Origin of the sequence: Alkanindiges hydrocarboniclasticus (assembly GCF_001982605.1) — a bacterium.
Lineage (GTDB): Bacteria > Pseudomonadota > Gammaproteobacteria > Pseudomonadales > Moraxellaceae > Alkanindiges > Alkanindiges hydrocarboniclasticus.
In genome coordinates this window covers 1-57671 of record NZ_MLCN01000016.1, presented here as the reverse complement: position 1 = coordinate 57671, position 57671 = coordinate 1, and the positions used below count along the sequence as shown (strand labels likewise).

Here is a 57671-nt window from a genome sequence, read left to right as displayed (position 1 = left end):
ATGCCATCGGTGTACAGGCGCACGCCACGCACGCCAAAGGTAGAACGTGCGCCAAAGCCACGGCTGGAAATTTGCAGGTCCTGCGCGTAGTTTTGCCGGTTGAGCACACTAATGCCGGGTACCCGCACCAGTGCTTCAGACAGGTTGATCCGTGGCCCAGCGCTGGCAATGGTACTGGCATCAATACGGTCTACCGAGGTAGGCAACTCAAATGCATCACGTCCGCGCCGTGTGGCTGTCACCACAATAGTGGGTAATAGCGTTGCTGGGATTAATTGCTGATTGGCGACGTTGCCAATAGGAACACTACCAGACAATGTGTCAGCTTGCTGTTGCTGTTGCTGTTGCTGTTGCTGTTGCTGCGCTTGCTCATGTTCAGGACTGCCAGCTTCCGCCATGACCGACAATGCAGGGCATAGCAGGATTAGTGCAATCAAAGGCTTGGTCATTATGGATATGCGGCGAGGGGGTGCTGGCAGTAAATTTGGCAGGGGCAGGCATAAAACTGGCAAATCAGTCATCACAATATCCTAAAGCAGCAAACAGTCTGTAAAAAGGCCGGTGAACAAAGGCCAGTAAAGAGCGATCACGCATCAGTCTTGCAGTTAATTAAGGTAACAATCCTGACATTAACTGCATTAAAAATCGGAGGTTATCGTGTTCCTGCCAGCCTGAATACATACATTGCGTTACCTGGTCCAGCCTGTAAGGTATTGGTGCCGCCAAACTGGTCGTAGCCGGAATTAATAATCAGATTATTGCCGCCAATGTAAGCACCCACCTGATCAATGGTGCCGCCATTGCCACTGATTCCATTTACCCCATTGACCGGTTTGGCAGTGTTATATGACCAGAGTTCCCGGCCATCAGTGCTGCGAAAGGCTTTCATGACACCGTTTAGCGAACCGGCAAAGACCACGTCATTGGTGACCGCTACGGCTGCCGAATAGGCCGAAGGATAGCTGTTGCCGTCACTGGCCACATGGCTGGGATGCTGCTCCCAGAGCAGATTGCCATTTTCAATGTCCAGCGCATACACACCGGGCTTGCCATTGGGTGCCAGTGACATGCCTTTGCCGTTAGGCCCGCTATGGCTGGCTGGATTATGTAAGGGCGTATTGAGCTGGTCAATTGACAGGGCATTCATTTTATTGATCATGACGTCACTCACGGCTACATACAGGCGCTGCCGGTCGGTGGCCATGCCCCAGTGAATACCACCCAGATTAGCCCCGGCTCCCAGCCGTTTTTGCCAGTTTAACTGGCCATTCACTGCATCCAATGAATACACCACACCATTTTTGGAACCTGCCAGAATAACCTTGCGGCCACTACGGGTTGTACTGATAATGGGCGAGGCCCCAAAATCAAAATCGCTGCTTTGCAATGGACTGCACGGGCCATTTAGGGGAAAAGGGGCACCACAGGCTATTGGATAGGAGTCATTGGCGGTGGCCTGAAAAATCCATTTGACCTTCCCATTACGGGCATCCAGCGCAATGATGGAATCAGAATTGCTGGTAATGGGCATGCTGTAGTTCTGGCCCGTACCGATATAAACCGTATGGCTGGCTTCATCAATGGCAGGGGTACTCCACACCGGTACGCCATTGGGGCCATGATGCAAGTCCCACAGGCGCTGTGCTGCTGCTGTGGTGTGATAGGTCCAGTCAATCTTGCCACTGTAGGCATCTACCGATACCAGCAGGCCATGCGATTCACAGCAGGCCATCACAAATTTGGACAGGGCTGTAAAAATTTCACGGGATGCCATGCCAACCAGCAACTTGCCCTGATAAAACTGCGGCGTGGCTGTAATGCGGTGGTAGGCTTTATCTGTGCCTACAAATTTTTGCCATAGCAACTGGCCGGTCTGGGCATTGAGCACGTGCAGCTTGCCTTCACTGTCACCAGCAACCACCAGAGCAGGCTTGCTACCGAGTGCCGGCACATAATTCATGGCCCGAAAGCCATCTCCCCCGGCAATGGATGAGCCTACCTTAATGGTATAATTCCAGTACTCACAGCCAGTGGCGCGATCAAGGGCCACAATGCTGGAGCGGGTGGGTGCATAAATTACCTGATGGGTTAATGTGGGGGCGCCACGCCGTTCGGTGGCATCCGGGTCTGGTGCAACATGCACATACGCCAGTTCAAGCTGGCTGACATTGCCGCTGTTGATGGCAGAAATCCCTTGCCGCGTGTTATTCAGGTTATAACCTAGACTATTGGCCAGCACCTGCTGTAGCGGATCAATTGTTGCACTACAGCGTACCGCTTGCGCCGCCTGCATGCTGCCCAAACTGCTGAGCGTGAGTAGGGTGGTCAACAGATAGTGCTTCATCCCGAAGCCTCCTTATTTTTAGTTCTTGCATCCGCTTTTGTAAGTTTAGCTTATCGTTGCATTTTTCAGTTTGATGCCATTGTGACAAGCATAGCTTGGTAAAGCCAAGAGAACGCCGTCACATTTTCACCTGAATTACTGAAAAATTACTGGTTATTGTGCTGAGTTCGTCAAAAAATCAGGCCGGGAATCAGCGTTAAAAGCCAAGCCGGATGATGACTTTGCCGCTCCTATGCTCACACCTTGAACCGTATTGGCAGCCCATTTACCGGCACAGCACAGTGTCCTGTAAGCTTTGGCTGAATTATTGCAAAGCCTGCACAAAATTAACTGGCTAAAAATACCATTTGTGCTGATGGCAAGCGTCACCAGTACAGAACAGAAAAACCAATAGTTGCTTTCACAAAAGCAGGCTGGCTTGTATTTGGCATTTACCACCCAACTACAATGCCGGGCAAAATCTGCATTGTTGAGGCAAAGCTTACAAAATAACATTTAACTAGTGCACAAAACCGGTGTAAGCCATTGGTGTGCCTTATTAGACTTTTAAAGGTAGCAGCATGCTTAACCCTAAAGTTTTTCAAGTTTGTGCAGGTGAACCATGAAAAAATCACAGCGCCTATTAGTAACCTCTACCTTAAGCACTGTACTTGGCGTAATAGGCTTTGGGCTGGCAGGTTTTGGCACACTGGCGCAAGCCGCCAGCTATGACTGCAACAAGGCCCGCCTTGCCACCGAAAAAACCATTTGTGCCAACCGCAGCCTCAATGACCGTGATGTCAAAATGGCAACCACTTTTAATATTATGAGCCATGCCGTACCCATGGGCGGACGCGACCATTTAATTGGTGAGCAAGTGCTCTGGCTCAAGCAGCGCAATGGCTGTGGCAGTAACGTGGCGTGCATTGCCAATGCATACCAGAACCGGCAAAAACAACTGGATCAAATGCTACACGACCGGGTACTTTCACATGGGCCATTTTAAGAAATTTTGCGGCATTGCATAAAAAACAAGCCGATCTGTGGATAACTTTGCTGTTATTCACAGGGGTTGTCCACAAGCACTGAGCACTAGTGTTAATGCGGTCAAAACTGCCACATTGCATAACGCCATATTGCACAAAAATAATTCAGTCAGGCTATTGGATGCTTGAAAAAAAACCTTGTCGGCCCCACTCCGTTTGACAAGCCATTTTGGGTTAAAACAGGAGTTTACAATGAACGAATTTACAGAAAACCAGCCAGAAAACCAGAACAGTCCGCAGGCAGGCAATGCGCAGGCCAAAAGTTACAGCTTTCAGGCTGAAGTGGCCCAGCTACTGCATCTGGTCACGCATTCTTTGTATTCCAATCCGGAAATTTTCCTGCGTGAGCTGATTTCCAATGCCTCGGATGCCTGCGACAAGCTGCGTTTTGAAGGCATCAATAATGGCGCACTGTATGAAAATGACCCGGATTTGCATGTGCGCATTACGCTGGATAAAGACCATAAAACCATTACCATTAGTGATAACGGCATTGGCCTGACAGAATCTGAGGCCATTGATAACCTCGGTACGATTGCCAAATCCGGCACCAAGGACTTTATGTCCAAGCTGACTGGCGACCAGAAAAACGATGCCCAGTTGATTGGCCAGTTTGGGGTTGGTTTTTATTCCGGTTTTATTGTGGCCGATAAAATTACTGTGGAATCACGCCGGGCAGGCGAGCCAGCCAGCAATGGCGTGCGCTGGATTAGCGGCGGCACTGGCGATTTTGATGTCGAGCAAATTAGCAAGGAAACTCGCGGCACTGACATTATCCTGCACCTGCGCGACGATGCCGTAGAGTATCTGGAAGCGTGGAAGGTCAAGCAAATTGTCAACAAGTATTCCGACCACATCAGCCTGCCCATCCAGATGAGAAAGGAAGTCTGGCAGGAGGCTGAAGAAGGTTCTGACGAACAAGGCAAGATGGTCATGACGGATGAGTGGGAAACCATCAACTCAGCCAGCGCCCTGTGGACCCGCAACAAGAAAGATATTTCCGAAGAGCAATACACCGAGTTTTACAAGCAGTTTAGCCACGACTTTGAAGCACCGCTGGCGTGGAGCCATAACCGGGTAGAAGGCAGCACCGAATACACCCAACTGCTATACATTCCCGCTAAAGCGCCGCATGACCTGTTTACCCGCGAGCAAAAGTCCGGCATCAAGCTGTATGTGAAGCGCGTATTCATTATGGATGAAGCAGAAAACCTGATGCCATCCTACTTGCGCTTTGTGAAGGGCATTATTGACAGCGCTGACTTGCCGCTCAACGTCAGCCGTGAACTGTTGCAGGAAAGCAAGGATGTACGCACCATCCGCGAAGGCAATGCCCGCCGCGTACTGGGTCTGCTGGATACAATGGCCAAGAGCGAGGACAAGGAGCAACAGGACAAATTTGCCACCTTCTACAAGGAATTTGGCGCCGTGCTGAAAGAGGGGCTGGGCGAAGACTTTGGCAATAAAGACAAAATTGCCAAGCTGCTGCGCTTTGCCTCTACCAATACCGATGACGTTACCGTATCGTTTGCCGATTACAAGGCCAACATGAAAGACGGTCAGGACGCCATTTATTACCTGACGGCTGAAAGTCTGGCTGCTGCCAAAAACAGCCCACAACTGGAGTTGTTTAAGAAAAAAGGCATTGAAGTGCTGCTGATGACCGACAGGGTAGACGAATGGGCGCTCAACTTCCTCACCGACTTTGACGGTACACCACTGCAAAGTGTGGCCAAGGGCGCAGTAGACTTGGGCAAGTTGCAGGACGAAGAAGAGAAGAAAGCGGCTGAAACAGCGGCTGAAACCCTCAAGCCTACGCTGGAAAAACTCAGCAGCAGCCTAAAAGACAAAGCTAAGGAAGTGCGCGTCACCACGCGTCTGGTAGATAGTCCAGCCTGCTTGGTGGTGGGAGATCAGGACTTGTCTCCACAACTGGTACGAATGTTGAAACAGGCTGGCCAGCCAGTGCCGGAATCCAAGCCTATTCTGGAAATTAATCCAGAGCATCCGCTGGTTAAGCGTCTGGAAAGCTCAGCACAATTTGATGGCTCTCGTTTTGAGGATCTGGCCAACGTGATTTTTGACCAGGCACTACTGGCAGAAGGCGGCGTACCGGAAGATCCAGCGGCGTATTTAAAGCGTATTAACAGCTTGCTGCTGGGTTAATGGACTGTCAATCCATGTGATGTGGTAAAAAGGGAGCTCTAGGCTCCCTTTTTTTATAATGAGAAAATAATGATTTAACTTATAAATGATAATGATTATCTTTTTTATAGAATAATGATAATATTTATTAAATAGCTTTCATGAAGCTTGAATTAAAACTAATAAATGAATGTTTAGGGGCGTTATCATGCAAAATTTACGAGTACAGCCACATCGGTTGGGACTATATATCAGCTGTATTATGGCTAATGCAGGTCTGTTATCAGCAGCACAGGCAAGCGATTATGCGGCGCCATCCAGCAATGATGCCTTGCCCACCATTACTGTTACGGCCAGCAGTGACATGGAAAAAGGGGATGGCCCGGTAGACGGCTATGTTGCCAAACGCAGCACCACAGGCACCAAAACCGATACGCCGATTCTGGAAACCCCACAATCTTTGACCGTGGTCACGCAGGATCAGATTCAGTCCACCGGTGCGCGTACTGTGGTGGAAGCACTAGGCTACAGTGCAGGCCTGTTTAATAAATCCGGTTTTAACCCGGCCAATGAAACGTTTACCATTCGGGGTTTTACCCAGTATGGTGGCATGCTGCGTGATGGGCTATATGATGGCGGCGCGTGGGGCAACCGGCAGGAAAGCTATGGGCTGGAACGGGTTGAATTTTTAAAGGGAGCCGCATCGGTTCTGTATGGCAAGCTGAGTCCGGGCGGTGCCATCAATACCATTTCCAAGCGGCCAACCGATGAACCTTTACATGAAGTCAAACTTGAGCTGGGCAATGACAACCACCGGCAGCTTAATCTGGATGTATCGGATGCGCTAAATAGCGACGGAACACTGAACTATCGCCTGACTGCTGTTGCCCGGCAAAGCGATACGCCTGTCGATTATACCGCCAATGACCGCTATTACCTGGCACCCGCCATTAGCTGGACACCAAATGACCGCACCAGCCTGACGCTGCTGGGCAATTATCAGGAAAACAAACTCACCTTTGTTAATGGGCTACCGGTAGAGGGCACCTTGTTGCCCAATAAAAATGGCCAGTTGCGCCCAGGTACTTTTCTGGGTGAGCCGGACTGGAGCACGGGTGATGATGAAAAAGGCAGCATTGGATATTTGCTGGAACATCGGTTCAGTGACCAGCTAAAACTGGAACACAAGCTGCGCTACAGCTACAGCAAGGTACACTGGCGTTATTCATCCATTAATCTGGATGCCAGTGACCAGCGCACGGCCACCCGTAGCGGCTATGACCGCTTTGATAAAGTCCATCGTCTGGTGGCAGACACCTTTCTGGAATGGAAAACCAGCGGCGCGCGCTTTGAGAATACGCTGATTACCGGCGTGGACTGGCTGCGTGAAAATGGGTCAATGCCCGCAAACTGGGACTTAACACTGACACCGATTGATATTTTTAACCCGCAATACAGTGGCCTGATTGATTACAGTAACTCGCTGGCTGATTACAGTACCGACCAGACCAAAACGCTGGGTGTCTACGCGCAAAACCAGTTAAAACTGGATGACCACTGGGTTTTTCTGACAGGCCTGCGGCAGGACTGGGTAGACAGCAAAGCTACTGGCAGCGCGGATGACAAGGATGATGCCCTGACTGGCCGGGCCGGACTGGTGTATTTGCTGGATAACGGCATTGCCCCTTATCTTAGTTTTTCACAAAGCTTTCAACCGGTATCCGGCGATGATGGTAGCCCTGCGCACCGCAAGCTTGAACCTACCGAAGGTGAGCAATATGAGGCAGGCTTGCGTTATCAGCCGTTGGGCAGTAACAGCCTGTATAGCGTGGCGCTGTATCAGCTTACCCAGACTAATGTGTCAAACACTGATCCTGTAACACAAATTGTGCGGCAAATTGGTGAAGTGCGCTCACGGGGTGCTGAGCTGGAAGCAAAATTTAGTCCATTGCCGGATATCAACCTGATAGCAGCCTACAGCTATATTGATGCCAAAACCACGCAAAGCCTGATAGCTGCTGAGGTGAACCAGCGCACGGCCAATGTACCGCGCCAGCAGGCATCATTATGGGCCGATTACCACGTGGGCCAGCTTGGCAGTGGCCAGTTAAAGCTGGGCCTTGGCGTGCGTTATATTGGCGAGCAAAGCAATGCCTCCATGACCGATGCACGAGCCAAAAGCACGCCCGATGTTACCTTGCTGGATGCCCTGATTAATTATGATTTACAACCCTTTAATCTGTCGCTAAATATGGTCAACCTGACCGGCAAGACCTATTATTCACAGTGTAGTTATAACACTTGCCAATTGGGTAGCTCACGTACAGTAATTGGTGCATTGGCCTATCGCTGGTAATTTTTAAAAGCTAAGGGTCTAAAAAGCCGTAAGCCGGTACTGCTTGCCAAATCAGCGTTTACCAAACATGTAGCAGGTCAGCATGTAGCAAGTCACTGTTGAACAGGTAACCACCGGACAACTCAAGGGATTAGTATGTTTCAGATCAGTGTGAGTTCATCTATCCGGCTGGAGTTGCTGGACTTGCCGCATGCGCCAGCCTTATTTGAATTAACTTGCAGCAATCAGGCGTTTTTATCGCGCTGGTTGCCGTGGGTTGGTTTTATTCAGCGTATTGAAGACACCGAAAAATTTATTCAGGCTACTAAACAGCAGTGGGCCAGTGGTAATGGGTTTCAGTGCGCCCTTTTTTATCAGGAAAGGCTGGCCGGTATCATTGGGTTTCATGAGTTTAACCGTAGTAATGACAGTGCCAGTGTGGGCTACTGGCTGGGCGAGCAGTATCAGGCGATGGGGCTAATACAGCAAAGCTTGCCAATATTAATTGAGCAGGCTTTTTATATTTATGCCATTCAGCGAGTTGTCATTCGTTGTGCGGTTCATAATCAGGCCAGCCGCAAGATTCCAGAAAAGCTTGGTTTTCAGCTGGAAGGCATCTTAAAAGCCAATGAAAAACTGCATGGACAATATATTGATCAGGCTATTTATAGCCTGATCAAATCATAGTTGCATCAAATCATGGCTTGATCAAAACGTCAGCGCGAATGCATCCTTTCGTAACGCCTTAAAATACCGCTTCCAGTCGCAGGAAAGTGGACAGGTAGTGGTTGCGATCCAGATCCTTGTCATTGTAGTAGTTTACATCGGTCTGCACATAAAACCATTCGCGCAAAAATGGCTGGCGCCACGATACAAATGGCCCATAACCATTTAAATGAAAGTCCTTATCCTTGGCACGGCCACCCGTATAAACCCCATAACTAAAGGTGTTGTCGTGGAAGAAGTTATGCTGGCGAAACAGCCGGTTTTCCCAGCGCACACCTACTTCCTGGTCTTCATCGGCGTATGTGATACTGGCCTGATTGGCAATAAATGGTTCGCCATCTTCATGGTGGCGGATTTCCAGATTGGTGCGGGCATAGTTCTGGCTGCTGGAACCATAGCGATAAACCTGTTCGGCCCGTGTGGTGAAATTATCCGGCAAGGTCCAGTCACGCGAGATTTTTATCCGGCCATACACATCTTCAGCGCCATCACGCAAACCAACGTCAAAGTCAGTATCAAACAGGTCGGTTTTTAACCAGTCGCTCCAGCGGACAGCAAACGAGTTGTTTTGGCGCTTGGCCGCATCCTGATCCAGTGTTTTCTTGGGGTCAGCAGCGGCATTGGGGTTGGTAATTGCCACATTGCCCCGTAATTCATCGTCCAGACTGTCATCACCAAACACCAGACTAAAGCGTCTTTCCAGTGTAGGTAGCTTGATCTTGCCGCGAATCCGTGGCTTGACCTCAACATCGTCGTACTTGTTCCAGGTGGTGTCAGCCATGATCCGGATACTGGCCCGCGCCGGCTTGTCCGGGTCAGGCTCGCCAAACCAGTCATCCAGCTTGTGCGCCTGTCGTTGCAGATTTTGCCGGAAGCGTTCATGCCGCTTGTCTGCCCAGGTTTTATCACGTGTTTCAGCTTGTGGCGCAACGATCTTTTCCTGCGACTCAGCCGGTAAAATAGTAGGTATGGCATTAATGGTGTCTGGAATTACGCTAAGCATGAACTCCGGTTTTTCAGTCTCAGGCGTGCTGTCGGTTGCTGGTTGTTCGCTGTTCAGCGCAGCACTGGTACCCAAACTGTTACTGTTGACCGGACTCAAAGCCCACACTGGTGATATAGCCAGCAAACTCAGGCTAATGGCTGAGCGTATACCCCAAAAATAATAACTTTTCATTGTTAAAAAAACTTTTTAATTGAAGCGCTAAAAGTAGGGTAAACGCCAATTTTTTGTTATTATTTTTTTGTTAAATAACAATAGATAAGCCAATAAAATTGTTGTGTCTGTGTGCTGATGCGCTTGCTACTTGCATAAAGTTAGTAAAAGTTAATTCAGTCTATCAATTTTTAAGTAATAGTAATAAAATGACTCAATTAAGACTGGCTTAAGTTTTAATTTCTCAACACAAATGCGCTGGTTGTTCCGCTAGATTCTGTTTTAATTCAATGGTTGACCGCTGCGTTAATCATAGAGCCACAAAGCATGCTACTCCAGACCTTACTGGCGTTTAGGCCAAGCAACAACGATCTTGTTTTTGCCCTCAAGACCTTTCTGGCTGCCATGCTGGCCCTGTTTATTGCCATTTCCCTAAACCTGCAAAATCCCATGTGGGCCATGGGAACAGTATTTATTGTGGCAAATCCGCTGGCAGGCGTGCTGTCGTCCAAAGCTGTATACCGTATGCTGGGTACGCTGGCCGGGGCCTGCCTATCCATTCTGGTGCTGCCGCCATTTATTAACAACCCGGTGCCGTTTAGCCTGATTATTGCGGTATGGGTGGGCTTTTGTCTGTATGTTTCACTGCTGGACCGGACGCCGCGCAGTTATTTTTTTATGCTGGCCGGTTATACCATGGCGCTGATTGGCTTTAGTGCCGTGGCTGATCCCACGCATTTGTTTGATATTTCGCTGTCGCGCTTTGAGGAAATTACGCTGGGCATTTTGTGCGCCACGGTGATTTCGCGGGTGTTTTTTCCGGTAAATATTGCCGGGGTGCTATCGGGCCGTATTGATCAATGGTTCAATGATATTGAAAGCAATTTCAAGGATTGTCTGGCAGGTAAAAGTAGCCCTGACATTATTGTCAAAGAGGCGCAGCGCTTTGCGGCTGATAGCACCGAAATTCATGCACTGGCCATTCACTTGTCCTATGAAAACAGTGCGCTTAGGAAACAAACCCGTAGTGTGCAGGCCTTGCAGCATCAAATGGTGTTGCTGGTGCCAGCACTGGTGGCACTGGCTGACCGCGTGCATACCCTCAAGGAATCTTCCCGCAATTTTGACAACCTGCTGATGCAGGTGCAGCAGCAAACCGAACAGTTTATTACAGCAACACTGCCAACAGACCAGGCCGGGCTGGCTTATATTCCACCGTCCATTTTGCAAAAATTTGAGCACATGCTGGCCATTGCCGATACCCGCGAAAAGTTGATGATTATGAGCGCGCGTGAGGCATTCCTGTTTTTTATCCAGCATTTCCAGACCCTGCGGCTAATCTGGCACTGTATTAAAACCGGTGAGCGCCTGCCGGATTTTATGCATGCAACCATACCATCTGCACAGCGTTTGCATCGAGATCATGGCATTGCCCTGCGGGGGGCACTGTCGGCATTTCTGGCCATTTGCATTGTGTGTTTTTTATGGCATATGAGCGGCTGGCAATATGGTTTTATGGCGGCCCAAATTACGGCGGTATGTGCCTGTATCCTGACTTTTCTGGATAATCCGGTGCCTGCGCTGGCCTCATTCCGGCTAGCTAGTATTTATTCGGCGCTGGTGGTGTTTGTTTACCAGTTTGCCATTTTTCCGGTGGTGCATGATTTTTTTACCCTCATGCTGGTGCTGTTTCCGTTTTTCCTGATTTTTACCAGCATGTTGCCTTATCCGGCCTTAACCGGATTTGCCTTGCCGATTTTAATTAATACCGCCATGGGCCTGAATATCCGTAACCTGAACGAACCAGTTTTTGGTGCTTATATTGATAACAGTCTGGCAATAGTCATTGGTATATTAATTCCCAGTTTTACTCTGGCGCTCATTCGTAGTACCACGCCTGAACTCAGCGTACAGCGGCTGTTACAACGGCAGTGGCGCGATGTACAACAGATTATTGAAAAACCGGTAATGCATCCATGGGCCTATTATATGCGCCGCCTGCTGGACCGGATTGGCCTGATGGCACCACGGGTGTTGCGGGCACCTGCCATTCAAGCAGATATTAGCCAGTCCATTAGGGAGCTAGCCGGAGCAACCAATATCATCCGGCTTAAGCGCACCGTGGATCAGTTGCCCGAACCATTGAGCCAGCAGGTTGCGCAATTGCTGCAACAGTTATGGAACTGGTACGAAGCACGCCTGAGCAGTCAGGACTTTGACAGCGAACAACTGCTAATACAGATTGACCAGCTGATTTCACAGGTACTGTTGCAATCCAGCAGCATACTACGTGACCAGTTATTGGTGGCCTTAACCGGTGTGCGGCGCAGCCTGTTTCAGCATGCTGCGCATTATGTGGTGCCTAGTGAACCGATTCCAGCTTTAGGAGAAACGTATGGCTGGCGAGGTTAATTTTTACGGGATTTACATTCCCTTAATCCTGATTCAGGCTCTGCTGGCTTATGTGGTTTATAGCGGCTTGGTCTGGGCACTGGACAAATGGCAGTTAAGCCGCTGGATGGCCTTGCCGACGATTTTTAACGTGTGCCTGTACATTATTGTACTAGGGCTTATTGTGTGGATTTGCCATCTGCTGTTTTAGCGCAGGCTGTTGAAAGGCCCAAGCAAATACAGTCCAACTGGTTTTATGTGAAGAAACACCATGAACACTCAACTGAACCTCAAGTCTCAACAGGTTGTGCGCATTATTATTTTTGCAGTGATTGCCGTTGTTGCCGTGGCCGTGGCGCTGTCGCTATGGCGCTACTACACGCAGGCACCGTGGACACGTGATGGCCGTATCCGGGGCGATGTCATGCGCATTTCCACCGATGTTTCGGGTCTGGTTAAAGACGTACTGGTGCAGGATAATCAGCGTGTACAAAAAGATCAGGTGCTGTTTACACTTGATCCGGCCCGCTTTGAAATTGCGGTAGAGCAGGCCAAAGCCAACCTTGCCAAGGCACAGGCCAACCTTGCTAACTCCCAGCAGCAACGCTTAAGCGCACAGGCCACCATTCATCAGGCACAGGCTGGCGTTCAGGCAGCACAGGCTGAAGCCGAGCGAGCACGCCGCGATCTGGCCCGTATTGAGCAGCTGGAAACTGCCAACGCAGTATCACGGCAGGAGCAGGATCGTTACCGGGCTGCGCGGCTGGAAGCACAGGCCAATCTGGCCAAGGCACAAGCCAGCATTGAAGTAGAGCGACAAAACTTGAGTTCAGTCGGCACCAGCAGGCAGGGATTAGTGGCTGATGTGGCCAGTGCACAGGCAGCCCTTGATCTGGCCCTGCTAAATTTATCCCGCGCCCAGGTCAAGGCGCCCAGTGACGGCAACCTGTCCAATTTTGATCTCAGGGCGGGCAATTATATTACGGCCGGCCAGCCCATTGCTGCCTTACTCGACCCAAGGCAGTTTTATGTGGTGGGTTATTTTGAAGAAACCAAGCTGTCTCGCATTCATGTGGGCGACCCGGTGAGCATTCAGCTGATTGGCGATAACCGTGAGCTAAAAGGGCATGTGCAGGGTATTGCTGCCGGTATTGAAGACCGTGAGCGCACTTCCAGTAGCACCATGCTGGCCAACATCAACCCCACCTTTAACTGGGTGCGTCTGGCCCAGCGTGTACCCGTGCGCGTGACACTGGACAGTATCCCCGATGCCAGCATGCTGGTGGCCGGGCGTACCGTCACCGTGCGCATTCAAGAGAATCATTAGCAAAGCAGTTGTTAGGCAGTTTATCAAACGGAATTTGCCGAAACTAAAAAATCCCTGAATGGTGCAGGGATTTTTTATATATTTTATGTGCGATGTTTACTTATGGTCAGGAATTTCACAGGCTTCATCATTACACACGGGTGCTGCTGAATCTTCCAGCGTGTCTGTATCGCGCTTTGTGCTTGCTGCCTGCTGGAGCGCTTGCAGGAATACCTCACGCGGCTGGGCACCGGACAGGCCAATTTGCTGGTTAAAAATAAAAAATGGCACGCCACTAATGCCCAGTTGCTGTTGGGCAATTTGTTCATCCTGTCGCACATCATCGGTAAAGTGGTCGGAATCCAGCACCGCTTTTACTTCATTGGCGGGCAAACCAATCCGGGCTGCCACCTGTTCCACCACGTCACGCTCACCAATGGGCAGGCCTTCGGTCATGTACGCATAAAAAAATGCTTCCTTGGCAGCATCAGCCAACCCATGACTGTCAGCCAGATGAATCATGCGATGTGCATTAAACGAATTACCCGACTGAGCCTTTCGCCACTGAAAGTCAATGCCTTCATCGCGTGCCATCTCGGCCATTTGTTGTTGCAACTGCTCCATCTGTTCAACAGTTTTACCGTATTTTCTGGCCAGCCGTATGGTATTGGAGCTATCGTGCGTGGCGGGAGAGTTGGGGTCTAGCTCGTAGCTGTGCCAATGTACCTCAATATCAATGCCAGCTTCACGTGCCACATTCTCAAGGCGTTTTTTGCCGATATAGCAGAAGGGACAGACCACGTCTGACCAGATGTCGATACGAATAGGACGCATGGGTTGCATAAAACTCTTCTATTCTCTACTGGGCTGAAATAGGCTAAGGATGAAGCCTAACTCAGCGGATTTAAAGTTAAGTTTAGTGAGCGTTATCAGTTATGCTAAAAAGTGGTTTGGCTAACAAGCTGGTTTTTGGTCTAAAATAAATGAAAGTGATAAAGGCTTGCTTGAGCTAACCAACCGTAAAATTAATCAAAAATCTTTTCAGCCGCCACAAAGGGCAGAGCCACCACATCAATTGCTACAGCAAATGGAAGCAGAACCAGTTTTTCCAGTGGATTTAAACTGGATTTGGTTTTATAGCTTTCCTCTGTACTGGTGTAAATGCTGACCTGATAAGGCTTGCTCAGCGGCTTTAGGGCCGCCAGATTACTGGCGGCTGGATACACCACGCCCGCTAAATTGATGTTAAAACAAAAGCGTTGCGCGCTCATGCGTTTATCGCTGGATGTTGAACATTCCTCTGCGCCATTGGCAATAAAAAACTCCAGGTCTTTTTTGCTGATATCTTCTTGCAGCTTTACGTAAGATAACGGCAGCTTGCCTGAAAAACGCCCGTCATTTTTTTCAGAATAAAAACTTAAAGATCTGGTAATTTGAATATTTTTCGGATCAAGTTGATTAATCAGGGTAACAAACTGAGTGCCGCCTTCAGTCAGGATATAGCTGTTTTTTTGTCCTGCAATAACAATGCTACTTTGTGGTATGCCTTGCACTGCCTGCGCAGGCTTGCCAAAAGCAATGACGTTATCTTCAACCAAGGTGGTTTTGATGGTGCGAGTGGAACTGTGGTGACCTTTATTAATTAAAGTAGAAGTGGCACATCCACTAAATAACAGTATACAAGCCAAACTGGATACAGCAGCTGTGAGCGCTTTTCTGCGAATTGATAACATGGGTTACTCCTTAACCGGCTAGTGCTAAAACCTTACAATACAGCGCAAGTGATAGAAAAAACTTAAATATCAAAACATATTGTTCAAGGGAGAGTAGACCGTCCGGCAGGTCAGTGCCAGCCAGTCTTCTATAACAGCAGCCCAGCCTTTGAACGTCGGGTTTCAGTATTTCAATTTACTGTTTCAGGTAGCGCTCAAAAATAGGCGAAAAATCATAATTTTCAATTTGCTTACGGCGTTCGGTAAAACCCGCTTCAACCTGCAAGGTAGTTTGGCAAATAATATCCGGTAAGCTAAGCACCACCTGTTCTGGCAGTTGGCGTAGCGCAAACATGCTGTTCACCGCTTGTTGGGTGAGGCTGAGCGTGCCCATCTGACGCTCGATTTCCTTGCAGGCTTCCCCAATACTAAACAGCGCCTTGTACAGGTCACGCACTTTTTCGATTTGTGACTTTTCAATATCAATCGAGTAGGCAGTGCCGCCCAGATAAAATTTGATTTCTACATCACGATCCACCGTGCCTGCGGTTTCTAGCGTGACCTGACTAATCTGGTGATGCTTGTAAGGATAGCGATACAGCATGCGTTTTTTGCTCATGGCGCTGGTGCCGTCCAGATGAATAAACGCGGTGTTGGTAAAGCAATATTCGTCGGTTTTGGCTTTAATTAAAAAGAAGATTTTTTCGCCATCTTCGTGAAAAATATAATCGTCCAGATCGGTTTTATCATAATCCTGTGGCTCAATAATCTTCCCGATATCACTGGTGCCCATCAGGTCTGAGGCCATATTTTTAAACATACTGATGCTCTTTATTGTTGAACTAAAGGCTTGAGTTTGCAATGGATGAGAGGGCTTTGCAAGGTGATTCTCAGAAGGAATTCAGGGTGCTTCATGTGAAGTTAAGGTTATTTATTTAATTGATGAAGGTACTGGATAACATGTTTTTATAAACTGGATTGTGATGGCATGTTGCAGGGTGCTGTTGGATTTTGCAAATAGTTTGCATAGGCTAAAATTAAAGACTTATCAGGCTCTTGTGATCTTTAATGCCAGATTTGCTACACGAACGAAAGGTTGGGATAGGGTAGTGGAAAGTTGGTTTAGGTTTATATTAACCATTCAAGATGTAAATACTTTTCATATTCATCACCCAAATATTCATATGTTCTACCGCTATATATAAAGAATTCTTGTATATCCTCCAAATCCAGAAGCTCTTTAAAATTTTCATAAAGTTTGGGCAAGTTTTTAAAAAACTCTTTAAACTGTTCAACACCATAATCATCTACTAAAATAATCCGGTCTAAGGACATAATGGGTTGTTGATATATAGAGAGTATTAACGCTCCTTGTGAAAATTTAGCAACTCGTGCTTCACCGCTAGCGTCATGGTCATAGCCTAGTAAAATCTCTGTATCCAATTCTTTGGATAATCTTCTTAAAAACTCATCAAAATAATACAGATGAGGAAAAGGGAATACTACATCAACCCAATGTAGATTGCTGTCTTGCGAAATAATAAATGCATTTCTACCTGAATTTTTTTCGATATCATAGAAATAATAATCTTGTGCAACACCATAAAATTCTTTACGTCCAATCTTAAAGCTTTTCTCAATTTTTTTAATAATAGTGTCTATATGATCAATTTTAATAGAAACTCTTGAATATGCACCCATATACATACCTAGCCAAAATTTTATAAATTAGAGGAATTAATAAATTTTAAACTAAAAAATCCCCGTATTTCTACGGGGATTTCCTTACAACCACATCAAACCTTAAACACGTTCGATAATGGTTGCAATGCCTTGACCTAAACCAATACACATGGTGGCAAGACCGATTTGCGTGTCTTGTTGTTCCATCACATTCAGCAGTGTCGTGGTAATACGCGCGCCAGAGCAACCCAGTGGGTGACCCAGTGCAATTGCACCACCGTTCAGGTTAATCATGTCCTGTTTGTCCATGATACCCAGTGCTTTCATGACCGACAGGCCTTGCGCTGCAAATGCTTCGTTCAGCTCAACGGTTTGAATGTCGTTGATGGTCAGGCCAGCACGTTTCAGGGCTTTCTGGGTGGCTGGTACTGGACCATAACCCATAATCGCCGCATCACAGCCCGCAACCGCCATAGAGCGAATCACTGCACGTGGTTTTAAGCCTAAAGACTGGGCACGTTCAGCCGACATCAGCAGCATGGCGGATGCACCGTCAGACAGCGCAGAAGACGTTGCCGCAGTCACTGTACCGGCTTTGCTAGGGTCAAACACCGGACGCAGGGCAGCAAAAGACTCAATGCTGGCATCAGGACGAATCACTTCGTCAATTTCGCACAGCACTTTAAAGCCGTCTGCATTGTGGCCTTCTACGCCAATAATTTCATTGGCAAAGCGGCCTTCGTTGGTAGCAGCCCAGGCACGACGGTGTGATTCAACACCAAAGGCATCCTGCATTTCGCGGGTAATGCCATTCATGCGGCCCAGCATTTCTGCGGTCAGGCCCATCATGTTGGACGCTTTAGCATAATGCTTGGAGGCTTCAGGGTTTAAGTCAATGCCATGCATCATGCCGACGTGGCCCATGTGCTCAACACCACCCACGATGAAAATATCACCCTGATTGGTGGCAATTTGGGCAGCCGCAGTATGAATCGCCTGCATGGATGAACCACACAGACGGTTTACGGTCTGGCCAGCGACGGTTTTTGGCAGGTCAGCCAGCAAACCAATGTTGCGGCCAATGTTCATGCCTTGCTCTAGGGTTTGGTTGACACAACCCCAGATCAGGTCTTCAACGTCATTCACATCAAATTGATTGCGACGAACCAGCGCACGAACTAACTCAGCAGATAAAGAGTCAGCGCGCACATTACGGAACATACCGTTTCTGGATTTGCCCATGGCAGAACGAACGCCATCAACAATCACGATGTCGCGTGGATTTAAATTACTCATGCACGCAGCTCCTTAGCCGTAAAATTTCTTGTTGGTGGCAGCCATGTCACGCAACAGTTGTGGCGCTTCATAAGCTTTGCCCAAATGCGCGTACTTGTCACACAAGGCCACGTATTCGGCAACGCCAGTTTGATCGATGTAGCGACATGGTCCACCGCGGAATGGTGGGAAACCGATGCCCATAATCATGGCCATATCAGCTTCATTAGGCGTTGCGACGATGTTATCTTCCAAGCAGCGCACGGTTTCATTGCACAGGGCAATCATCATGCGGTCAATAATTTCTTGGTTGTCAAACTCGCGTTTTTCACCAGTCACCATTGGCGCAATCAACTCATACGATACTGGATCAACTTTCTTGGCTTTTTTGCCTTTTTTGTCCAGAGCATACTGATAAAAACCAATGTCGTTTTTCTGACCCAGACGCTTGTTGTCATACATGATTTCAATGGCGCCCTTGTAGCTTGGCTTCATGCGGTCAGGGAAACCTTCCGCCATCACTTCAGCACCATGTACGCCAGTATCAATACCGACCACGTCGATCAGGTAGGCAGGACCCATTGGCCAGCCGAATTTTTCCATCACTTTGTCGATTTGCTGGAAGTCCGCACCGTCTTTTAACAGCAGGTCAAACGCACCAAAATAAGGGAACAATACGCGGTTAACCAGAAAGCCCGGGCAGTCATTGACTACGATGGGGGTTTTGCCCATTTTCTGTGCCAGTGCCACAGTGGTTGCCACTGCTTCGTCAGACGACTTGGCACCACGGATCACTTCAACCAGAGGCATCATGTGTACCGGGTTAAAGAAATGCATACCCACAAAGTTTTCTGGGCGTTGCAATGCATTGGCCAGACGGGTAATGGAAATGGTTGAGGTATTGGACGCAATAATGGTGTTTTCGCGTACCGATTTCTCGGCATCAGCCAGTACGGCTTCCTTGATTTTTGGATTTTCAGTTACGGCTTCAATCACGATATCCACATCTTTAAACTCGTCATAGCTTAAAGTCGGACGGATACGTGCAAACACTTCACCCATTTTGGCAGGGGTCAGCTTCTTGCGTTCAACCTGCTTGGACAGCAGGGTGTTGGCTTCTTTCATGCCCAGTGCCAGTTGCGGGTTACCAATATCTTTCATGATGATTGGCGTGCCTTTTACCGCAGACTGGTAAGCAATGCCGCCACCCATGATACCAGCGCCCAGTACAGCCGCCATGTTCACCGGATGTGCATTTTTTTCATGCTTCTTGCTGATTTTTTTAACCAGCTGGTCGCTCATGAACAAGCCAATCAGCGCGCCCGCTTGCGGGGTTACCGCTGCTTTGGCAAAGCCTTGTGCTTCAACTTTTAACGCTTCGTCACGGGTTAATCCAGCAGATGCCTGCAACGCATCCAGAACCAGTTTTGGTGCCGGGTATTGCGCAGGGTTGGCCTTGGCCAGAATCATGCCCTTAGAGCTATTAAACGCCATCATTTGTTCTAATGGGTTTAATTTCACCGGGTCCAGTTTTTCCTGACGCTTGGCTTTCCAGTCCAGCTTGCCAGCCAGCGCTTGCTTAACCAGATCAATCGCAGCATCTTGCAGTTTTTCCGGGGCAACTACGGCATCAACTGCACCGTCTTTCAGCGCCGCTTCTGGTTTTTTCTGCGCGCCAGTAGCAATCCACTCAACCGCATTATCAATACCAATCACACGGGTCAGGCGCACCGTACCACCAAAGCCTGGGAAAATGCCCAGTTTCACTTCTGGCAGGCCAACCTGTGCCGCAGTTGACATCACACGGTAATCACACACCAGACACAGCTCAAAGCCGCCACCCAGCGCAATACCATTAATGGCCGCAACTTTAGGAATGTCCAGGTCTTCAAAGCTTGAAAAAATATTGTTTACCGGGCCAAGCCATTCAGCAATGGCGGCTTCACCCTGAGCAAAATTGTCACCAAATTCAGTGATATCTGCACCAACGATAAAGCTGGATTTACCACTGGTGACGATTAAACCTTTGATATCGTTGTTGCCTTTTACCGCAGCAATCGCAGCAGCAAAGTCTTCAACGGTTGCACGGTTAAATTTATTGACGGATTCGCCTTGTAAATCAAAGCGGAATTCTGCTATCCCGTCCGAAAGCATTTGGACGGTAATGGCATTGCCAGAGTGGATCATGCCTAATCTCCTGTTTTTGGAGGACTTTTAAGGAACGTAAAACGCCTTTGCCGAATAATGCAACAAGGGCGGTAAAAAATTGCCCTAAGTTTACGCCAAGATGAGGGCAAAATGACAATAGATATTGCTTAGTTAATGACGCAATGGTCACGAATTGTTAAATCGGTCAAAATTTACATGACTTTTTAGGTAACGCTTTGTAAAATTATGAAGCAAGAATGAATAAGTAACTTAAATAAAAGGGCTATAGCTGTCGCCGAACTTCTTATTGGAAAAACAGTGCTAGTGAAATCCTTTCTAATTTATCGCATTGCATTATTTTTTTAGTTAATTTGAGATTGAAACATGAAAAAGCAACTGGTAATAACATCTGTTATGGGTTTGGCATTTGCTTTAACAGCGTGTGGCGGCGGTGGTTCTGGATCTAGTACTAGCCCATCTAAAACAAATCCCGTTGTTTCTAGTGATAATATTTTATTTGATAACAAAGATACTTTTTATAGTTATAAACTCGGTATTGATGAGACTACCACTGAAAAAAATACCTTTACCCGCAAAAATGATATTCTTTATCTAAAGACAAATCATGCTGCCACTGCAAAACAATATGGCTCCTACTTTTTAACACAAACTGAGCTTTATCAACCAGAAACGCCTGCAACAGTTAATTCTGCTCAGGGAATTCGCGACAGCTTTATCAAGTCAGCTACTGATGAGGAATTGGTCAGCACTCCTTATAATCCGCAAGGATATAAAGGACTGGAAATTACTACAAATTCTAAGATAATGAATTTAAAGGGTAAATTGATTGCGCCAATTCTTGCCCCATCAGACGCAGCATTTGTTGGCTTTTATCAAAATAATCCTGATTATAGTGATTTAAAATTATCACTGGTCTCTAAAATGTTAGCCGCTAATGATGTATTTCCTGAGGGTGCAAAATGCCGCCAGCCAGTAAGCACCGAATATAGTAAAAGTATGCTTGAGTTTCAGCCCAATGATGAAACTCAAGTGATTGCTAATGTACGCAATTTGCAGGAGTGGGCTAATCAGAACTTTGATGACGGAATATCAGCTTCAGCATTAGTGACTAGATATAACTGGGCAGGTTATAACTGGGGAGCGATTCAACTTAAAAACTATGATGCTCAAGGCCGTGTTCAATATATGTTTGCCATAGAGTATCAAGGTAAAGTTTATCATGCTCAATATGCCAGCGGTAAGTTGTTATTTAGCGACTTACTGACTGCTTACCAGCAATACCAATTGGCTCAGGGGGTAGCTCAGCCTCTAGTAAACAATATTATTACCAACCTGAAAACTAGCTGTTTAACTTACAATGACGTTGCAGCCAAAGCCATTGATGAGGCCATTGAAAAAGCTCAAAATACGTCAGTTGATTTGCCGATTAAAGGTGACCTTCCTGTATTAGATAATCCATCTGATGTGCCAAATTGCTATGGCAATCTAACGTTATGCTGATTAACCAAACAAGCAAAACGGACTTAATCGTCCGTTTTTTTATGGCTTGCGAATCAAGATATTTTTTTAAACATTGGTTAATCTTTAACTGCTAGTGTTAAAATTGCGCCAATTTTTAAGGCTGCTTTAAGCAGGTGCTGCATGATCAAGTGGATTATCCTGACTATTTTTATTGTTTCTGCTATTTATGTGCAGCGGCGTGGGCGGGTTAAACAACCCTTGAAACGCCAGATTCTGGATCACTCCACCATCATGGCACCGATTAATATCTGGATGTACCTGTTTTCCAGAGTGCCCAACCAGCCGTATATTGATGCCAAAACCAGTCATCTAGATGATCTGGCCGTGCTGGATGCCAACTGGCAAATGATCCGTGATGAAGCACAGGCGTTGTCAAGTCAGGGAGAAATCAAGGCGTCGGATACTTACAATGACGCAGGCTTTAACTCATTTTTTAAAACCGGCTGGAAGCGCTTTTATCTCAAATGGTACGACAGCCATCATCCGTCAGCGGCCGATTTGTGCCCAAAAACCACAGCTTTGCTAAAGACCCTGCCAACGATTAAGGCTGCCATGTTTACCGAGTTGCCACCGGGCAGCCGTCTGGTGCGTCACCGCGATCCGTATGCTGGATCGTTGCGTTACCATCTGGGTCTGGTTACGCCCAATGATGACCGTTGTTTTATCGAAGTAGATGGTGAACGTTATAGCTGGCGTGATGGCCAGAGCGTGGTATTTGATGAAACCTTTATGCACTATGCCGAAAATGCCACGGACCAGAACCGGATTATCCTGTTTTGTGATGTTGAGCGTCCGCTCAGTTCAAGGCTGGTGGCTGGTTTTAACCGCTGGTTTTCCAGAAATGTGATGACAGCAGCCAGCTCTCCCAATGAGGTGGGTGACCAGACGGGTGGCATTAACAAGGCCTTTCGCTATTTGTATCAGGTTCGTATTCGCGCCAAAAACCTGAAGAAAACCAACCGCCAATTGTATTACCTATTAAAGTGGCTGATTTTTGGTGGCATTTTTTATCTGATTTTCTTTGCCTGATTCTAAGGTTTATGGGCTGTAAAAAACCTGAGCGGACTTCATCCAGGTTGTAGCTCAGGTTTTTTTATGGCTAATGTTTTGTGGCAAAAATTTAAAGCCTGTTTTTGACCAAAAATTCTTTACCTACGCTTACGCGGGCATCATATTTTCAGGGCTAAAATAACGCTAGAGTAAAGTCTGATTCAAGCCATAACAATGCTGGATTTACGCTTGAATTTTAGCCATTTAACCTCATCTATAGGGGATGATAGAATCCTTGAACCTCCCCCAGTCCAGCGCCGATATTACTGCCAATATCCGTGCCATTCTTGCCAACTTACCGAACCTGCCCGGCGTATATAAAATGCTGGGGGCCAATGGTGAGCTCTTGTATGTGGGCAAGGCCAAAAACCTGAAAAACCGGGTTTCCAGTTATTTTGTCAAGACCATTGACCATCCCAAGACCCGCGCGCTGGTTGCCCGCATTGTGCATATTGAAACCATGGTGGTGCGCAGTGAGACTGAGGCGCTGCTGCTGGAACAAAACCTGATCAAGCAGCATCGTCCGCCCTATAACATCATGCTGCGTGATGACAAGTCGTATCTGTACGTGTTTGTGTCCAGTGACAAGCCTTATCCACGGCTGGCCGCTGGGCGCGGCAAAGGGCAGCATCAGGCCGGCAAGTTCTTTGGGCCGTATCCCAGTGCCACCAGTGCGCGTGAAACCATGCTGGTGTTGCAAAAACTGTTCATGGTCCGCCAGTGTGACAACAATTTTTTTGCCCAGCGCAAGCGCCCGTGTTTGCAATACCAGATCAAGCGGTGTCGTGCGCCCTGTGTAGGACTGGTGAGTCCGGAGGATTATGCACAGGATGTGGCGCATACTATCCGTTTTTTAAAAGGCGATACCCGCGAACTGAATCAGGAACTGATTGGCAACATGGAGCGTGCTGCTGAGCAACTGAAATTTGAAGAAGCGGTGTTCTATCGTGACCGGGTGGGTTTGCTGCGTGAAGTACAGGCACAGCAAGCGGTCTATAAAGTGAAAGGCGAGGCCGATATTCTGGCGATTGCCCAGCAGGCTGGCGTGGTGTGCGTGCAGGTAATGAATGTGCGCAGTGGCCGCATGCTGGGTGGCAAGGCGTTTTTTCCGGATCTGGCTTCTGCCTATCAGGAAAATGGGGATAGCCAAACCAGCACTGATGAGCAACTGGGCTGTATGCTATCTGAATTTATGGCCTCGTTTTATTTTCAGTTTGCTGATGAACTGCCAGAAGAACTCATTGTCAATATGGCGTTGCCCGATGCTGCCAGTCTGGAACAGGGTTTAAAACAGCATTTTGACCAGCGTGTGCAAATTAAAAATAAGGTGCGTGAAACCCGGGCGGAATGGCTGGAGCTGGCCGTAATGAATGCCGAAAATGCCTTGCATGCACGGCTGTCCAATCATCTGGAGTTGCGTGACCGTTTTGCCATCTTGCAGCAATTGGTCGAGCGGCCAATTGACCGGATTGAGTGTTTTGATATCAGCCATACCATGGGTGAATCCCCGGTAGCATCCTGCGTGGTGTTTGATCAGGGCGGCGCGCGCAAACGTGATTACCGTCAGTTTGACATCAAGGATATTACCCCGGGCGATGATTATGCAGCCATGCGTCAAGCCTTAACTCGGCGTTATAAAAAAGCGCCTTTACCGGACTTACTGTTGATTGATGGTGGTAAGGGCCAGCTGAAAATGGCCATGGAAGTCATGCAGGATTTACAGCTGGATGCCTTTATGATTGGCGTGTCGAAAGGGGAAGGCCGCAAGCCGGGGCTGGAAACACTGCATTTTACCGATGGCCATAGCATCCAGCTGGACAGTGACAACAAGGCCTTGCATTTAATTCAGCAGGTACGTGATGAAGCGCATCGGTTTGCCATTACCAAACACCGCGCCAAGCGTGATAAAAAACGCGGTGGCTCAGTGCTGGAAGTGATTCCGGGGCTTGGGCCAAAGCGCCGACGTGACTTGCTGACTCATTTTGGCGGTATACAAGGGGTGCTGAAAGCCTCAGAAAATGAGCTGGCTCTGGTGCCCGGTTTTGGTAAGGCGCTGGCGCGTACAGTGTATAAAATCCTGCATGAATAACCTGTTTTTAAAAAGCTTCCTGTCGTTGCACTGGCATATACAGGAAGCTTTTTAAAGCGATGAGCGAACAATTTTAAAGATCAGGTGAAGGCTTGCTCAATGAAGCCAAAAGACTAAAACAGATAAGCATTTGGCAGAATTTAAAAAAAGCCTGAACGATTAGGTCATATTTTTTACTATAGAAATGCATTATTTTCTCCTAAAACGGAACCCACGTTAGCCGCATCAGTTTGCTGGCTAGGGCGGGTTTTTATTTCTTTAAAAAACGGAGAGCGTCATGCAACTGGACCAATTACTGGCAAATGCCGCACAGCAACAGGACATCATCGTCCCGGAAACGTGGGGGCAGGGCCGTGCTTTGTTTGGCGGACTGGTAGCTGGCCTAATGGTTGCGCATGCCGAGCAACTGGTAAATGACAGCGCCAAGGTCTTGCGTTCTGCGTTTGTCAGTTTTATTGGCCCAGTGGCACCGGGCACCGCCAGCTTAAAGGCGCAAGTACTACGCACAGGCAAGTCTGTGACCAGCATTCAGGTGCAGTTGTTACAGGAAGGGCAGGTACAGTCTGTACTGGTGGCCAGCTTTGGTACTGGACGGGAATCCATGATTGATTTGCCGGGTAGCCATGCTGCGCCCGTATTTAAGGCCCCGGAACACTGCCAGCCTCTGCCATTTATTCCTGGCATGACCCCCGAATTTTTCCAGCATTTTGATGCGTTGTGGGCAGAAGGACAAATGCCATTTACCGGGTCAAAGCAGCCGGATTTTGGTGGCTGGATGCGGTTAAAACCCACCGAGCAAGTGGCCAATATTAATCTGCCGCATTTGTTTGTGCTGGGGGACATGTGGCCACCGGCGGTATTGCCGATGTATAACCGTGTGGCACCAGCCAGTTCACTGAGCTGGAACCTTGAGCTGATTCAATTGCCTGCGCAGGCAAGTGGCGATAGCTGGTGGCAGTATCAGGTAAAAACCGAATTTGCGGGCGATGGGTATGCCTATACACAAGCCAAAATCTGGGATGCGCAAGGCAGGCTGGTGGCGCTCAGTCGCCAAACGGTGACGGTGTTTATTTAAGGACAAGGATTAATTAGGGCAAAAGGTTTTGAGCTGATCCTTGCTGTTTTAAGAGGCGAGGTAAGGTTTTGTGTTCAAATAAGTGAGAAGTCCACACTCTTAGAGCGTATTTTGCTCATAAGACCAAGTTGCTTTTTTGTACAGCAATGCCGTTCACTCCTGCCTATTCGTGCGTAGCCTTCGTCTTGCTCAGGTGATGTGAGAACTTGCAGAATATATTCCTCATTCGCAAGAATCGCTACTGATCTTCGCCACTCAAGCATATGAGGCATATATGCCGCAAGGTCTTGCGCTCGGACAAATGAGAAGCATCGCTTCGCAAGACGAAGTTACTTTGTTATTTCCTCACCACTCAAGCACAGCTTTCGTCTTGCGCTCAGGTAGCGATTCTCAATCGCTACTGATCTTCGCTCATGATATGATGCGGTGAATTCCTTATTCCTTCTAGTGGATTTTTCTATGGCAGGAACGATTTTAAATATTCCTAACATTCTGACCATGGCACGGATTGCACTGATCCCTGTCTTTTTGCTGATTGCTTATTGGCCGCCAGCGATTGGGGTTTATGGGCATGAAGGAAGCTGGACACGTCATATTATTTTAACCAGCCTGTTTATTCTGGCTGCTGTGACCGACTGGCTGGACGGTTATCTGGCACGGGTGTTAAACCAGACCTCTGCCTTTGGCCGTTTTCTCGATCCGGTGGCAGACAAGCTGATGGTCGCGGCGGCACTGATTGTACTGGTGCAGTGGCAACCCACCATTAGCATGGCTTTTGCAGCCATTGTGATTATTTCACGGGAAATTACGGTATCAGCCTTACGTGAATGGATGGCCGAGCTGGGTGCGCGTACCAGTGTGGCAGTGTCTACCGTGGGCAAATATAAAACTGCCTTTCAAATGATCGCCATTAGCGTGTTTTTGCTGAACTGGAAAGCCATTGAGCCAGCAGCCTATATTTTGTTGTATACCGCGGTGATTTTAACCCTGTGGTCGATGATTATTTACTTACGTGCAGCGTGGCCGTATTTAAAAAAGCCTTAAGCTTATTGGTTAACAGCCTAAAAAACCCTGCATAGTCAGGGTTTTTTTAATAGAAAAATAAAGGCTTATCTTAAGCAGTAAGGTCTTCATCCGGATTAAGCGTACGGGCAATTTTTTCAATATTCAGGCTTTTGGCCATGGCATTAAAAATTTCTTTATATACTTGCGAGTTTTTATACAGCGCATGGTGCTCGCCATGCTCGACAATGCGGCCTTCTTTCATCACATAGGTGTAATCGGCATCAATAATTTGCGATAGGCTGTGCGAAATAATTACCACCGTGCGGCCCTGCTTAATCTGGTCAAGGCTGTGTTTAATTTGCTCGGTGGCAATAGCATCCAGGCTGGCCGTGGGTTCATCCAGAAAAATAATCGGCGGGTTTTTTAAAAACATGCGGGCAATTGCAATGCGCTGTTGCTGTCCACCAGAAAGTAATAGGGCATCGGACGCATAGCCTTTTTCCAGCGTCATGATTTGTTCATGGATTGACGCCTGTTGTGCTGCCTCAACAATTTCTGCCATGCTGGCATTCATCTTGCCGTAGCGGATATTTTCTTCAATCGTCCCCTGAAAAATATGATTTTTTTGCAGAACCAGCCCAATATGGTCACGCAGATAAGCGGTGTCCATGTCTTTTAAATCCACCCCATCCAGCAAAATGCTGCCAGAATCAGCCAGATAAAATTTATCCAGCAGGCTAATCAGCGTGGTTTTGCCAGCTCCAGACAAGCCCACCAGCGCGGTAATCTTGTTGGGCCGAATAGTCATGCTAATGTCTTTAAGCGCATGGTGACCATTGGGATAATGAAAATCCACTTGCTTAAGTTCAAACTGACCGGCAATGGCAGGCTTTTGCTGACCCGTTGGTTCAATCTCGTGATCTGCCTCCAGAATGGTAAAAAAGCTTTCCGAGTAAATCATGGCATCATTGATTTCATCATAAATCCGGTGCAACTGGCGAATCGGCGCTGAGACGTTGTTAAACAGCAGGACGTGATACATGATCATGCCAATACTCATTTGCCGTGTTAGCACAAAATAGGCAGTTAGAATAATAATCAGTACCACACCAATTTGTTCTATAAAGGTTTTTAGGCCATCAAACAAAAAACTGGTTTGCCGGGTTTGCATCTGGTTCTGGGTTAAGTCCTTTTGCAGGCCCAGTTGCTTGTCGGCTTCAATATTTTCACGGTTAAACGACTTAATTACTGTGATGGAATTGATAATACTGAGAATGCCCTGACTTTTTTGCTCACGGCCCTGACGTAGTTTGCGCCGCCAGCCGCCGAGTTTTTGTGCCTGTATATAGGTCAGCCAGAAGTACACCGGCACAATGCACAGTGCCACGGTTCCCACCCAGACATTGGCATAAAACATGAGGCCCAGTGCTACAATGGCACTGGTAAATAAGGGCAAAATATCAATAAAAAAGATTTGCACCAGCCGGGTAAGCGAGCCAATACCCCGGTCGATCCGGGTTTGTAGCTTGCCGGCCTGATTGTCATCTTCGGTAAAAAAGGTAAGGCGATAGGTGAGGAATTTTTCAATAATGTTTTGGGCCAGATCCTGCGATACCATAATACGCAGCCGTTCGCCATAAAATTTCTGGCCAAACTGCACCACAGCATTGACCACTTCCTTGACCAGCAGCACCGCACTAATGGTGATTAAAATATGCCAGCCCTGCGCCAAGCCTTGGCCAGCCTTGATTAAATGATTGATACTATCCACCGCATATTGCAGCGTGAGTGCATTAACCTGTGCGGTCAGCGAACCAATTAGGGTTAGGACAAGGGTGGCAATCACCAGCGTGCGATAGGGCCGCACAAAAGGTCTGAGCTTCTGAAAAAGCTGCCAGAGAGTCATGAATGGAGATTCAGCAGACTAAAAAGATAAATTCAGTGTAGGCGACAGGCTTGCAAACGCTCAAGGTAAAATGAGCAAAAGTTGCGAAAAACGACAAAAAAGCAAACGCTTAGCGACAACAAAATACAGGCTCAGCCAATGGTTTTGTTATTAATAATATTAAAGCCTACCAATGGAAAAAAATAAATAGGCTACAAACATCGTAAAAGCATTAAGGTGCAATACCCACAGATTCCCTAAACCAGCTTTCAATCAGCATCACGGCAGCCAGACTATCCGCACTGGTTTTTTTACCATGGCCTTGCTGTTGGTAAGACAACAACGTATTGCGTGCCTCGCGGGTGGTCAGCCGTTCATCCAGCATCCACACTGGTCTGTTTAGGCGATGTTTCAGGCGCCGGGCAAACTTGCGCGCCCGTGCTGATAATTCGGATTCGCTGTCATCCATATTCAACGGCAATCCTACTACACACAGGTCAGGCTGCCATTGGGCAATGATCTGTTCCAGCTTGTCCCAGTCGGGAATGCCGTCACGCATGGCAAACAATGGCAAGGGCTGGCCAGTTCCCGTCAGACTATTGCCGGTAGCCATGCCCATTTTCTGAGTGCCAAAGTCAAAACCCATTACTGTCTGCGGGTTGCCAGAGGAGTGAGTCATAATTTTTGTTTCTTAGGGGTATTGATGTAACTCAGGCATAGCCTTTGCCTTGCGCAGTGGTACAGCCGTGCTGCACTGATCGCTGTTCATCAGGCATGTCCAATATCAGGAGACAACCAGTTGGTATCCAGTCCAATTTTGGCGGCGGCGGCTGACCAGCGCTGTTCATACGGCAAGTTAAACAGCAGTTCCATATCTGCTTCACAGACCAGCCAGTCACCCTGTGCCAGTTCTTCTTCCAGTTGGTGCGGCTGCCAGCTGGCATAGCCCAGCATAATCTGGTAGCGCTCTACGCCTTCATTGTGAGCAATGGCTTCCAGAATATCCTTGCTGGTGGTCACACAGACATTTTCACTGACCGCAATGGAGGATTGCCACACCGGATTGCCGGTATGCAGTACAAAACCGGCTTCCGGACGCACGGGGCCACCTTCCAGCACCGCATGTGGCCGTACAATATCTGGACTAATCTGCAAATCAATCAGCAAGTCCTTGATTTCAATATGGCTTGGCCGATTAATGATTAAACCCTGCGCACCCTGATCATCATGACGGGCGATATAAACAATGGTCTGGGCAAAAAAATCATCATTCAGCTGCGGTGGCGCAATTAAACAGCGATGGGTTAAATAGGTTTTTGCCAAGATACGTGGTGCTCCTAAACAGTAGACCTTGCAGGCACAATGGCGTGCTGCCGATATAAGAGTTGTAATAAAAATAGATCGGGGTGAAATTGGCAAATACAAGGCTTACCGGCTGCTAAATCAAGCTCGCGCAGTCGCCACACAATCATAAAGGCTATGCAAAATCTGGCCTGCTGATCAGGAATGTTTCAGGTTGAGCAGGTGCCGTGCATGTTGCAAAGTGGTTTCGGTAATTTCAACACCACCAGACATGCGTGCCAATTCAATGATACGCTGTTCATCTTCTAACGCATAAATAATGCTGGAAGCCTGTTTGGTTTGCTGCTTTTCAACCAGTAAATGCTGGTCAGCCTGTGCTGCCACTTGCGGCTGATGGGTAATACACAGGATTTGCACATGCTTGCCAAGGTCACGCAGCAGACGACCCACAATTTCAGCCGTACCACCACTAATGCCGACATCCACTTCATCAAACACCAGCACATCAGCTTCAGTTTTTTCAGCATTCATCACCTGCATGACCAGGGCAATACGCGATAGTTCACCACCGGAAGCCACCCGGGCCAATGCCTGTGCGGGAATTCCTTTATTGGCAGTAAAATACAGTTGAATGTGGGATAAACCATCTGCATTGGGCTGGTCCAGCGTTTCAAAGCCAAATTCAAAATAGGCTTCCGGCAAGGCAAGCGGGCGTACCTGACGGGTCAGGTTTTCAGCCAATGGCGTTGCAGTAGCACGGCGTGCCTTATCCAGCGCCTGCGCCAGTGTCAAAAATTGCTGATGGGACTGCTCAACCTGCGCGGCCAGTGCTTCCGGGTCATCCAGTAGGTTCAGGCGATCCAGCTCGGTTTGCCAGGTTTCTGACAAGCCATTGAGTTCTTCCGGGGTAACCCGGTACTTGCGCGCCAGCCGGTGAAAAACTTCCAGATATTCATTCAGCTCGGTCATGCGTTCCGGGTCAAAATTCTGCTGGTCAACAAACTGGCGCAACAGGGCTACGGCATCCGTTAGTTCACTTTGTGCATTAATCAGGCGTTCGCTGACTTCGCCAAGCTGTGGCGAGCGACTGGCCTGACTTTCAGCCCGGCGGCTAAACACCGCCAGCTGCTGCATAACATTATTTTCCTGTTCATCCAGCCCATCCAGCAGGGCCGCGCAATCCTGCATCATGCTTTCAAAGTGGCTGAGACGGTCATATTCCTGTTCAAGCGCGGTATAGTTCAACGGGGCCAGCGGCAGGATTTCTTCCAGTTGGGCTTCCAGTTCAATCATGCGGGTTTGCCTGCTGGCTGCTGCGGCCAGTGCCGATTGTTGTTCTTTTAATAAATGCTGCCAGTGATGGTATGCCTGCCGGACATCATGCGCCTGTGCCTGCAAGCCAGTGTAGCGATCCAGCCAGTTTTTGGGGTAGGGGGGCTCCAGCAGTTGTTGCTGGCTATGCTGGCTGTACAGTTGTACCAGCAGCCGTCCAGCTTCCTTAAGCTCGGTCAGGCTGGAGGGCCGGCCATTAATCCATGCCTTGCTGCGGCCATTATTTAAAATCACCCGGCGTAAATGAATCTCACCATATTCATCATCCAGTCCGGCATTGTCATTGAGTTCCCGCTCGACCAGCCACACATCAATTGGGTCATTTTTTTTATAGTCAAAACTGGCAGTAACATCGGCTTTGTCAGTACCAAACCGCACATGCGCCACATCAGTACGTTCGCCCAGACAAACTGACAAGGCATCCAGCAGCAATGATTTGCCAGCACCGGTTTCACCGGTTAACACATTGAAACCACTTGCTAAATCAAGTGATAGCTGTTCTGCCAGCGCAAAGTTTTGTAATGTTAAATTGGTGAGCATTCAAACCCTTTATTTCATGAAATATGCTTGAATTAATATGCGATGAAGACATGATGAATCATGCTGATAGTACACAGCTTGCCAAAGCGAGAAAAGCCATTTAACCGGGTTTTTGCAGTTTTACCGGTAAAAGCGTGCCTAAAGAAACACAAGAATGCATCAAGTACATTTACGATGTGGCACGTTGCTTTAATAAAACCTTAAGCTTAAGGATTCTTTAAAATTTACAGGACAATTATGTCATGGTGCTATGGCTACAAAAAGAAATTTGCTTAAAGGCACGGCCACGTGGCTTTCATCTGGTTACGCATGAAATTGTGCAGCAATTACCAGAATTAGCCCAGTTTGAGGTTGGACTGGTGCATTTGTGGATTCAGCATACGTCGGCCAGTTTGAGCATTAATGAAAATGCTGACCCGAATGTCCGGCTGGACTTTGAGCGCTTTTTTAACCGGCTGGCGCCCGAAGGTGAACCTTACTATCGGCACAATGATGAAGGGCCAGATGATTTACCTGCACATTTTAAAAGTAGTCTGCTGGGGTGTGAGCTGACCATTCCAGTGCGGCAAGGAGATTTGAATATGGGCATCTGGCAGGGTATTTATCTGGGTGAGCATCGTAACCATGCAGGTTCACGCCAACTGGTTGCCACCATTCAGGGCCAGCCAAAAAGCGAATGAGTCGTTTTTTTATTTTAAAAACAAATTATATTGAGGCTGTCTTTATTGTACTTAAGTTGCAGAATATTTTGCCAAATCCTCTAGCGAGGCCACTTGTGCTTGCGCTAAACTACAGCGGTCTTTTGCGGAGTGACATGATGAATCCAGCACAATTTGATCAAGTGACGGTAATTAAAAAAGCCAACATCTATTTTGATGGAAAGTGCATTAGCCATACCATTCAGTTTGATGATGGCAGCAAAAAAACTGTTGGTGTCATTTTACCGACCGAAAAACCGCTGGTGTTTGAAACCCATGTTCCCGAGCGCATGGAAATCATTTCTGGTGAATGCCGCGTTAAAATTGCAGATCAGCCTGAAAGCGAACTGTATCGTGCCGGACAGTCTTTTTATGTACCGGGCAGCAGCCGTTTCTTTATTGAAACCCAGGAACCACTGGATTATGTGTGCCATCTGGAAGGCTAATCGCCCGCACACTTCTATCCTGCGATTTTAGGCCATTGCTTTATTGCTAATGGAATTCTGTTTTTAACGGAAAATTCCTTTCCTGCCTCTAATCAGCTGGTTGACCTGTAATCCTGTAGGGCATGGCGCTACAGGATTTTTCATTTCTAGTCGTTTCAACTTTAATCCCTTTTAATTCAAGAACGTACCCTCCGTTCTCATGTGCGCTGAACAATTATGGCTAAACCTGAATATCACTTTGGCTTGCATAGTGTGGAAGCTTTATTGCAAACCCAGCCGGAAAGCATTTTAAGTCTGTTTATTTTGCAGGGCCGCGAAGATAGCCGCCTGACGCAACTGTTAACGCAGGCTGCACCGCATGGCATCAGTGTCCAGCGAGCGAGTCGCGATACGCTGGCCAAACTGGCTGGTTCGCCACAGCATCAGGGTATTGTGGCGGCTGTACGTGCTGCGCCTAGCCTGAATGAACAAGACCTTGAACAGTTGATTGAGCATGAAGCTCAGGCTTTTTTGCTGGTACTTGACCAGATTACCGATCCACATAATCTGGGTGCCTGTATCCGTACTGCGGCTGCCATGGGTGTACATGCGGTGATAGTACCAAAAGATCGTGCGGCCGGGCTTACACCAGTTGCACGCAAGGTAGCCGCAGGTGGGGCCGAAAAAATTGCCTTTATTCAGGTCACCAATCTGGCCCGTACCTTGGCCAGCATTCGTGAGCAAGGCGTGCAGGTGATTGGAACATTGCTGGATGAGCAGGCCAAGCCGGTTGACCAGTGTAATTTTAGTGGTGCTGTTGCAGTGGTAATGGGTGCTGAAGATACCGGATTACGTCGCCTGACCCAAGCCCAATGCGATCAGATGGCTTATATTCCCATGTCTGGTCAATTACAAAGCCTGAATGTCAGTGTTGCAACGGGCATGGTGTTATACGAGGCCTGTCGGCAGCGTGGACAGGAAAAATAACCATGAGCCGGATTGCATCAACTGATGTTAAAAAAGGCTATGTATTATTATTGATTACCATGCTGATCTGGGGCAGCTTCACCCTGATGTCAAGGCTAGGGGCCAAGCAGGACTTAACGGCATGGGACATTACTGCCCTACGGTTTGCTACGGCTTTTGTGGTGCTAATGCCTATTCAGTTATGGCGCCGTGAGCTGAAATTTTTACTGGATAAACGCATTCTATGGCTGGCACTTTTAGGGGGTGTGGGTTATTCCTGTGCGGTTTATTCAGGTTTTAGCTATGCCCCCGCTGCCCATGCAGCAATCTGGCTTAATGGTTTTCTGCCGCTGGCAACGGCGATGAGTGCCTGGGTTGTGCTTAAGGAGCCTTTTGGCAAGGACACCTGGATAAGCTTGCTCTTTATGGCTGCCGGGCTTGGCGGCATGATGGCAGTCATGCAGTATGAAGGACAATTTTACCTATCAATCGGTGATGCGTTTTTTGTGCTGGGTGCAGCGCTATGGGGTGTCTATACCGTTTTTTTAAAGCGCTGGATGTTACCACCGTGGCAGGCAATGGCCGGTGTTGCTATATGGACAGCAATTTTTTACCTGCCGGTTTATGCACTATTTTTACCCAAGAAACTGGCACAGGCTAGCCATCTGGTGATGCTGGAGCAGGGCGTGTTTCATGGGGTATTTGTGGTGATTATTGCCATGCTTACCTATATTGGTGCAGTAGAGCGGCTGGGAGCCTTTAAAACCGGTAGCCTGCTGGCGCTCGCTCCATTTCTGGCAGCACTGGCTGCCGTGCCTTTGTTAAATGAACCCTTAAATCTTGCAATTGGCGCTGGCCTGCTGGGCATGGGGATTGGCGCGTTACAACCGTGGCGGCTGCTTCGAGTAAGTTAGTGCTTATTTATTGGCCTGAGCCAATTGCAGATACTTTTGATGTAAAGGCATCAACTGGCTGTACAAATGGACCAGATCACCATCATTGACCACAATATCGTTGGCATGGGTTTGACGTTGCAAGCGTGGCATTTGTACCTGCATAATTTTGGCAATAGCCTCAGCTGTCTGGCTATCACGCAGGCTAGCACGTGATAATTGCAAATGTTCAGGAACGTCAACTAACAAGACCCGGTCTACCAGTTCATGCTGCCTGCTTTCAATCAACAAGGGTGATACCAGCATACGATAGGGGGAGGTTGCATTATTGAGTTGCGAGATAATCTGTTGACGAATGCGGGGATGGGTAATCCCCTCTAGCGTAGCACGTGCCTCAGGATGATTAAAAATATACTGCCGTAAGGCCGCACGATCCAGAGTGCCATCCTGCTGTATTACCCAATTACCAAAGGTTTGCTGAATTTCAGTAAGCGCTGGTTTGCCGGGTTCAACAATCTCGCGGGCTACCACATCAGCATCTATAACAGTAATGCCTTGTTGGGCAAACCAGTCACTGGCCGCCGTCTTGCCACTACCAATGCCGCCTGTCAAACCAATAATCAAACTCATGATGGATGAAAGCCCTATTTTTTTCTTATGAGATTTTTAACCATTGCCCAGATATATGGTCATTAACTGGTTGCCCCAGATTAATGCAATCCACCCTGCAATTGCCAGATAAGGCCCAAAAGCAAATGGCTGATTTTCCTTGCGTATTTTAAGTAAAATAATTCCAATAATTGCCCCTACCAACGAGGATAGGAGAATAATCAGTGGCAACATCAGTGGCCCTAACCATGCGCCTAAAGCGGCCAATAGCTTAAAATCCCCATAGCCCATGCCTTCCTTACCAGTGACCAGTTTAAAAATAATATAAACCAGCCAGAGCGACATGAAACCAATCACGTAGCCCCAGATAGACTGGGTAGGGGAAACAAACAGACTTTGGGTATTAACTAGCAGTCCTAAGCCTGCCAGAGGTAAAGTCAGGCTATCTGGTAACAGCTGGGTATCAAAATCAATTCCGGTTAGTGCAATAAGAACCCAGGTTAAAACCAGCGCTACCAGCATTTTCAGGCTAGGCCCAAAAACCAGTACCACTGCAATAGATGCGAGCATGGTTAGCAATTCAACCAGGGGATAGCGAATACTAATTTGATGTCCACAGCTTGAACACCTACCGCGTAATATTAGCCAGCTTAGCAGGGGTATATTTTCGTACCAGCGGATTTTATGCTGGCAATGGGGACAGGCTGAAGCAGGTTTACTTAATGTCAGAACAGGTGATTCACTAGGTGTATTACTGCCTAAACCATCATTTAATAGCATGGCGCATTCATAGCGCCACTCCTGTTCCATCATTTTTGGCATGCGATAAATGACCACATTTAAAAAGCTGCCAACGCATACACCCAAAATTGCAATGACGGTAATTAATAACCAGGGCATTGTGGATAACAGTTGTAGAAAATCCTGCATTAAACCACCGAACCCATCTGGAAAATTGGCAAGTACATGGCAACCACCAAACCACCTACCAGCACACCCAGAATGGCCATAATCAATGGTTCCATCATACTGGTTAAGCCATCTACGGCATTATCCACTTCATTTTCAAAATGGGTGGCTACCTTTTCCAGCATGGCATCCAAAGCACCGGATTCTTCACCAATTGCCACCATTTGTACGGCCATGGATGGAAAGCGGTCAGTACTACGCATGGCAAACTGTAATTGCTGACCTGTGGATACATCTTCACGAATACGCATCACCGCATCATAATAAATCACATTATTGGTAGCACCGGCTGTTGATTCCAGGGCATCAATTAGAGGTACACCAGCAGCAAAGGTGGTTGCTAGGGTACGACTATAACGGGCAATAATGGCTTTATACACCAGATCACCAAAAATCGGTGCTTTTAATGCCGCTCGGTCCAGAAAGTCACGAAACGCTTTACTGCGTTTTTTTGCTTCGATAAAGGCACCAATTGTCATACCAATGACAGCAATTAAAATGTACCAGTAGGATTGCATCCAGTTAGACATATTGACCACCATTTGGGTAAATGCTGGTAAGTCGGCACCAAAAGAACTAAACAAATCTTTAAAAACTGGAACTACTTTCACCATCAAAATAATAGTGACAATCAAAGCTACAACAATAACCGTCATTGGATATTTCATAGCTTTTTTAATTTTTTGTTTTAATAGTTCACTTTTTTCCTTATAAATAGCAACTCGATCCAGCATGGTTTCCAGTGCACCGGACTGCTCGCCTGAACCCACCAGCGAACAAAATAAATCATCAAAATATTGCGGATATTTACGTAATGCACCAGCAAAGCTATTACCACCTTCCACTTCAGCTTTAATACCGAGGACTACTTCACGCATGGCTGGATTTTCCAGCCCTTCTGCAACAATCTCAAAAGATTGCACTAAAGGAACACCTGCTTTCATCATGGTCGCTAATTGGCGAGTAAAAATAGTGATATCCAGCGTTTTAACTTTCTTTTTGCTTAAAAAAGCTAAAAGATCTTTTTTCTTTTGGTAAATTTTAGCAACTGTAATTCCTTGCTTACGCAAGGTAACTTTAGCCAACGCCATGTTTTTGCTAGGTATTTCACCTTTAACCTTTTGCCCACGCCGGTCTACGCCTTCATAAACAAAATTGGGTGTAAGTTCAGCTTTTTTGGTTGCCATGATTATTATCGTCCCTATTGATTTTATTCGCTGGTTACCCGGTTAATTTCTTGCAAACTGGTCATGCCTTGCATAACTTTTCTCAAACCTGAGCGACGCAAGTTGGCAAAACCCGCTCGATGCGAGGCGTCAGCAATTTCAATGGCATTTCCATCTTCCATAATAATGCGGGCAATTTCCGAAGTTACTTTCATCACTTCATAAATCCCTACACGCCCCTTATAGCCATCACGGCATTCGCTACAGCCCATAGGCTGGTATACGGTAAAACCTGTGGCAACATCCTCATCTGTAAAGCCCATTTCCTTAAGGCTCTGGGGTGGGATATCAACCGGTTTTTTGCAGCTATTACAAAGGCGACGTGCAAGGCGCTGGGCAATAACCAGATTGACTGACGTTGCAATATTAAATGATGGAACACCCATATTGCGCAGGCGGGTCAAGGTTTCAGGGGCACTATTGGTGTGCAGGGTTGACAGTACCATGTGGCCAGTTTGCGCGGCTTTAATGGCAATTTCTGCTGTTTCGAGGTCCCGGATCTCACCTACCATGATGATATCCGGATCCTGACGTAAAAATGACTTGAGCGCGCTGGCAAAGGTTAAGCCCACTTTGGGATTAACGTTCACCTGATTAATCCCTTCAAGGTTAATTTCTACCGGATCTTCTGCTGTTGAAATATTATTTTCAACGGTATTGAGGATATTAAGACCGGTATACAGCGATACCGTTTTACCTGAACCTGTCGGGCCTGTAATCAACAACATGCCCTGTGGTTTATCCAGTGCATCCATGAACAGGGCTTTCTGCTCAGGCTCATAGCCTAGGGCATCAATCCCCAGCATGGCACTTGAAGGATCCAGAATACGCAGTACCAGTTTCTCGCCAAAGAGAGTAGGCAGTGAATTTACACGAAAATCAATGGCTTTGGTCTTGGAGATTTTAAGCTTGATGCGGCCATCTTGCGGAACCCGTTTTTCAGAAATGTCCATTTGTGACATGACTTTTAAACGTGCTGCGAGCCGTGTGGCAATTTGTACTGGCGGCTTGGCAACTTCGCGCATTACACCGTCAACCCGGTAGCGTACCCGGTAGGTTTTTTCATAAGGTTCAAAATGTAAATCGGATGCGCCCATACGAATGGCATCAATCAGCAATTTATTCACAAACTTGACAATGGGTGCTTCATCGACAACAGGTCCATCATCGTCATCTTTACTACTCTGACTGCCAACCGAGTCAGTTTCAAGGTCAAAATCCATGCCATCATCGCCAAAGTTGGCAAAATTACTGGCACCGGCATAGAGCTTTTCAATCATGCGTTGAAGCTTGTCTTCTTCAACAACAACAGTATCTACCATTAGTTTGCTATTAAAACGAATGGCGTCAATCGCTTCAACACGGGTAGGGTCGCTCATGGCAACCGACAGACGATTGCCACGCTTGAAGATCGGTAGCGCAGCAAACTGGCGAATAATTTTTTCTTCGACAATATCACGTGGAATGGCGTCATTATCCAGCGCATCAAGGTCAAACAGCGGGTCACCAAATTCCTGAGCAATAATGTTGGCAATCTGACTGGCAGAAACGCCAATATTGCTAACTAATGTGGTAACCAGTGTGGTTTTGTCACGTTGTGACTCACTAATCGCCCGCTGCATATTGATAGGAGTGACAACGCCATCATTAACCAGACGTCGCGCCAGACCACCAAATGATATCGTCGCTGTTTGTTCAGCAGCCATGAACATCCCACCTCAACAGATATGCTGTCATATATGATACGTTGACCATCCCTGATAATTAAACACTATAACTCAGGCACTCAATCAGTACAATCGACTGTTAAAGCCTGTTTAAATCCGGACTTGTGAACTCGGTAGCAATTTCCAGAGCAAAGCGCGGTACAGCCAGCCCATTTTCAAGGCTTACTGATTCAATAAACATGGCTAATGGTCTTACCCACAGCGAAAATTCGCCATATAAACAGCGATATACCACTTGCCATTCTTCGGTTTCACTATGTCGGGCACAGTATAGCACTTGATAGCGCTGACCTTTGTAATGCCGGTAAATCCCTGCTGGCACTAGTGTCTGGGTTGACGTGTCTTTAGATAACATATGCGGTCTTGACTCTTAAATTTCAATTCATCAAATCTGATGACCAGATTCTAGTATTTTAACCCTGAATAGGACGTGTTATAAAAATTTAATTGCTGTTATGAGTTGCCATAATATTGTCCAGCAATACATTCATGTTCATAACGTGCGGTGAGTGTCTTAAAGTATTCTGCCTTTTTGCCCTTGGATTTACGATTAGAGGTGGTCTGGTCATACAGCTGCTGGCGTAACTGGTCACAATGATTGCTCTGAGTCGTGGTCGTTGAGCTTGTTGCCCGTTTTTTGATTGTTTTTCTGGATTTTTTCCCTTTTGGGTCTGCTGTCTTGAGGTCAGTCGGCTGGTCATTTTTAATAATGGAAATAGGGGTAGTGACTAACACTGGCTTACTGTTGTGTCCCTTGGCTGCTGCATGATCGCCAAAATGCCACTGGCCTGCACTATCTTGCCAGCGTTGCACTGTTTCAGCCATCAGGCTGGTTGAAAATAGCAGGGCAAAAGCCAGCGTAAAATAAACAAGCCTTGTAAATACAGCGGTTAACAGGGTTAAAAAACTGGAACTTCTCATTGATGCTGTACAGCTGGTTATAACTGCACACACATGAAGTTTAAACGCAGGATTTAAGGATATTAATTTTGGCATCATTAAAATAGTCTATAGTTTTAAGTTAGAATGCGCGTAGTTTTACTAAATTGGATTAATCTTGTCTATGCCGAGCAGCAAGCCAAAGCCCTGGGTGATTGGAAACTGGAAAATGAATCCGGAAACCCCAATGGCACAACAACAACTAACCCAACAATTAATCGACCAGATTATTCATGATCCGGCTTCTGATATGGGGGCGACAACCCTTAATCTGGCTGTTGCGCCTACCTTTTTGCATCTTTTAATGGTTCAACAGCAACTTCAGCAGGCAAAAAGCCCGGTGCAGGTGGTGGCGCAGGATGTTTCCCGCTTTGCAGGCACAGGGGCTTATACTGGTGATGTTTCAGCGCAGTTACTGGCCAGTGCCGGGATTACTATAACACTGATTGGTCATTCCGAGCGTCGCAGCCTGTATGCAGAAGGGGCAGTTGTTTTACGGGAAAAACTGCAAGCGGCGGTTAAGGCAGGTCTGGATATTGTTTTCTGTATTGGTGAGACGCTAAGTGAGCGTGAAGCCGGACAGGCCGAACAGGTCGTTTTGCAGCAAATTGCTGAGGTGTTTGACAGTGTTTCCCTGCAGGACTGGCAGCAACATCTGATTATTGCTTATGAACCGGTGTGGGCAATTGGTACCGGTAAAACAGCCAGTCCGGACGATGCAGAAAGCATGCATGCTGCGATCCGTACCGGCTTAAAAAAATATCATCCATCGCTTGTTGATGTACCGATACTTTACGGCGGCAGTGTAAAACCTGATAATGCTGCATCTTTGGCCGCCTGTGCTAACATAAATGGTGCACTGGTCGGTGGCGCATCACTGGATGCAGGTTCATTTATTAAAATTGCCCAGGCTTTTAGCCACAACTGCAAGGCCGGGTAGGAGAACGTAGTGGAAACGCTTGTATTGGTGGTTCATATTCTGGTTGCCCTTGGCATGATTGGCCTGATCCTGATTCAGCAGGGTAAAGGTGCAGAAGCAGGGGCATCATTTGGTGGGGGTGGTGCAGCTACGGTATTTGGTGCTTCTGGCGGTGCCAATTTTTTAACTCGCGCCACAGCGGTGCTGGTTGCAATTTTCTTTATTACCAGCGTAACACTGGCCATTTTTGCAAAACATAATGTGTCTAAGCTGTATGAACTGCCGGGTAGCCAAACTTTACCAGCCCCAACATTACCCACGGATTCAGCCAAACCAGTGGTTGAAAGTTCGTCAATCAATACGACAGGCTCGCAAACCCCGGCAAATTAGGCTTCCTTTTTATTTTGAGGTCGCATAGAATGGCTGCCTTGCTGCGGGGGTGGTGGAATTGGTAGACACGCTACCTTGAGGTGGTAGTGCCTAACGGCGTGAGAGTTCGAGTCTCTTCCCTCGTACCATGTATTTATTTGATTTATATTAATATATGGTGAATAGCAAGTAGTGCGCTGTTGGTGGTTTCTTAAAATTAACCATTGACAAAAGCGAAGGCTGGTATATAATACCTGCCTGTTGATGCGGGATGGAGCAGTCTGGTAGCTCGTCGGGCTCATAACCCGAAGGTCGTTGGTTCAAATCCAGCTCCCGCTACCATATTTAAAAAGGGCTCACATGGTGGGCCTTTTTGTTCAGTACCATAAATATGTTTGGGCAATAAACAATCAGGTTTATAGGTATTGATAAAGTGGGCGATGTCGCCCATTTTTTATTTGTCATGTAGCCCAACGGTGATGGATAAGCGAAAACATCAATTGCTGCCGCGGCCTGAAAATTTCCTAAAATCAGGTGTGGCGCATGTACGCTTGCATCGACTTCTGATGACCCATCAAGTTTCTAACCTACCTGTTTTAAAGAAGATAAATGAAGTTTTCTGCAAAAACTCAAGCCTTGTATGATTTGATTGCGCCTGCTGTGGCAGCCTGTGGTGTTGAGCTGTGGGGCATTGAATTTCTGCCGCAAGGCAAACGCTCGCTGTTACGTATTTATATTGATAAGCCTGAAAATCAGGACGACACTATTGCGGCTGAACAGGCTGTGGTGTCCACTGAATCAACGGATGATTTAGCTTCTGCTGTTGAAGAAGAAGCTGATGATGACGTTGGTCGTGGCATTGGTGTTCAGGACTGTGTTCAGGTTACCCATCAGGTCAGTGGGGTATTGGATGTGCATGATCCCATTTCTGGGGAATATGCCTTGGAAGTATCCTCTCCTGGCTGGGATCGTCCGTTTTTCAGCCTGTTACAAATGCAGCCTTATACCGGGCAGAAAATTGCGCTGCGCTTAATTGGTGCTGTTGCAAACCGCCGCAAGATGACCGCCACGCTGCTTGAGGTGACGGATCAGGATATTGTGGTGGAATTAGAAGATCAGCGTTTAACTATTGATGGCGATAATATTGATAAAGCCAATCTGGTTTATGAGGATTAATCATCCGCAATTCATGTGAGTGAAGTAAGCCGCCTTTAGGATGAGCAAAAGCGAACTGATTTATAACAGGTTTAATTGATTAAAAGGTGACATCATGAGTCGCGAAATTCTTACCGTTGTTGAAACGGTTAGTAATGAAAAAGGTGTACCCCGCGAAGCAATTTTCCAGGCGCTGGAACAGGCGCTGGTTGCGGCAACCAAAAAGAAATTTTATGAAGGCACAGTGGACGAAGAAGCACAGTTGCGTGTTGCCATTGACCGTAAAACCGGAGACTACGAAACTTTCCGTCAGTGGGAAGTGGTGGCGGATGAAGACCATGAAATGCCAGCGTGTCAGGATGCGATTAGCGACCTGGACCCCAATGAGTGGCAACTGGGCGATATCCGTGAACAACAGGTTCAGTCCATCGACTTTGGCCGTATTGCTGCGCAGATTGCCAAGCAGGTTATTGTACAGAAAATCCGTGAAGCCGAGCGGGCAATGGTTGCTGACCAGTATGCATCCCGTGTTGGCGAGCTGATTTACGGTGAAGTGAAAAAGCAGACCAAAGACGGCTTTATTATTGATCTGGGTGACAATGCTGAGGGTTATCTGGCCCGTGAGGAAATGTTGCCTAAGGAATTGCTGCGCCCCAAACAGCGCATCAATGCTATTTTGTATAATGTAAACCGCGAAGGCCGTGGCGCCCAGCTCTTGTTATCGCGTTCACGTCCGGAAATGCTAATTGCGTTAATGCGCAAGGAAGTGCCCGAGATTAGTGAAGAAATTATTGAAATCAAGACTGCAGCGCGTCAGCCGGGTGTACGTGCCAAGATTGCCGTAAAAACCAATGACCATCGTATTGATCCGGTGGGTGCTTGTATTGGGATGCGCGGCACGCGTATTCAGGCAGTACAGCAGGAACTAAATGGCGAGCGTATTGATGTGGTGGTGTGGTCGGATGATCCGGCGCAGTACATTGCCAGCGCACTTGAGCCTGCGGATGTGTCCAGTATTGTGCTGGATGAGGATGCCAGAAGTGCTGACATTATTTTTGCAACCAGTGACCAGTTGGCGCGTGCCATTGGTTCACAGGGCCAGAATGTACGTCTTGCCTCTGAATTGACTGGCTACAAGCTGGACATGATGCTGGAAGATGAATATCGCGAGCGTCAGGCTTCAGAAGCACAGCAGTACATTGACATGTTTGTACAGCGTCTGGAACTGGATGAAGACTTGGCAAATGCACTGGTGGACATGGGCTTTACTTCCATTGATGAAGTGGCTTATGTGCCTGCAGAAACGTTTGACGAGATCGAACTTGATGAAGATACGGTACAGCTTTTACAAAGCCGTGCCAAGGAAGTAGCCATCGCTGATGCCCTGTTGCAACAGGAAAGCATTCAGGATCCAAGCGAAGAGCTGCTGAATATGGAAGGCATGACCCGCGAGCTGGCATTTGCGCTGGCTGCACGTGGGGTGGTCACAGTAGATGATTTGGCCGATCAGGCAATAGATGATATTGCCGATATAGAAGGCCTGGATCCCCAAAGGGCTGGTCATTTAATTATGAAAGCCCGTGAATCATGGTTTAATTAGGGGTAGAGCATTATGACGGACAAAACCGTAAAAGAATTGGCAAAAAATGTGGGGCGTCCAGTCGAGAAGCTGCTTGAGCAATTGACAGAAGCGGGCTTGCCAGGCCGCAATGCAGACGCCATTATTTCTGAATCAGAGCAAGAACAGCTGGTCGCTTATTTAAAACGTTCCCATGGTCAGGCGCCGGCCAATAGCAACATTACATTAAAGCGCAAAACCACCAGTACGGCCAAGGTTGCCAGTACCAGTGGCAAGGCAAAAACCATTAATGTTGAAGTGCGCAAAAAACATACGTTTGTAAAGCCTGACCCAGCAGCGCTGGCAGCCGAAGCCAAAGCCAAGTCTGAAGCCGCTGACAAGGCGCGTGCGGACATGGTTGCACGCGAAAATGCTCAAAGCCAGTCGCGTGTAGAAGCTGATGCCCGTCAAAAGGCCACACTGGATGCCATGCGCGCAGCGCACCAGCCAGAAGCCAAATCCGGTGGCAGTGCCAAAACCGAAGTGGTGGTCAGAAAGCGCAATGGTGATGCCATTGTTGCTAGTCCTGCTAAAGCACCTGCCAAGCCTGAAGGTCGTAAGGCCGAGCCACGTAAACCTGAGGTTCGTGGCAAGTCAGAAACGCCGGAAGAGAAAAAAGCACGTGAAGTGGAAGAAGCACGCCTAAAAGCTACGGAAGAAGCGGCACGTCGTGCAGCGGCTGAAGAAGCGCAAAAGCGTACGCTGGAACAAATGCGTCAGATGGCGACCAAATATGCCAGTGATGACATTAGCATTAAGGTAGTAGAAGACAATACGCCATTGGCGGCAGGTCTTGTTGGCCGTGCTTATGAAGAATCCTTTGACAAGGAAAACCGTGAAATCAAGCGCGGTGGTGCTACAGCAAATACGCGCAGTAGTAAAACCCGTGGCAAGAGCCGTGGTCAGGAAGAGCAAAGCTTCCAGCCCAACAAGCGCGGCTTGAAAACCAGCCAGTCCAATAAACATGGTTTTGAAAAGCCGGTTGAAAAGCAGATTTATGATGTGCAAATTGGTGAAACCATTGTGGTTGCCGATTTAGCACAAAAAATGGCACTCAAAGTGCGGGAAGTTATCAAAACCCTGATGAAAATGGGTGAGATGGTCACCCAGAACCAGGCCATTGATCAGTCTACTGCGGCGCTGGTGGTTGAGGAAATGGGCCATAATCCTGTGCTGGTTAGTGATACCGCCATGGAAGACAACCTGATGGAAGCTGCTAAAAAGGATCGTGGTGCTGAAAAGACCCGTCCACCAGTAGTCACCATTATGGGTCACGTTGACCATGGTAAAACTTCCCTGCTGGATTACATCCGTCGCTCCAAAGTGGCGGCTGGTGAAGCAGGCGGGATTACCCAGCACATTGGGGCTTATCATGTAGAAACTGATAAAGGTATTATTACTTTCCTTGATACACCGGGCCATGCGGCATTTACTGCCATGCGTGCACGTGGTGCCAAGGCAACCGATATTGTGGTGCTGGTGGTTGCAGCCGATGATGGCGTAATGCCACAAACGGCTGAAGCCATTGACCATGCCCGTGCCGCCGGAACGCCAATCATTGTTGCTATCAACAAGATGGACAAGGAAAGTGCCGATCCGGATCGCGTCCTGAACGAACTGACTGCCAAGCAGATCGTGCCTGAAAAATGGGGTGGTGATGTACCGGTAGCATTGGTATCTGCCCATAGTGGACAAGGTATTGATGAATTGCTGGACCTGATTTCCATTCAGGCTGAATTGCTGGAACTGACCGCATCTGATGAGGGTGCAGCGCAGGGCGTAGTGATTGAAGCCCGTGTAGACAAGGGTCGTGGAGCTGTTACCAGTATTCTGGTACAAAAAGGTACGCTGAATGTAGGTGATCTGGTCTTGGCCGGTGCATCTTATGGTCGTGTACGTGCCATGAATGATGAAAATGGTAAGCCGATTAAATCTGCTGGCCCATCAATTCCAGTGGAAATTCTGGGTCTGCCAGAAGCACCCAATGCCGGTGATGAAGTGCTGGTGGTCAGTGACGAGAAAAAAGCCCGTGAAGTGGCTGATTTCCGTGGTGACCGTGAGCGTCATAAGCGCCTTGAGCGTGCCAGCGCCATGCGTCTGGAAAATATCATGGCGTCTATGGGCAAGAAAGATGTCCCAACCGTCAATTTGGTATTGAAAACCGATGTGCGCGGTACACTGGAAGCCATTAGTGCAGCCTTGAATGACCTGTCTATTGATGATGTGCATGTTCGCATTATTAGCTCTGGCGTTGGTGCAATTACCGAGTCTGATGTGGCACTGGCTGAATCGTCTGATGCTGTGTTACTGGGCTTTAACGTACGTGCCGATGGTGCAGCGCGCATCAAGTGTGATCAGGATGGTGTAGATTTACGTTATTACAGCGTAATTTACGAAATGATCGACGACGTGAAAGCAGCCATGAGTGGCAAGCTGGCGCCGGAACATCGTGAAACTATTCTGGGCGTAGCGCAGGTTCGTCAGGTATTCCGTTCCAGCAAGTTTGGTGCAGCAGCAGGCTGTATGGTGATGGAAGGAACGATCTATCGCAATAAGCCAATCCGCGTACTGCGTAATGACGTGGTGGTATTCCAGGGTGAACTGGAATCACTGCGTCGTCATAAAGATGATGTGAACGACGTGCGTGCAGGGATTGAATGTGGTCTGGCTGTAAAAGGCTACAACGACATTCAGGAACTGGACAAGATTGAAGTGTACGACGTTCAACAAATTGCACGGAGTCTTTAATGGCGGGTAGCCAACGACTGAAACGCATGGGTGATCAGGTACAGCGCGAGCTGTCTGACCTGATCCGCTCAGAGTTAAAAGACCCCCGCTTGGGTGGTCTGGTGACCATTTCTGGCATTAAGGTAAGTCCGGATATGGGTTATGCCGATGTGTATGTAACGGTAATGGGGCGTGAGCTCAACAATGACCAGAATGCACAGGCCCATAAGGATACGCTTGACGTCCTGAATGGTGCTGCTGGCTTTCTGCGTCAGGAACTGGGCCGTCGAATCAAGACCCGGATTACCCCGCGCCTGCGTTTTCATTATGACAACGTAACCGCGCATGGGAATTACATGATGGATCTGATTGCCAAGGCTGTACATGACACCCCAGTTCAGGGTCAGCCAGTAAATGATGATGAATCAGAAGGTACTGGACAAGACAGCACTGCACAAACCAATACTGGATCAGATCATACTGACAAGTAAGTCTGCTGTGCTGCATGGGTTGTTACAGCATGCTCACCAACAAAAAAGCCACGGATAACCGTGGCTTTTTTGCATCTAATGGATGACTAATTATTGGTCGCCAGAATCAGTGCCAGAAGCAGGCTGGGCATGTTCCAGCGTTTGCTGTCTACCAGTGCTGCCCTGAATGGCAATTGTGCGTGGTAGCTTTTCTTCGGGAATCACCCGGCGTAAATCCACCTTGAGCAATCCATCTTCGTAAGCAGCCTGTTGCACCTCAATGTACTCATCCAGTCGTAGCGACAGCTTGAAGGAGCGCTGGGCAATACCCTTATGCAGGAAAGCAACCTCATTATCCTGCGTTTTGCTCATTGGCTTGCCAGAAATAGTCAGCACACTGTTGTCCAGATTAATATCCAGTTCATTCTGGCTAAAGCCCGCTGTAGCTACCACAATGCGGTATTCATTCTCGCCATGTTTTTCAATGTTGTAGGGCGGATAGTTGGGTGCTTCGCTTTGCATGGCATATTCAAACAAATCGTTAAGTCGATCAAAGCCAATGCTACGGCGAAATAAAGGATTTAGGCTTAAAGTAGTCATGACAAAAACCTCCTGAATTCATCAGCAAAGTAAGGTTAACACTGTTCTTCGATAAGCCATCAAGACCCGCTAAGCAGCATCCTGATGTCGAAATGAGATTCTCATTTCTAAAAATAAAATAGGTTTTGCTAGCAAATTTTCAAGGGAAAAATTTAAAATTTTCTAATAATGGCTGTGCATTAATTAACCAAAAAATTAAGTCCTAAAAATGCATGGATAGCAACTCTGCATCCTTAAGCTGACTTTGCTAGAATGCACACTGATATTTGCCTAAAAATTGTATTGTCCATGAATCAGCCTCGCCAAAAAATCCAGCGCCGTCCGGTTAACGGTATTATTTTACTCAACAAACCGCTGGGCATTAGTTCCAATGCGGCATTGCAAAAAGTCCGCTGGATTTTCAGGGCGCAAAAAGGCGGGCACACAGGGGCACTTGATCCACTGGCTACCGGCTTGCTACCAATTTGTCTGGGCGAGGCTACCAAGTTTTCCCATTACCTGCTGGACGCCGACAAAACCTATCAGACCACCATTCAACTGGGTGCAACCACCACAACGGCAGATGCAGAAGGGGAAATTGTTGAACAGTTTGCTATTCCTGCCTTGTCAAATGCCTTGATTGAGCAGGCGCTATCGGGTTTGCGTGGCGATATTATGCAGGTGCCGCCCATGTATTCAGCCTTAAAAAAAGATGGCAGACCCTTGTATGAGCTGGCGCGTGCCGGCATTGAAATTGAGCGGCCCGCGCGTCCTGTGACAATTTATCAGCTTGAATTACTGGGCTTTACTGAAGATACCATCAGCCTGCAAGTCCGTTGTAGCAAGGGCACTTATATTCGTACGCTGGCTGAGGATATTGGCAAGGCGCTGGGTTCCGGTGCGTATGTTAAAACCCTGCATCGTACCCAAACCGGGCATTTTACGCTGGATGAAGGCCCAGATCGTAACGGCATCAGCATTGAGTATCTGGAAAGCCTGACCGAACAGCAACGGGATGATTTATTGCTGCCGGTGTATGAGTCGATTCGTGATTTTCCACGGGTGCAGCTGGATCATGGCGAAGATTTTTATTTTTGTCGTGGACAAGCGGTGATGATTGACAGTATGCCAGCGGGTGAAGCACTGGTGTTTGCGCATGCGCGTTTTCTGGGCTTGGGTGTGGTTAATGATGAGCGACAGCTACAGCCAAAACGGGTGGTAAATCTCTAGGGCAATATTATTTCTCAAAAGCCTGTTTGTAAAAATCAGGCTGCTTTAAATGGTCCACTGGTCATGCACAATGCCCACCAGATACCAGCGACCCTGATAAGGCTGGAATACCAGAATCAGGCTGCTCCAGTCCAGCGGCTGGCCAGTTGTTGCAGGGCGATGATATTCCACCATCATGCTGCCGGGATAAAACGGCTTGATAGTATTTAGGCTATTGCCGCGTTGTGTGGGCTGATTAACAATTTGCTGGGTTCTGGAGCTGGTATAGTCATGGCTAAAGATAAATTTTTGCCAATAGCCGTTAAAGGTTAATTGAATCGGTTCACCTGAGCCATCAAAAGTTCCCCAGTGATAAATGGTCTGATCGGTAGAGAGTTGAGCCAGCTGTGATGGCAAAAAGCGTAAGTCTTGAACACTGACATGCACATAAGGACTAAAGCGGATGCCCTGCTGTGGATGAACGAAACTGGCCAGTGATGGCATGTTTTTTTGCTGTAACAGTTGCAAAATGGTCTGGCTGAGCTGCTGGGGCTGTGTCTGCTGTAATGCTGGGTTTATAGATTTAGGATTGGCAGTTGATTGATTGTTAGATAAATTTTTGGCATTGGCAGGATAGCCAGCAGGCTCAGGTATACCATGGTCAGTCTGGCGAGGTGTCAGGGAACAGCCAGCAAGCAGGCTGCTACCCACAATGATCACCAGACTACCCAATGGAAAATGAGCACGCATCATTTGCTCCTGTCAGGAATTCTTGCTGTTGCTGAGATACTGATTGGCTTTATAAATAAATACTGGTGCGCCACCCACGGTTGGCAACAGGTCTGAATAAGGCAGTGATTTGCCAATTTTTAATAAAAATGGCGCGTTATCACCAATTTTGCCGGCGCTGGTCATACTCAAGAATGTCTGCTGATTGGAAAGCGGGCTAAACTGCATTTGTCCCTGCATGTATTCAATATCACCGCCATTGGCCTGATAGTACAGCTTGTTTTGTGGTTCGTTGTAATAGCGCAGGTTGATTCTGAACGGAATGGCAATCACACCAAGGCCAACTTTAACCATGACTTCTGCTTCAGAAGCTTGTTTGCTGAGTGGTTTAACTTGTACTTTGCTAACCTGACGGAACATATTCTTAAAGTTGGCAGGTGAACCCAAAACCTGCGTACTGCGTGCCGCTGGCGCTTTTAGCGTGGCATAGGTGCTAACAAATTGCAGTGATTCTGCCCGGTTGCTATAGGGCATGTTGACCGGGCGGTGAATAAACATCACCGGATTGCCAGAGCGGGCATTGAGTTGCTGTACCAGCTGGATTTCATCCTGTTGCAGTTTTTTGTAGGGAAGCTGGCGCGGCCCTTGCGTTGGCAATTTGCCATCTGGGGAAAACTTGCGCTTGAGGGTTTCCAGCACAAAGGTATCTACACTTTGCGGAATACCCTGCTTGATTTCTGGAATGGCTTTTAAAATGGTACTGACCAGAAAACCCTTGGGCTTATCCAGATCGCCCCACTGGGTGAGCGTAACCAGCGTGTGGTTGCTATCTACCGGGAACCACTCAAACTTGCCCGTACCATACTGGATCGGTGAATCCACAATCAGGGTCTGAATACTGTTGCCACTGACCTGATGCTGCATGACTACATCTTCATTAAAGCTGAGTACCGGAATGGGTACAGGCACATGAATACGGTATTTCATCTGGGTAATATTCCCCGATTGTTCCAGCAAGGTGGCTTTGGTCAGGGTTGGAAACAGCCCGGCATAGCCTGAATACTGGGACAGTAACTGTTTAACCTGTTCCGGCTTGGCAGGCACAATAATAGCAGCCGAGCTAAAGCGTACATTGTTATAGTGCAGGGTGCCTTTTTTGCTGGCAAGGTTTAGCGACTGGGAGGGATGGCTATACACCATGATGTCGTTGTCCACCAGCCGGGCAAGTTGCGCTGCATTACCGGCAAATGGTTTGGTGGCCGAAGGCACATTGTCCTGCCAGTTGATTATGGCAGCGTGGCTGGTAGTGGCATACATTAGGGCAGCGCTACTCACCAATAGGCCCAGACCAATCATTGGTGAGGCTTTTTTTATCGTATTCTTCATGTGATATCCTAATCGACGTGATTCATGGACTGTTATTCTAGAGCAATATCGTGCAGAAAAACGGCAGAATTATGCTAGAATCCGTTCACATTTGTTGGTAAGACCTGCTTTGAAAGAATTGCACTACAAAGCGGCTGTTCATTTCTGTTTACTGTACCATCCTGACTGATAAAAAATAAAAGTGGTTTACGGTTTGTTCAGCGCCTGAACCAAGCCTTCTTTGCCTTGTCGGGTTTTTGGTCGCAATAGCTTCAGCCCCATTGACGATCGCTGCTGCTCAGGCCTGATGCCAGTCATTGCATGCTTGGGCTACCAGCCCTTATTGCCAAGGTCTAACCAATGTGTAAGCCAATCCCTGCCGAGTTTTTAATATGCTTGCTTCCATTCACCAGCAATGGTTTTCCAATGTACGTGCCGATGTGTTATCGGGCATGGTGGTGGCACTGGCGCTGATTCCAGAAGCCATTGCTTTTTCCATTATTGCCGGGGTTGATCCCAAAATTGGCTTATATGCCTCGTTTTCAATGGCCGTGGTGATTGCATTTTTTGGCGGACGTCTTGCCATGATTTCAGCAGCAACCGGCGCCATGGCACTGCTGATGGTCACACTGGTGAAAGAACATGGCCTGCAATACTTGCTGGCTGCAACCCTGCTCACGGGCGTAATTCAAATTATTGCCGGGTTTTTAAAGCTGGGTTCACTGATGCGCTTTGTATCACGCTCGGTGATTGTGGGTTTTGTTAATGCGCTGGCCATCCTGATTTTTATGGCGCAGTTGCCGCATCTGGTCAATGTGACGTGGCATGTCTATGCCCTCACTGCTGCGGGTTTAGCCATTATTTACCTATTTCCCTATGTGCCTAAAATTGGCCGTATTATTCCGTCACCATTGCTGTGCATTCTGGCTATTACCGCGTTTAGCGTGCTGATGGGCTGGCAGGTGAGTACGGTCGGTGACATGGGCGACTTACCCAACACCTTGCCGGTCTTTTTATGGCCACAGGTGCCGTTGAATCTGGACACCCTGCTTATTATCTTGCCCTATTCAGTGGGACTGGCAGCCGTAGGGCTGCTGGAATCGCTCATGACCGCAACCATCGTGGACGACATGACCGATACCAGCAGTGATAAAAACCGTGAATGCAAAGGGCAGGGCGTTGCCAATATTGCCACCGGCCTGCTGGGTGGCATGGCGGGTTGTGCCATGATTGGCCAGTCGGTGATTAACGTTAAATCCGGCGGACGCACACGCTTGTCCACTTTTCTGGCGGGTTTGCTGCTGCTGGTCATGGTGGTGTTTTTGAGTGACTGGATTAAGATTATTCCCATGGCGGCACTGGTGGCTGTGATGGTCATGGTGTCCATTAGTACCTTTAACTGGCAGTCTATTGCCCGCATCCGCCAGTATCCACTGTCCAGTAATATTGTCATGCTGGTAACTGTGGCCGTGGTGGTGGCAACCCATAATCTGGCACTGGGTGTTTTTTCTGGTGTACTGCTGGCTTCGGTGTTTTTTGCCAACAAGATTGGTCATTTTATGGCGGTCCATAGCCAGCTGGATGCCTCTAACGAGTGCCGCACCTATACCGTTACGGGTCAGGTATTTTTTGCCTCCAGCCATTCGTTTGTCCAGTCGTTTGATTTTAATGAAAACCTGCCCTGTATCATCATTGATGTACAACAGGCACATTTTTGGGATGTGACGGCGGTGGCGGCATTGGACAAAGTGGTGTTCAAGTTGCGCAAGCAGGGCAGTGTGGTTGACGTAATTGGCCTGAATGAGGCTAGCGCCACCATTGTTGACCGTTTTGGCGAGCATCACAAAACCGACAAGGTGGATGATGTCATTTTACATTAAGGCTGCATTAAGACTGTTCCTTTAGGATGTCAAAAACGATTGGCATGGTTAAGCCAGTTATTTGCTTTATTATCAGTTTATTAGGGCTTGCCAGCATCTGTTTTGATGGTTAGGGCTTGGTTAGGATTTTGCTTGTTCAATACAGGGCATGAAGTTTATGCATGCAACAGAAAAACCGCTTATTTCATTGCGTTACACCCTAAGCCTGCCAGAAGCGCAAGAAGGGTTTCGCCTGGCAACCCGGCAGCGCAAGGGCTATGCCCGTTTTGTGATGGCGCTCGCCTGCGTATTAATTATGGCATGGGGGTTCTGGCTGGGCTTTGAGGATAAGGGCCGCTATTTTGTTATTCTCGGTGCATTTTTCTTTTTGTCACAGGCAACACTGCACTATGGCGTAATGCCATGGTTATTTAAGCGCCAGTATCATAAGCATCAGGTGGGCAGCGTAATGCAGGGTATTGATGTGTATGCCAGCAAGGTTACATTGTATCATGGGCCGGAAATCAGGCAGGACAGGCAAAGTTTTAATTTGCATGAGGTGAAGAGCCTGCGTAAAGGTACGTTCAGCTATGTATTGGTGTTTGAGCTGGGCATGATGTGTATGGTGCCGTGCCGTAGTGTAGAACAGGTAGATGCTACGGCTTTATTTGAACAAATTTTATTAAAACAGTCAGGGAGTACAGCATATGACAACACTTCAATCCGGTAACCGTCAATCAGGCAATGGCCCCCAACTACCAGCATCAGCCATTGCTGCCCTAAGCCGTGGCCGCAGGATTGAAGCCATCAAGATGGTGCGCAAGCAAACCGGCTTGGGTTTAAAAGAAAGCAAGGAGCTGATAGAAGCCTATGAACAACAGCATCCACAGTCTGCACTAGTTACGCCCGTAGGCATTACTGCCAGCAAAAGCCGCCATAGCCTAACAGTGGGCATACTGGTTTTACTGCTGGTGGCCCTAATGCTGGGACTGATGTTTTTCTAAATATGAATTTTTGGGCCGCATGGCTATCCATGTCACGCATAGCCGATTACACTGACACAGTTTAAAGCCGCAGGACACTGTGATGAATCCGCTCAACACCCAATCAACCGCTCATTCAAATAGCCAGTCAAATTTCCAACTACCCAGCAAGATTGTTTGTGTGGGCCGTAACTATGCCGAGCATGCCCGTGAACTGGGCAATGATGTGCCGGAAACCCCGGTGCTGTTTTTAAAGCCGCCCAGCAGTGTGATTGGACTGGAGCAAGGCATTGCATGGAACAGGGAACTGGGTGAATGCCACTTTGAGTGTGAATTGTCCATCCGCATTGGCCAGCGCCTGAAAAATGCAACAGCCGAGCAGGCACAGGCTGCCATTGCTGGCGTTACCTTGGGTTTGGACTTAACCCTGCGCGACCTGCAAAACCAGCTTAAAAATAAAGGCCAGCCGTGGGAACGTGCCAAGGCATTTGATGGGGCCTGCGTGCTGGGCCAGTGGCTGGCACCCGATATGCTGTGTGACCTTGGCAAAACCACCTTTGAACTGAGCGTTAATGATGACGTGCGCCAGCAGGGCAATACGGCTGACATGCTGTTTGGCGTGGTGGCGTTGCTGGTGGATATCAGTCGGGTGTTTACGCTGGAAGCCGGTGATGTGGTAATGACCGGAACACCGGCTGGCGTGGCAGCGCTGGAGTCCGGTGACCAGCTTAAAATGACCTTGCATACCGTACTGGGCGGCGTGACGTGGCAAACTTTTGTAGCTTAACATTGCTTAATGAATCAGCCGGGCCGTGCGCTGTTTGAATTTAAACCTCTAGACTTCTACTTTGTAAGTCAGGCTGAGTTCATCACCGCATTGCCCGCGAATGCCCCAGTGGTGCCGTGGCGTTTCAATAATGGTTATTTCTACATCCTGCGGCGCAATACCGCACTGCTGCTGGATATTGCTAAACAGTTGCTGGATAAAAGCTTTTTTGCTGGCAATGCTGCGACCTTCAAACATACAAATTTCAATAATGGTGTATTGCAGGCTGCGATCATCAGGAAAAATAAAGTCTTCCGGCGCTAACTGCATAAAGCGCTGAAATTTCTTTTCTGCCGGATAGTTCAGGGCACTAACCAGCGCGCTATGAATCGCTGCTGATAGCGTTTGCCGATGCTGGCTAATGGTAGTTGCCAAGGCATAAATCTTGATTTGAGCCATATTGTGATTCACATTTTTGGTTGTTAAGTTTTTAGATTTTTTTAGGTAAAACAGGCTTGATCCAGTTTAATGAAAGTTGCCCTTAGCCCTTACTGTACAAAGGGTTTATACCAGTGCAGGCTGTCGATGGTGATGCCGGATGGCCGGTATTCAGCTCCGGTATAGCCAAAATAACTGGAGTTCTGGATAAACTCAAAAATGGCACTAAAGTTGATTTCACCCGTACCAGGCTCATGACGGTTGGGATAATCCGCAAACTGGATATGCCCAATATGGTACAGGTTTTCCTGTAGGCTTTGCAGGATGGGCTCATGCATCATGGCCAGATGGTAGCAATCAAACTGTATTTTCAGGGCAGGGTGGTTGACAGCTTCCAGCATTTCCTGTGCCTGTGCCACGGTTTGGATTAAAAAGCGCGGCATATCAATGCCATTAATAATCTCAAATACCGGCGTAATACCTGCCTTGCTCATCTCGGCACAGGCAAAACGCAGGTTTTTGGCCATGGTTTCAAGGCAGGGCAGCAAATCGGCATGTACCGACTGGCGACCGGCCAGAATATTCACACAAGGGACATTGAGCGCCGTGGCATAACGGATGGCCTGAAATACCGCCTGCCGGAATTCATGCTCACGGCCCGGTACGCAGGCCAGTCCGTCACCGCCCTGCATCAGGTCGCCTGCAGGCACATTGATGAGTACCAGTTGCTGCTGATGCTGTTGCAACTGCTGGTTAAGATCATCAATGGCAAGTTCATAGGGAAACTGGATTTCTACTGCATCAAACCCATACTGCTTGGCCAGTGCAAACCGCTCGATGAGGGGCACTTCGGTAAACAGCAGCGATAAATTGGCAGAAAAATGCAGCATGGACTAAAACCTGTTCAGGAACCTGTATACGAACTAACGTGACATGGTGTGCAGCAAAATGATACTGGATAAATCATCATCACTATGCCCGTCTTGCTGGTGTTTTTCAAGCCGGGAAAGTGCCGTGGTAGCCACCGGAATGCTTAACTGATGATACCGCGCCAGATGCAGCGCATTATTTAAATCCTTGGCGAGCGTTTGTACTTTCCATTGTACCGGTGTAAATGACTGCGTTGCCATGCGTGGGGCTAAGATCTGCAAGGGTTTGGAGTCGGCAAAACCCCCGGCCAGCGCTGGCGCCAGTAAGGTGGTATCTACCCCGGCGCGTCTGGCCAACTCCACGGCTTCACTAATTAAGATACTGCTGGCGGCAACAATTAACTGGTTACAAATTTTGGTGGCCTGACCCGTGCCAGTACCGCCCATATAAGTCACGCGCTGCGACAGCGGAGAAAATACCGGTTGCATGGTATCTACCTGTCGCTGGTCGCCGCCAGCAAAAATCACCAGTGTGCCCGTTTCAGCACCCATAACGCCACCAGACACCGGCGCATCAATCCATGCCACCTTTTTACTGGCAGCCTGACTGGCCAGTTGTACCGTCATTTCAACCGATAAACTGGAAAAATCAATAATCACCTGACCACTGCGCAAGTTGGGTAGCAACTGCTGGACAACGCTCTGCACTGCCTGATCATCGGCCAGACACAGCATGATGAGGTCTACTGTGCTGGCTTGATCAAATGAAAATGCATTGGCACCCGCTTGTAGTAATGGCGCGCAAGCAGCAGGTGTGCGATTCCAGACTGAAACTTGAAAACCCGCATCCAGCAAGCGCTTGGCCATGCGCGTACCCATCAGACCCATGCCAAGAAAGGCAATTTTTAAATGAAAGATATTCAAATTTAGATCTCATAGAACATTAAAAAATATTACACCAAAAATTTAGAAGATTAGACTTATTATGTTAATCTGGAATACTAATACAACCTAATAGAATAATTTACTAATTAATTTAAAAAAAATTTAAGTTTTTGCATTAATGTTGTTAAGTGAGAAGTAAAAATTTCTCTAGGT

The 57671-nt window shown here is 47.8% G+C and carries 52 protein-coding genes and 2 tRNA genes (1 of these 54 running past the window's edge); 29 read left to right on the top strand and 25 right to left on the bottom strand.

From position 1 onward, the window contains the following. Nucleotides 1-521: the start of a TonB-dependent receptor gene (locus BKE30_RS06915; RefSeq protein WP_198938050.1), read on the bottom strand. 1795 nt of this gene lie to the left of the window's left edge; only the first 521 of its 2316 coding nucleotides appear in the window; it begins with the start codon at nucleotides 519-521; its stop codon lies beyond the left edge, outside the window. A gap of 131 nt (nucleotides 522-652) precedes the next feature. Further along, on the bottom strand, nucleotides 653-2344 hold the full coding sequence (locus BKE30_RS06910) for an outer membrane protein assembly factor BamB family protein (RefSeq protein WP_076877873.1): 1692 nt from the start codon (nucleotides 2342-2344) through the stop codon (nucleotides 653-655). Between the two features lie 601 nt (nucleotides 2345-2945). On the opposite strand from BKE30_RS06910, the gene BKE30_RS06900 reads away from it, so the two are divergent. The 4 genes from BKE30_RS06900 to BKE30_RS06885 all read left to right on the top strand — a co-directional run bounded on the left by BKE30_RS06900 (nucleotide 2946) and on the right by BKE30_RS06885 (nucleotide 8536). Further along, entirely contained in the window at nucleotides 2946-3329 is a 384-nt protein-coding gene (locus BKE30_RS06900) for a lysozyme inhibitor LprI family protein (RefSeq protein WP_076877871.1), read from the top strand. Between the two features lie 232 nt (nucleotides 3330-3561). After that, nucleotides 3562-5535, top strand: a complete 1974-nt coding sequence (gene htpG / locus BKE30_RS06895; RefSeq protein ID WP_076877870.1) for a molecular chaperone HtpG — start codon at nucleotides 3562-3564, stop codon at nucleotides 5533-5535. A gap of 187 nt (nucleotides 5536-5722) precedes the next feature. Then, nucleotides 5723-7870 (top strand): TonB-dependent siderophore receptor, encoded by a 2148-nt coding sequence (locus BKE30_RS06890; RefSeq protein ID WP_076877869.1) that lies wholly within the window; start codon nucleotides 5723-5725, stop codon nucleotides 7868-7870. Between the two features lie 135 nt (nucleotides 7871-8005). After that, on the top strand, nucleotides 8006-8536 hold the full coding sequence (locus BKE30_RS06885; RefSeq protein ID WP_076877868.1) for a GNAT family N-acetyltransferase: 531 nt from the start codon (nucleotides 8006-8008) through the stop codon (nucleotides 8534-8536). A gap of 58 nt (nucleotides 8537-8594) precedes the next feature. Here BKE30_RS06885 and BKE30_RS06880 read toward each other — a convergent pair whose 3' ends face one another. Then, nucleotides 8595-9752 carry a hypothetical protein gene (locus BKE30_RS06880; RefSeq protein WP_076877867.1) on the bottom strand — a complete coding sequence of 386 codons (1158 nt, stop codon included), beginning with the start codon at nucleotides 9750-9752 and terminating at the stop codon, nucleotides 8595-8597. 306 nt (nucleotides 9753-10058) lie between these two features. Between BKE30_RS06880 and BKE30_RS06875 the strand changes: the two genes are divergently transcribed. From BKE30_RS06875 to BKE30_RS06865, 3 genes are read left to right on the top strand one after another with little or no spacing between them, the layout of a single operon-like run. Beyond that, nucleotides 10059-12143, top strand: a complete 2085-nt coding sequence (locus BKE30_RS06875) for an FUSC family protein (protein ID WP_076877866.1) — start codon at nucleotides 10059-10061, stop codon at nucleotides 12141-12143. Then, nucleotides 12127-12333, top strand: a complete 207-nt coding sequence (locus tag BKE30_RS06870; protein ID WP_076877865.1) for a DUF1656 domain-containing protein — start codon at nucleotides 12127-12129, stop codon at nucleotides 12331-12333. The genes BKE30_RS06875 and BKE30_RS06870 overlap by 17 nt, the downstream gene beginning before the upstream one ends. 60 nt (nucleotides 12334-12393) lie before the next feature. Beyond that, a complete protein-coding gene (locus BKE30_RS06865) occupies nucleotides 12394-13449 on the top strand; it encodes an HlyD family secretion protein (RefSeq protein WP_076877864.1) in 1056 nt (351 codons plus the stop codon). A 96-nt stretch (nucleotides 13450-13545) separates the two neighbouring features. Here BKE30_RS06865 and BKE30_RS06860 read toward each other — a convergent pair whose 3' ends face one another. The 6 genes from BKE30_RS06860 to fadB all read right to left on the bottom strand — a co-directional run bounded on the left by BKE30_RS06860 (nucleotide 13546) and on the right by fadB (nucleotide 20285). Next, entirely contained in the window at nucleotides 13546-14253 is a 708-nt protein-coding gene (locus BKE30_RS06860) for a DsbA family oxidoreductase (protein WP_076877900.1), read from the bottom strand. Nucleotides 14254-14453: 200 nt separating this feature from the next. Beyond that, the gene (locus BKE30_RS06855) at nucleotides 14454-15161 is read right to left on the bottom strand and encodes a YidX family protein (protein ID WP_076877863.1); all 708 of its coding nucleotides are present in this window, start codon (nucleotides 15159-15161) and stop codon (nucleotides 14454-14456) included. A gap of 175 nt (nucleotides 15162-15336) precedes the next feature. After that, a complete protein-coding gene (locus BKE30_RS06850; RefSeq protein WP_076877862.1) occupies nucleotides 15337-15960 on the bottom strand; it encodes a PH domain-containing protein in 624 nt (207 codons plus the stop codon). A gap of 308 nt (nucleotides 15961-16268) precedes the next feature. Continuing rightward, nucleotides 16269-16841 carry a hypothetical protein gene (locus tag BKE30_RS06845; RefSeq protein WP_143253672.1) on the bottom strand — a complete coding sequence of 191 codons (573 nt, stop codon included), beginning with the start codon at nucleotides 16839-16841 and terminating at the stop codon, nucleotides 16269-16271. Between the two features lie 102 nt (nucleotides 16842-16943). After that, nucleotides 16944-18119 carry an acetyl-CoA C-acyltransferase FadA gene (gene fadA / locus BKE30_RS06840; RefSeq protein WP_076877860.1) on the bottom strand — a complete coding sequence of 392 codons (1176 nt, stop codon included), beginning with the start codon at nucleotides 18117-18119 and terminating at the stop codon, nucleotides 16944-16946. Between the two features lie 12 nt (nucleotides 18120-18131). Next, complete coding sequence (gene fadB, locus BKE30_RS06835; protein ID WP_076877859.1) at nucleotides 18132-20285, bottom strand: fatty acid oxidation complex subunit alpha FadB; 2154 nt, start codon at nucleotides 20283-20285, stop codon at nucleotides 18132-18134. A 345-nt stretch (nucleotides 20286-20630) separates the two neighbouring features. Here fadB and BKE30_RS06830 point away from each other — a divergent pair, with 345 nt between their 5' ends. The 5 genes from BKE30_RS06830 to pgsA all read left to right on the top strand — a co-directional run bounded on the left by BKE30_RS06830 (nucleotide 20631) and on the right by pgsA (nucleotide 27046). After that, nucleotides 20631-21767, top strand: a complete 1137-nt coding sequence (locus BKE30_RS06830; protein WP_076877858.1) for a hypothetical protein — start codon at nucleotides 20631-20633, stop codon at nucleotides 21765-21767. A 141-nt stretch (nucleotides 21768-21908) separates the two neighbouring features. After that, nucleotides 21909-22817 (top strand): lipid A hydroxylase LpxO, encoded by a 909-nt coding sequence (gene lpxO, locus BKE30_RS06825; protein WP_076877857.1) that lies wholly within the window; start codon nucleotides 21909-21911, stop codon nucleotides 22815-22817. Between the two features lie 283 nt (nucleotides 22818-23100). Next, nucleotides 23101-24927: an excinuclease ABC subunit UvrC gene (gene uvrC, locus BKE30_RS06820; protein WP_406564674.1), complete on the top strand. Its 1827-nt coding sequence runs from the start codon at nucleotides 23101-23103 to the stop codon at nucleotides 24925-24927. 277 nt (nucleotides 24928-25204) lie between these two features. Then, nucleotides 25205-26002, top strand: a complete 798-nt coding sequence (locus tag BKE30_RS06815) for a thioesterase family protein (protein WP_076877855.1) — start codon at nucleotides 25205-25207, stop codon at nucleotides 26000-26002. A gap of 459 nt (nucleotides 26003-26461) precedes the next feature. Further along, nucleotides 26462-27046 (top strand): CDP-diacylglycerol--glycerol-3-phosphate 3-phosphatidyltransferase, encoded by a 585-nt coding sequence (pgsA, locus tag BKE30_RS06810; RefSeq protein WP_076877854.1) that lies wholly within the window; start codon nucleotides 26462-26464, stop codon nucleotides 27044-27046. A gap of 70 nt (nucleotides 27047-27116) precedes the next feature. Here pgsA and BKE30_RS06805 read toward each other — a convergent pair whose 3' ends face one another. The 4 genes from BKE30_RS06805 to recN all read right to left on the bottom strand — a co-directional run bounded on the left by BKE30_RS06805 (nucleotide 27117) and on the right by recN (nucleotide 32066). Then, nucleotides 27117-28913 (bottom strand): ABC transporter ATP-binding protein, encoded by a 1797-nt coding sequence (locus BKE30_RS06805; RefSeq protein ID WP_076877853.1) that lies wholly within the window; start codon nucleotides 28911-28913, stop codon nucleotides 27117-27119. A gap of 211 nt (nucleotides 28914-29124) precedes the next feature. Beyond that, nucleotides 29125-29571, bottom strand: a complete 447-nt coding sequence (gene ruvX, locus BKE30_RS06800) for a Holliday junction resolvase RuvX (RefSeq protein ID WP_076877852.1) — start codon at nucleotides 29569-29571, stop codon at nucleotides 29125-29127. A gap of 89 nt (nucleotides 29572-29660) precedes the next feature. Further along, a complete protein-coding gene (locus BKE30_RS06795; protein ID WP_076877851.1) occupies nucleotides 29661-30215 on the bottom strand; it encodes a YqgE/AlgH family protein in 555 nt (184 codons plus the stop codon). 177 nt (nucleotides 30216-30392) lie between these two features. Next, on the bottom strand, nucleotides 30393-32066 hold the full coding sequence (recN, locus tag BKE30_RS06790) for a DNA repair protein RecN (protein WP_076877850.1): 1674 nt from the start codon (nucleotides 32064-32066) through the stop codon (nucleotides 30393-30395). Between the two features lie 242 nt (nucleotides 32067-32308). On the opposite strand from recN, the gene BKE30_RS06785 reads away from it, so the two are divergent. The 4 genes from BKE30_RS06785 to BKE30_RS06770 all read left to right on the top strand — a co-directional run bounded on the left by BKE30_RS06785 (nucleotide 32309) and on the right by BKE30_RS06770 (nucleotide 35069). Beyond that, complete coding sequence (locus BKE30_RS06785; RefSeq protein ID WP_076877849.1) at nucleotides 32309-32746, top strand: secondary thiamine-phosphate synthase enzyme YjbQ; 438 nt, start codon at nucleotides 32309-32311, stop codon at nucleotides 32744-32746. 137 nt (nucleotides 32747-32883) lie between these two features. Beyond that, a complete protein-coding gene (gene ppnP, locus BKE30_RS06780) occupies nucleotides 32884-33210 on the top strand; it encodes a pyrimidine/purine nucleoside phosphorylase (protein ID WP_076877899.1) in 327 nt (108 codons plus the stop codon). A gap of 216 nt (nucleotides 33211-33426) precedes the next feature. Further along, nucleotides 33427-34176 carry a 23S rRNA (guanosine(2251)-2'-O)-methyltransferase RlmB gene (gene rlmB, locus BKE30_RS06775; RefSeq protein ID WP_076877848.1) on the top strand — a complete coding sequence of 250 codons (750 nt, stop codon included), beginning with the start codon at nucleotides 33427-33429 and terminating at the stop codon, nucleotides 34174-34176. A gap of 2 nt (nucleotides 34177-34178) precedes the next feature. Further along, nucleotides 34179-35069, top strand: coding sequence for a DMT family transporter (locus BKE30_RS06770; protein WP_076877847.1), 891 nt, complete (start codon nucleotides 34179-34181; stop codon nucleotides 35067-35069). Between the two features lie 3 nt (nucleotides 35070-35072). Here BKE30_RS06770 and coaE read toward each other — a convergent pair whose 3' ends face one another. From coaE to BKE30_RS06740, 6 genes are all read right to left on the bottom strand, one after another. Further along, nucleotides 35073-35678 carry a dephospho-CoA kinase gene (gene coaE, locus BKE30_RS06765; RefSeq protein ID WP_076877846.1) on the bottom strand — a complete coding sequence of 202 codons (606 nt, stop codon included), beginning with the start codon at nucleotides 35676-35678 and terminating at the stop codon, nucleotides 35073-35075. 36 nt (nucleotides 35679-35714) lie between these two features. Further along, nucleotides 35715-36587 carry a prepilin peptidase gene (locus BKE30_RS06760; protein WP_076877845.1) on the bottom strand — a complete coding sequence of 291 codons (873 nt, stop codon included), beginning with the start codon at nucleotides 36585-36587 and terminating at the stop codon, nucleotides 35715-35717. Beyond that, nucleotides 36587-37813 (bottom strand): type II secretion system F family protein, encoded by a 1227-nt coding sequence (locus BKE30_RS06755; protein WP_076877844.1) that lies wholly within the window; start codon nucleotides 37811-37813, stop codon nucleotides 36587-36589. Before BKE30_RS06755 ends, BKE30_RS06760 begins: the two co-directional genes overlap by 1 nt. A gap of 23 nt (nucleotides 37814-37836) precedes the next feature. Further along, nucleotides 37837-39558: a type IV-A pilus assembly ATPase PilB gene (pilB, locus tag BKE30_RS06750; protein ID WP_076877843.1), complete on the bottom strand. Its 1722-nt coding sequence runs from the start codon at nucleotides 39556-39558 to the stop codon at nucleotides 37837-37839. Nucleotides 39559-39658: 100 nt separating this feature from the next. Then, complete coding sequence (locus tag BKE30_RS06745) at nucleotides 39659-39934, bottom strand: DUF1653 domain-containing protein (protein ID WP_076877842.1); 276 nt, start codon at nucleotides 39932-39934, stop codon at nucleotides 39659-39661. A 98-nt stretch (nucleotides 39935-40032) separates the two neighbouring features. Continuing rightward, entirely contained in the window at nucleotides 40033-40500 is a 468-nt protein-coding gene (locus BKE30_RS06740; protein WP_076877841.1) for a DUF4124 domain-containing protein, read from the bottom strand. A 142-nt stretch (nucleotides 40501-40642) separates the two neighbouring features. Between BKE30_RS06740 and tpiA the strand changes: the two genes are divergently transcribed. The 8 genes from tpiA to BKE30_RS06700 all read left to right on the top strand — a co-directional run bounded on the left by tpiA (nucleotide 40643) and on the right by BKE30_RS06700 (nucleotide 47797). Further along, nucleotides 40643-41458 (top strand): triose-phosphate isomerase, encoded by an 816-nt coding sequence (gene tpiA / locus BKE30_RS06735; protein ID WP_076877840.1) that lies wholly within the window; start codon nucleotides 40643-40645, stop codon nucleotides 41456-41458. 9 nt (nucleotides 41459-41467) lie between these two features. Then, entirely contained in the window at nucleotides 41468-41827 is a 360-nt protein-coding gene (gene secG, locus BKE30_RS06730; RefSeq protein ID WP_076877839.1) for a preprotein translocase subunit SecG, read from the top strand. Nucleotides 41828-41870: 43 nt separating this feature from the next. Continuing rightward, a tRNA-Leu gene (locus tag BKE30_RS06725) sits at nucleotides 41871-41955 on the top strand. 116 nt (nucleotides 41956-42071) lie between these two features. Continuing rightward, a tRNA-Met gene (locus BKE30_RS06720) sits at nucleotides 42072-42148 on the top strand. A gap of 267 nt (nucleotides 42149-42415) precedes the next feature. Next, on the top strand, nucleotides 42416-42982 hold the full coding sequence (gene rimP / locus BKE30_RS06715; RefSeq protein ID WP_076877838.1) for a ribosome maturation factor RimP: 567 nt from the start codon (nucleotides 42416-42418) through the stop codon (nucleotides 42980-42982). Between the two features lie 94 nt (nucleotides 42983-43076). After that, nucleotides 43077-44561, top strand: a complete 1485-nt coding sequence (gene nusA, locus BKE30_RS06710) for a transcription termination factor NusA (protein WP_076877837.1) — start codon at nucleotides 43077-43079, stop codon at nucleotides 44559-44561. Between the two features lie 12 nt (nucleotides 44562-44573). Next, entirely contained in the window at nucleotides 44574-47327 is a 2754-nt protein-coding gene (gene infB, locus BKE30_RS06705; protein ID WP_076877836.1) for a translation initiation factor IF-2, read from the top strand. Continuing rightward, complete coding sequence (locus BKE30_RS06700) at nucleotides 47327-47797, top strand: ribosome-binding factor A (protein WP_076877835.1); 471 nt, start codon at nucleotides 47327-47329, stop codon at nucleotides 47795-47797. The genes infB and BKE30_RS06700 overlap by 1 nt, the downstream gene beginning before the upstream one ends. Before the next feature lie 90 nt (nucleotides 47798-47887). Here the strand turns inward: BKE30_RS06700 and BKE30_RS06695 are convergent, their stop codons facing one another. Beyond that, complete coding sequence (locus tag BKE30_RS06695) at nucleotides 47888-48376, bottom strand: Hsp20 family protein (protein ID WP_076877834.1); 489 nt, start codon at nucleotides 48374-48376, stop codon at nucleotides 47888-47890. Nucleotides 48377-48664: 288 nt separating this feature from the next. Between BKE30_RS06695 and truB the strand changes: the two genes are divergently transcribed. Continuing rightward, entirely contained in the window at nucleotides 48665-49585 is a 921-nt protein-coding gene (gene truB / locus BKE30_RS06690; protein ID WP_076877898.1) for a tRNA pseudouridine(55) synthase TruB, read from the top strand. A 45-nt stretch (nucleotides 49586-49630) separates the two neighbouring features. Here truB and BKE30_RS06685 read toward each other — a convergent pair whose 3' ends face one another. Together BKE30_RS06685 and BKE30_RS06680 are read right to left on the bottom strand one after the other, a co-directional pair. Then, nucleotides 49631-50314, bottom strand: coding sequence for a hypothetical protein (locus BKE30_RS06685; RefSeq protein WP_076877833.1), 684 nt, complete (start codon nucleotides 50312-50314; stop codon nucleotides 49631-49633). Between the two features lie 12 nt (nucleotides 50315-50326). After that, entirely contained in the window at nucleotides 50327-51679 is a 1353-nt protein-coding gene (locus BKE30_RS06680; RefSeq protein WP_143253671.1) for an SRPBCC family protein, read from the bottom strand. Between the two features lie 371 nt (nucleotides 51680-52050). Between BKE30_RS06680 and BKE30_RS06675 the strand changes: the two genes are divergently transcribed. From BKE30_RS06675 to BKE30_RS06660, 4 genes are all read left to right on the top strand, one after another. Beyond that, nucleotides 52051-53538, top strand: a complete 1488-nt coding sequence (locus BKE30_RS06675; RefSeq protein WP_076877831.1) for a SulP family inorganic anion transporter — start codon at nucleotides 52051-52053, stop codon at nucleotides 53536-53538. Nucleotides 53539-53695: 157 nt separating this feature from the next. Beyond that, on the top strand, nucleotides 53696-54247 hold the full coding sequence (locus tag BKE30_RS06670) for a hypothetical protein (protein WP_143253670.1): 552 nt from the start codon (nucleotides 53696-53698) through the stop codon (nucleotides 54245-54247). Then, on the top strand, nucleotides 54225-54521 hold the full coding sequence (locus BKE30_RS06665) for a ribosomal protein L7/L12 (protein ID WP_076877829.1): 297 nt from the start codon (nucleotides 54225-54227) through the stop codon (nucleotides 54519-54521). The genes BKE30_RS06670 and BKE30_RS06665 overlap by 23 nt, the downstream gene beginning before the upstream one ends. A gap of 82 nt (nucleotides 54522-54603) precedes the next feature. Next, on the top strand, nucleotides 54604-55287 hold the full coding sequence (locus BKE30_RS06660; RefSeq protein ID WP_076877828.1) for a fumarylacetoacetate hydrolase family protein: 684 nt from the start codon (nucleotides 54604-54606) through the stop codon (nucleotides 55285-55287). Between the two features lie 48 nt (nucleotides 55288-55335). Here BKE30_RS06660 and BKE30_RS06655 read toward each other — a convergent pair whose 3' ends face one another. From BKE30_RS06655 to BKE30_RS06645, 3 genes are all read right to left on the bottom strand, one after another. Then, nucleotides 55336-55725 (bottom strand): tautomerase family protein, encoded by a 390-nt coding sequence (locus BKE30_RS06655; RefSeq protein ID WP_076877827.1) that lies wholly within the window; start codon nucleotides 55723-55725, stop codon nucleotides 55336-55338. Nucleotides 55726-55814: 89 nt separating this feature from the next. Further along, nucleotides 55815-56594 carry a hydroxypyruvate isomerase family protein gene (locus tag BKE30_RS06650; RefSeq protein WP_076877826.1) on the bottom strand — a complete coding sequence of 260 codons (780 nt, stop codon included), beginning with the start codon at nucleotides 56592-56594 and terminating at the stop codon, nucleotides 55815-55817. A 33-nt stretch (nucleotides 56595-56627) separates the two neighbouring features. Then, nucleotides 56628-57497 carry an NAD(P)-dependent oxidoreductase gene (locus BKE30_RS06645; RefSeq protein WP_076877825.1) on the bottom strand — a complete coding sequence of 290 codons (870 nt, stop codon included), beginning with the start codon at nucleotides 57495-57497 and terminating at the stop codon, nucleotides 56628-56630. Nucleotides 57498-57671: the final 174 nt, after the last annotated feature.

Excerpts from the sequence above, each read along its gene's own strand:
- BKE30_RS06900 (WP_076877871.1), top strand. The coding sequence starts at position 2,946 with ATGAAAAAATCACAGCGCCTATTAGTAACCTCTACCTTAAGCACTGTA.
- pgsA (WP_076877854.1), top strand. The coding sequence starts at position 26,462 with ATGGCAGGAACGATTTTAAATATTCCTAACATTCTGACCATGGCACGG.
- fadA (WP_076877860.1), bottom strand. The coding sequence starts at position 18,119 with ATGAGTAATTTAAATCCACGCGACATCGTGATTGTTGATGGCGTTCGT.
- BKE30_RS06785 (WP_076877849.1), top strand. The coding sequence starts at position 32,309 with ATGGTGCTATGGCTACAAAAAGAAATTTGCTTAAAGGCACGGCCACGT.
- BKE30_RS06805 (WP_076877853.1), bottom strand. The coding sequence starts at position 28,913 with ATGACTCTCTGGCAGCTTTTTCAGAAGCTCAGACCTTTTGTGCGGCCC.
- BKE30_RS06830 (WP_076877858.1), top strand. The coding sequence starts at position 20,631 with ATGAAAAAGCAACTGGTAATAACATCTGTTATGGGTTTGGCATTTGCT.
- BKE30_RS06685 (WP_076877833.1), bottom strand. The coding sequence starts at position 50,314 with ATGCGTGCTCATTTTCCATTGGGTAGTCTGGTGATCATTGTGGGTAGC.
- BKE30_RS06665 (WP_076877829.1), top strand. The coding sequence starts at position 54,225 with ATGACAACACTTCAATCCGGTAACCGTCAATCAGGCAATGGCCCCCAA.
- BKE30_RS06680 (WP_143253671.1), bottom strand. The coding sequence starts at position 51,679 with ATGAAGAATACGATAAAAAAAGCCTCACCAATGATTGGTCTGGGCCTA.
- BKE30_RS06870 (WP_076877865.1), top strand. The coding sequence starts at position 12,127 with ATGGCTGGCGAGGTTAATTTTTACGGGATTTACATTCCCTTAATCCTG.
- BKE30_RS06675 (WP_076877831.1), top strand. The coding sequence starts at position 52,051 with ATGCTTGCTTCCATTCACCAGCAATGGTTTTCCAATGTACGTGCCGAT.
- BKE30_RS06885 (WP_076877868.1), top strand. The coding sequence starts at position 8,006 with ATGTTTCAGATCAGTGTGAGTTCATCTATCCGGCTGGAGTTGCTGGAC.
- coaE (WP_076877846.1), bottom strand. The coding sequence starts at position 35,678 with ATGAGTTTGATTATTGGTTTGACAGGCGGCATTGGTAGTGGCAAGACG.
- BKE30_RS06695 (WP_076877834.1), bottom strand. The coding sequence starts at position 48,376 with ATGACTACTTTAAGCCTAAATCCTTTATTTCGCCGTAGCATTGGCTTT.
- rlmB (WP_076877848.1), top strand. The coding sequence starts at position 33,427 with ATGGCTAAACCTGAATATCACTTTGGCTTGCATAGTGTGGAAGCTTTA.
- BKE30_RS06650 (WP_076877826.1), bottom strand. The coding sequence starts at position 56,594 with ATGCTGCATTTTTCTGCCAATTTATCGCTGCTGTTTACCGAAGTGCCC.
- BKE30_RS06875 (WP_076877866.1), top strand. The coding sequence starts at position 10,059 with ATGCTACTCCAGACCTTACTGGCGTTTAGGCCAAGCAACAACGATCTT.
- recN (WP_076877850.1), bottom strand. The coding sequence starts at position 32,066 with ATGCTCACCAATTTAACATTACAAAACTTTGCGCTGGCAGAACAGCTA.
- nusA (WP_076877837.1), top strand. The coding sequence starts at position 43,077 with ATGAGTCGCGAAATTCTTACCGTTGTTGAAACGGTTAGTAATGAAAAA.
- BKE30_RS06815 (WP_076877855.1), top strand. The coding sequence starts at position 25,205 with ATGCAACTGGACCAATTACTGGCAAATGCCGCACAGCAACAGGACATC.
- BKE30_RS06755 (WP_076877844.1), bottom strand. The coding sequence starts at position 37,813 with ATGGCAACCAAAAAAGCTGAACTTACACCCAATTTTGTTTATGAAGGC.
- BKE30_RS06770 (WP_076877847.1), top strand. The coding sequence starts at position 34,179 with ATGAGCCGGATTGCATCAACTGATGTTAAAAAAGGCTATGTATTATTA.
- BKE30_RS06740 (WP_076877841.1), bottom strand. The coding sequence starts at position 40,500 with ATGAGAAGTTCCAGTTTTTTAACCCTGTTAACCGCTGTATTTACAAGG.
- tpiA (WP_076877840.1), top strand. The coding sequence starts at position 40,643 with ATGCCGAGCAGCAAGCCAAAGCCCTGGGTGATTGGAAACTGGAAAATG.
- BKE30_RS06670 (WP_143253670.1), top strand. The coding sequence starts at position 53,696 with ATGCATGCAACAGAAAAACCGCTTATTTCATTGCGTTACACCCTAAGC.
- BKE30_RS06745 (WP_076877842.1), bottom strand. The coding sequence starts at position 39,934 with ATGTTATCTAAAGACACGTCAACCCAGACACTAGTGCCAGCAGGGATT.
- BKE30_RS06660 (WP_076877828.1), top strand. The coding sequence starts at position 54,604 with ATGAATCCGCTCAACACCCAATCAACCGCTCATTCAAATAGCCAGTCA.
- ruvX (WP_076877852.1), bottom strand. The coding sequence starts at position 29,571 with ATGACTCACTCCTCTGGCAACCCGCAGACAGTAATGGGTTTTGACTTT.
- ppnP (WP_076877899.1), top strand. The coding sequence starts at position 32,884 with ATGAATCCAGCACAATTTGATCAAGTGACGGTAATTAAAAAAGCCAAC.
- BKE30_RS06880 (WP_076877867.1), bottom strand. The coding sequence starts at position 9,752 with ATGAAAAGTTATTATTTTTGGGGTATACGCTCAGCCATTAGCCTGAGT.
- infB (WP_076877836.1), top strand. The coding sequence starts at position 44,574 with ATGACGGACAAAACCGTAAAAGAATTGGCAAAAAATGTGGGGCGTCCA.
- lpxO (WP_076877857.1), top strand. The coding sequence starts at position 21,909 with ATGATCAAGTGGATTATCCTGACTATTTTTATTGTTTCTGCTATTTAT.
- BKE30_RS06845 (WP_143253672.1), bottom strand. The coding sequence starts at position 16,841 with ATGGGTGCATATTCAAGAGTTTCTATTAAAATTGATCATATAGACACT.
- BKE30_RS06760 (WP_076877845.1), bottom strand. The coding sequence starts at position 36,587 with ATGCAGGATTTTCTACAACTGTTATCCACAATGCCCTGGTTATTAATT.
- pilB (WP_076877843.1), bottom strand. The coding sequence starts at position 39,558 with ATGGCTGCTGAACAAACAGCGACGATATCATTTGGTGGTCTGGCGCGA.
- rimP (WP_076877838.1), top strand. The coding sequence starts at position 42,416 with ATGAAGTTTTCTGCAAAAACTCAAGCCTTGTATGATTTGATTGCGCCT.
- fadB (WP_076877859.1), bottom strand. The coding sequence starts at position 20,285 with ATGATCCACTCTGGCAATGCCATTACCGTCCAAATGCTTTCGGACGGG.
- BKE30_RS06850 (WP_076877862.1), bottom strand. The coding sequence starts at position 15,960 with ATGTTTAAAAATATGGCCTCAGACCTGATGGGCACCAGTGATATCGGG.
- BKE30_RS06865 (WP_076877864.1), top strand. The coding sequence starts at position 12,394 with ATGAACACTCAACTGAACCTCAAGTCTCAACAGGTTGTGCGCATTATT.
- htpG (WP_076877870.1), top strand. The coding sequence starts at position 3,562 with ATGAACGAATTTACAGAAAACCAGCCAGAAAACCAGAACAGTCCGCAG.
- truB (WP_076877898.1), top strand. The coding sequence starts at position 48,665 with ATGAATCAGCCTCGCCAAAAAATCCAGCGCCGTCCGGTTAACGGTATT.
- BKE30_RS06890 (WP_076877869.1), top strand. The coding sequence starts at position 5,723 with ATGCAAAATTTACGAGTACAGCCACATCGGTTGGGACTATATATCAGC.
- BKE30_RS06855 (WP_076877863.1), bottom strand. The coding sequence starts at position 15,161 with ATGTTATCAATTCGCAGAAAAGCGCTCACAGCTGCTGTATCCAGTTTG.
- BKE30_RS06700 (WP_076877835.1), top strand. The coding sequence starts at position 47,327 with ATGGCGGGTAGCCAACGACTGAAACGCATGGGTGATCAGGTACAGCGC.
- BKE30_RS06910 (WP_076877873.1), bottom strand. The coding sequence starts at position 2,344 with ATGAAGCACTATCTGTTGACCACCCTACTCACGCTCAGCAGTTTGGGC.
- BKE30_RS06655 (WP_076877827.1), bottom strand. The coding sequence starts at position 55,725 with ATGGCTCAAATCAAGATTTATGCCTTGGCAACTACCATTAGCCAGCAT.